Below are 55,143 nucleotides of genomic sequence, written 5' to 3'. Positions count from 1 at the left end.
TCAGGTTGCACAGCCTGGGCTGGCCGTCCACCAGCGCCACCATGTTCATGCCGAAGGTGTCCTGCAGCTGCGTCTGCTTGTACAGGTTGTTGAGCACCACCTCGGGCACTTCGCCGCGCTTCAATTCGATCACCAGGCGCATGCCGGACTTGTCCGACTCGTCCTGGATGTGGCTGATGCCCTCGATCTTCTTCTCGTGCACCAACTCGGCCATGCGCTCCTGCAGCGTCTTCTTGTTGACCTGGTAGGGCAGCTCGTCGACGATGATGGCCTGGCGCTGGCCGCGGTCGATGTCCTCGAAGTGCACCTTGGCGCGCATCACCACCCGGCCGCGTCCCGTGCGGTAGCCTTCCTTCACGCCGTTGATGCCGTAGATGATGCCGGCCGTGGGGAAATCCGGCGCGGGGATGATCTCCATCAACTCGTCGATCGACGATTCGGGGTTGCGCAGCAAATGCAAACAAGCGTCGACCACCTCGTTGAGGTTGTGCGGCGGAATGTTCGTCGCCATGCCCACGGCAATGCCTGCGGAACCATTGACCAGCAAGTTGGGCAGGCGGCTCGGCAGCACCAGCGGCTCCTTCTCGCTGCCGTCGTAGTTGGGGCCGAAATCGACGGTTTCCTTGTCGATGTCGGCCAGCATCTCGTGCGCGATCTTCGCCAGGCGGATCTCGGTGTAGCGCATGGCCGCGGCGTTGTCGCCATCGACCGAGCCGAAGTTGCCCTGGCCGTCCACCAGCATGTGGCGCAGCGAGAAGTCCTGCGCCATGCGCACGATGGTGTTGTACACCGCGCTGTCGCCATGCGGGTGGTATTTACCGATCACGTCGCCCACGATGCGGGCGGACTTCTTGTAGGGCCGGTTCCAGTCGTTGTTGAGCTCGTGCATGGCATACAGCACGCGCCTGTGCACCGGCTTCAGGCCATCGCGGGCATCGGGCAGGGCGCGGCCCACGATCACACTCATGGCGTAATCCAGGTAGCTGCGCCGCATCTCCTCTTCTAGGCTGATGGGCAGGGTTTCTTTGGCGAACTGGGTCATGACGACGGTGGTGGGGACGGCGGGAAACAACCATTTTAGGTGCAAGAGCATGTCGCGGCCGAGCAACACATCCCCGGGATTGCGCTTTTGTCCTACTGCTGGCGCTCCTTCAAAGACGCCTTTGCGTTGTTACGTATGGCACAATCATTTCAACGTTTTTGGTGATGGTCACTGACGACGTCCCCGATTCGCAGCGCGGCTGCGGCTTTTTCCCTAAGAGGAGAACCATGAAGAAACTGAACAAATTGGCGATGTTGTTGGCCTCTGCCGTGATTGCAACCTCGGCTGGCGCCCAAGTGAAGGCGGCAGACGGCGGTAAGGTCATCGACAACTGGCAAAACGGTTCCGGCGAGCTTGTCTGGAAGAACGGCACGAACGAACTGTGCTGGCGCGATGCCAACTGGACGCCCGCCACTGCCGCCGAAGGCTGCGACGGCGCGCTGGTGAAGGCTGCTGCCGCTGCACCTGCCCCCGCTCCTGCCCCCGCTCCCGCCGCTGCTGCTCCCGCAGCACCCAAGCCCGCTCCTGCCGTCGCCAGCAAGGTCACCTACGCTGCGGACGCCTTCTTCGACTTCGACAAGTCCGTGCTGAAGCCCGAAGGCAAGGCCAAGCTGGATGACCTGGCCTCCAAGGTCAAGGGCATCAACCTGGAAGTGATCATCGCCGTGGGCCACACCGACTCCATCGGTACCGACGCCTACAACCAGAAGCTGTCGGTGCGCCGCGCAGAAGCCGTGAAGGCCTACCTGGTGTCCAAGGGCATCGAGAAGAACCGCGTGTACACCGAAGGCAAGGGCGAGAAGCAGCCCATCGCCGACAACAAGACCAAGGAAGGCCGCGCCAAGAACCGCCGCGTGGAAATCGAAGTGGTCGGTACCCGCACCAACTGATCTTCGGTCAGTCAATGAAAAGCCCCGGCAACGGGGCTTTTTTTATGGCTGAAGCACCTCCAGTGGGACAATGAACGCATGAATGAGTTCGTCAATGCCGATCCGGCAGAATTGGCCAAATTTTCAGAATTGGCGCATCGCTGGTGGGACCCCGACAGCGAATTTCGTCCCCTGCACCAAATCAATCCATTGCGGCTCGAATGGATCAATCAACTGTCGCCGCTTGAGGGGCAGAGAGTCCTCGACGTAGGGTGTGGCGGGGGGATCCTGTCGGACTCCATGGCCCGGAAAGGGGCAGAGGTGACGGGCATAGACCTGGCGGACAAGGCATTGCGCGTGGCGCGCCTGCATGCCTTGGAGGCGCAGACTCCGCGTGTCCAATACCGTGAAATCAGCGTCGAGGAATTGGCGCAGGAATCGCCTGGGTCATTCGATACCGTCACCTGCATGGAAATGCTCGAGCATGTGCCCGACCCCCAATCCGTGGTCACGGCCTGTGCCCGTCTCGTCAAACCTGGCGGCTGGGTATTCTTCTCCACCATCAATCGCAATGCCAAGGCATTTGCACTGGCGATCGTCGGGGCCGAATACCTGCTGAAAATGCTGCCGCAGGGCACGCACGAATATGCGAAATTCATTCGGCCCAGCGAACTGGCTGGAGCATGCCGCAATGCCGGCCTCGACGTGCTGCAGGTGCGCGGCATGCAGTACAACCCACTTACGGGGCGCTACTGGCTGAGCGGGGACACCAGCGTGAACTACATGTTTGCCGCGCGCCGCCTGTCCACATGAAGACGAACCCGTTCCGTACGGCGCGCGCGGTCCTGTTCGATCTGGATGGGACCCTCATCGACAGCGCCCCCGATCTTGGAGCCGCGGCCGACAGGCTTCGCACCGACCGGGGCCTGCAGCCGCTGCCTCTGCAGGCCTACCGTCCCATGGCTGGCGCAGGCGCCCGCGGGATGCTGGAAGTGGCTTTCGGGATCGCACCCGACCACCCGGACTTCCCCGGCCTGAAGGACGAGTTCCTGGCCAATTACGAACGCTGCATCCATGATCGGACCAGTGTGTTCGATGGCGTACCGGAACTGGTGGAGGCGTTGACGCTGCGCTCACTGCAATGGGGCGTCGTGACCAACAAGGTGACGCGCTTCACCTCGCTCATCGCGCAGCGGGTGGCGCTGTTCGACAGCGCCGGCGTCATCGTCAGCGGAGACAGCACGCCGTACTCGAAACCCCATCCCGCGCCGCTGCTGGAGGCGGTGTCCCGGCTGGGTCTGGCGGCGCACGAGTGCATCTACGTGGGCGACGACGTGCGGGACATCGCGGCCGGCCGCGCCGCCGGCATGCGCACCGTGGCCGCGCTCTACGGCTACCTGGGCTCCGGCGCGCTACCTCAGCAGTGGGGGGCCGATGCGATGATAGAAACTCCCCTGGACCTCTTGAATTTGCTGGGATTGGACTAAAATGCGTGCCAAGGGGCTGTCCCGGTTTCGACGTGGGTTCGGAATTGGTGCGGTGCATGTCGAGCTTGAGTGACGCTCGTAAATCTCCATTCACCAAAGTAACTGCAAACGACGAACGTTTCGCACTCGCCGCTTAAATCCGGCGAGCCTTGCAACAGCATGTTGGTGGGCTGGGCAAGGGGGTAGCAATACCTCCCGGCTGCAAGGGAATTTTCACCAGCTGGCCTTCTGCCGGGTACCTTGGCAGGGGGCAAGATCCAAGGGTACTGGCTGCCTGTATAGCGTGCGCCTGCGCGATACCGGTGGCGAGACTCAAAACAGAGCGCTAAACATGTAGATCTGCCCAAGGAAGGCTTGCGGACGCGGGTTCAATTCCCGCCAGCTCCACCAATACCTAAAATCCCAACCCTCATCGGTTGGGATTTTTTTTGCCCGTTCCCCCAGTGTTGGCGCGGTTTTCGGGCCTGGCCTCGCGAGCGCCACCCCTGCGAAGTCGTCTTTTTTGCCCCCACCGACGCCTCTCTGTTCTCCGTTTTCTCTGGTGGCCACGCGAGCGTTCTCGAGGCCATTTCCTTTGCTGGCGCGGGTTTAGAGGCGGTCGGTTGTGGTTGGCAACTCCTGTAGCGGTGGCGACTCAGGGTGACAATATGCTTTGCTACGCATTATTCTGTCGCGAGAAAAAGCCCTACTAACATTCCCTGATGAACTTTTCCTACCTGCTCCGGACTGTGGCCATCGCCGTCGCCACCTTCACAACCTTTTCGCCATCTGCTAACGCCCTAGAGGTTGGCACTCTGTCAAAAGCTGTTCAGGCTGAAGAAGCGCGGTTGGGCGCGCGTATCGGCATGGCGGTATTCGATGCAAAGGACAGGACCCGTTGGGCCCACAGGGGCGATGAGCGGTTTCCTCTGAACAGCACGCATAAGTCGTTTTCGTGTGCCGCGCTTCTGAAGCAAGTTGATCGGCGCGTGCTGGCGCTGGAGAACGTCATTTCCATTGAACGCGCCTCTCTCGTCACCTACTCGCCGGTGATGGAAAAGACGGGTGGACAAGTGACTTTGCGCGAAGCTTGCGCAGCCTCCGTCAGTTGGAGTGACAACACGGCCGCCAACATCGTTACAGATGCGATCGGTGGGCCCCAGGCCTTCACGGTCTTTATGCGCGACATCGGTGACCCGCATACCCGGCTCGACCGCAAAGAACCGGAGATGAATGAAGCCACCCCAAACGACTTGCGCGATACGACCACACCGAACGCCATCGTTGAAAGCCTGCGCCGCATCATTCTTGGCGACGTGCTGCGGGAGGACTCGCGCGCGTTGCTGACAGACTGGATGATTAACGATAAGGTCGCTGACGCGCTGTTACGTGCGACCCTCCCGCGCACTTGGTCTATAGCTGACAAGTCTGGTGCTGGCGGCCATGGCTCACGATCAATCGTCGCTGTCATCTGGCCTAAAGACCGCGACCCCGTCGTTGTAGGCATATACATCACGCAGACATCTGCACCGATGGCAGACAGCAATGCCGCAATCGCGAGGTTGGGCAGTGTGTTAGCGGACGCTCTTGGCCGCTGACTGAGTGCGTCGTCCGCCCCGATGTCCTCTTCGGGTGCCGGTAGTTCAACCCTGGAAAGTACCGGGCAGTACCTGTGTCTGGGCATTCCAACTGCTGGGCCAGGGGCGGCGCATCACCTTCTCCAGCACGGCATCGGGCGAGCTCACCAGCCGTTCCACGACCTTCGGGGCCAGGAGCGTCAGCCGCATGACCCGGCGCACCTGCGTCACGTCCATGCCTTCGGCCTCGGCGATCTCGGCTACTGATGCCGCCCGCTGCTCATCCAGCAGGCGTTGCCAGTGGTGCGCCAGTCCGAGCGCCCGCATCAACGCGGTGTCCTGCGCGGCCGACCGGGCTTCCCGCTCCCGGGTGGCCTCGGACAGAAATGCCTGCGGCGCGTCCAAGGGCGTGATGACCTGCTTCTTCAGCCCCCGCTTCACCAGCGTCCAGGGCACGAAGGTTTCCAGTTGCACGCCGCCTGCCGGGTTCGGCAGTTGATAGGTGACCGGATCACCCTTGAACCGGCCCCGGTGCTTCTTGCTCATGCGTCCTCCTCGAAGCGCTTCACGATCTGGCGTTGCGCCTCCCAGTCCGCCGGCAGCGGGTTGCGCTGGAACCAGATCAGGTTCATCCGGCGGGGCTGCCGCCCGGCCATCAGCAGTTCGAGGATGTCGGGCGCGAGCAAGGTCAGGCGCATCAACTCGTTGGGCACCGAGGGGTGCAGTCCTTCGGCACGGGCGATGTCCGAACCGCTCTTCATCACACCGGTGTCCACGAGGTGCTGCCAGTAGAAACCGCGTGCCACCCCCTCCAGCAGCGTCACATCGTGGACGTGGCGGTCGTCGGCGGCCACCCGCCGCGCGCCCCGGCGGCGAAACGTCAGGGGCACGAAGGTTTCCAGTGTGTCGTCCATCAGGCTTCGACCTCCAGCAGTTCCGCGCCGATGCCCCTTGGGGCGAACTCGCCGATCAGGGCGTCCCAGCCCAGCTCCCGCCACTTCACCTTGATGCCCTGCACCTCGCCGACGTGGACGAGGTCGATGCGCTCGATCATCAGGTTGGCGATGCGGTGACGCTCGACCGGGAACAACTGATCCCACACGTCGTTGAGCCGTCCCATCGCCATCACCGTGGTGGCCTCGTCGATCTGGGCCCCATTGCGCTGGATGTGGCGCACCACCGATGCGATGGATTCCGGGCTGGTCAGCACCGTGCGGATCTGGGCTACCACCGCCGCCTCAATCTCCGGCGCGGGCAGGCGCTCATAACTCTTGCCCGGTGCCCCGAACCTGCTTTCCGACTTGGACACGTAGTAGTGGTACTTGCGCCCGTTCTTGCGCGAGTAGGTCGGGTACATCCGTTCGCCCGAGGGGGCGTACAGCAGGCCGCGCAGCAAAGCGTCGGTGCGCGACCGGATCTTGGTTTCCACCGACCGGGCGTGCCCATCCCTGGCCAGCACCGTGTGGACCTTGTCCCAAAGCTCCTGGTCGATGATCGGCGGGTGAGCGCCGGCGTACCAGTTCCCCTTGTGCGATAGCTCCCCCAGGTAGATGCGGTTGCGCAGCAGCTTGTGCAGGTACTTCTTGTCGATGCGTGTGCCGCTGCGGGTCTGGCCCTCCTGCGTCGTCCAGGCCTTGGTCGTGATGCCGTCAGCAGTGAGGTTGACGGCGATCTGGGTCGGCGAGCCGATGGTCAGCATCTCCTCGAAGATGCGACGCACCACCGCCGCCTCGGCCTCGTTGATGACCAACAGGCGGTTGTCGACGTCGTAACCCAGGGGCGGGACGCCGCCCATCCACATCCCCTTGCGCTTGGCGGCGGCGATCTTGTCGCGGATGCGCTCGCCGGTGACCTCGCGCTCAAACTGGGCGAAGGACAGCAGGACGTTGAGCATCAGCCGACCCATCGAGGTGGTGGTGTTGAACTGCTGGGTGACCGACACAAAGGACACCCCGTGGCGTTCGAACACTTCAACCATCTTGGAGAAGTCGGCCAAGCTGCGCGTCAGGCGGTCGATCTTGTAGACCACCACGATGTCGATCTGGCCGCGCTCGATATCCGCCATCAGGCGTTTCAGCCCCGGCCGATCCGTGTTGCCGCCAGAGAAGCCGGGGTCGTCGTAGTCGTCGGCCACCGGAATCCACCCCTCGGATCGCTGGCTGGCGACGTAGGCGTGGCCCGCCTCCTTCTGCGCGTCGATGGAGTTGAACTCCTGGTCAAGCCGTTCATCCGAGGACACCCGGCAGTAGACGGCGCAGCGCTTGCGGGCGCGGGTAGCGGCAATCTCGCTCATCGCGCACCTCCCTTGCTCAGGCCAAAGAACAGCGGCCCCGACCAGTGCGCGCCCGTGATGTGGCGGGCCACCGCCGTCAGGCTCTTGAAGTTGCGCCCCTGGTACTCAAACAGCCCTTCGGCGGTGACTGTCACCCGGTGTTCGCGCTCGCCCCATTCGCGCAGCAGGATCGTGCCCGGCGCGAAATCGAACTCGCGCGGCTTGGCCCGCAGCTTGATCTTGGAGTGTTTTGCGCCGATGGCTTCCAGGCGCTGCTTGGTCTCGGGCGCAAGGCCACCGAAGGCTTCCTCCTGCAGCTTGTAGGCGAGACGGGACTCGACGTGCGTGCGGTTGGGGTAGTCCGGGCGACGCGGGAAATACCGATCCCACACCGTCCAGAGCTCGGACATCGGCAGGCAAGCCAGCTCCGCAATCCGCGCGGCGACGGATGCTTGTTTCTCGTTCATCACAACTTCTCCTCTTGATAGGGGGTTGTATGAACGCGCTGGTCGGGCAGGAAGCCAAGGCCAACTTCTCTCTGTTTTGGTTCATCCGCAGCAAGGGTGCGGACGATGGCAGCCGCAAGGATGGCGGCGATTTCGCCAGCACGGGCGCTGGCGCTCATCTCCGGGGGAGATGCGAGTTCGAGGTTCTTCATGACGGCTCCGAGGAATTGCAACCGTCAGGGATAGTGAGCCCGATTTTCCGAAGTAAATCTCAACGCTGATTAATCGGCGCGGCTCGATGGCCGGGCGCTGGTCGCTACGCTTTGACGAATGGCGACAGCACCTGATGCAGAAGATGGCGTGGCGGCGCATCAGCCAAAATCGGTGCAAGCAAGGCTGACAGTGGCTGCTGATCGACACCCGCCTGCGTGCTCGCCTGCTGCAAGGCATGGGCTGTGTCCAGGATGTCTGCGCCGGTGATCTCATAACCGTGGCCACGCGCAATCCAGCGCAGCGCTGACAGAGCGGCATGGATGGCGAACTGCGGTTGGTCGACTGCGAAGTCTCTGGCGGTGCGGGTCAAGGTCCGGGGATCAGTAGGACTTTGATTGGCGAGTTCAGCGGCGAGCGCAAACAGGCCCGCATCCTTGGCCGCAGCGAACCATTTGCCTTCTGTGCCGGGCGTGCTGGCGACCAGATCCCGCAGGATGAGCTCCGGTGGAACGTGGCTGTACTTCTTGGCGATGGCACGAAAGGTGGCCAGGTTCGTGGTGCCTTGGTTGGCCTCGATGGCATAGCGCCGGTAGGCTTCATCGGCCAAGCCTGACGACAGCAGGATGGCCTCGCAGGCCTCAGCGATCTGCCAGCCCGGATCGTTGAGTCCGCGTGAGTCCTCGGCATAACGGATCGCCTCGGCTTTCTTGCCCATCGCGGCCAAGGCCTTCACCCCCCAGCGTCGGTCGTGCCACCACTTGAACCGCGCCTTGTCGATCAGGGCCAGCAACTCGTCATGACGACCTGCCGCGAACAGCGCGGACAGACAGGCGCTGGTGCCCTTGAAGTAGCCATGCCCAGATGCGCTCGGACTCCACACGCTTTCAACGACAGGGATGAACTCATCGGCCCAGCGCGAGGCCATGTCCGGCGTCACACACAGTTCACCCCAGTGGTCGCCCAGCAGTTCGATGTAGGGTATTTCATCGTCCTGCAACGCCTGCCACAACCGATCCAGCCAGCGTTGCCGCTGTTTGGGCTCGACGTTGGCCTTGACGATGAGGGGCACCAGGGTCTCGATGGCTTTGTTCACGGCGGAGCCCAGCGCCCCGGAGGAGCTGTCTACCTGCTCCAGTGCGGGCGAGATCTTCTCCAGCAAGGTAACGGCACCCTCGGCGGCCAGCACCGGCTCCTTGCGGGCCACCTGCTTGATCTCGGCCAAGGCCTCCTTGATGCGCTGGATGGGCGTGTCCGAACGCCAGCCGAAGGCATGCCGCCGAAACCGTGATGCGAACTGCCATTTGTACGCGACGCCGGTCATGCATCCTCCATGACTTCGGAGGCGGCTTCTGGCTGGTCATCGTCCTCGACAGGGGCGTCAACGGTCGGCAGATTCAATTGCCAGGCATGCGAGCCTTTGACCCGAACGAGGTAGTTGCGCCACGGTGAGTTTTTACTGGTGAACAGGTTGGATGGCGAAGCGCAGCCCGTGTCCTCCATCAGCTTCTTGGTGTTCACGTGCGGCGAGCCCGCTGCATGGGCATCGACCAAACGCTGCAGCACCATGATCTTGGCTTTGTTCGTCACCTTCCACGGTGCTTGTCCAGGGAGGTATAGCGTGGCGGCATACCCATCCGGAGAGAGCTTCAGCGCAACCGAGGTGCCGCCCATGGCAGCCAGTTGCCCGTGGCGATAGGCCAGCTTCAACTGCGCCAAGTCGATGGCCGTCGTTGCACCAGCAGCAGACAGCACGTCCTCGATGGGTATCACCACGTTAGTTCCGGCAAACGGAAAGGGTTCCGATGCCGTGGTCAGCAGGATGCCGGGGACGCTGCGTGGACGCAGGCGCAAGGCGGTATCGACCTTGGCGTACTGGCGCTCGCTGGACATCTTGGCCGCGAAGTACAGCGCAATGTCATGGCCATCGATATCAAGCTCCCCCAGAAAAATCGGCTCTTCGTCCTGGTGCTTGCCACGCACACTCTGCAGTGCAGTGCCCAGCGCCGTGATGATCTCCTCGCGCAGCCAGTTCAGGTGCACCTTCCAGCGCCGGGCGTGCTTGGCGGGCAGCACCACATCCGCCCCCGTCAGTGGATCGCGGTAACGTACCTGATTGCCATCGGCACAGCGCTCCAGTTTGACGCTGGTGTGCTCACCGTTTGCCAGTTCGACGACCTTCTCGATGATCCGGTCACCCTCCGTGATGATGCCCTCGTCCTCGAAGCGGTCGATGTCGATACCAAGTTGCGCCAGGGCGAAGCCGTCCATCGTGTTGGTGGCGTACTCCAGCAGGCGTGCGACCTGCACCACCAGTTTCGGGTCATCGATTCCTGACCCCGGGTGCAGGGGCTTGAGCACGCCCAAGGCTTCGAGCAACTGCGTCCCAGCCTGCCGCAAGCGTGCGTCTTTCTCGCCTTGCAGACTGCATCGGCCGGGCTCGGCCAGCACGATGGACAGCGGCGTTTCAGCCGTTTCGCCATCGAACACCAAGTCGGCCACCAGGGTCACGCCAAGGACGGCACCGGGTTGCGAGAACGGGTGGTTGCTCCAATGTTCATGGATGACTTCGTGCAGTTCCGCGCAGCTGTCGATGTGCAGCGAGACGGTATCGGTCGCGTGCCCGAGCAAGGCCTTCGCTTCAGTGAGATAAAGGCGCTCGACGCGCACGCCATCGAGTTTGGGTTTCGTGTCTTTCAGTGGCAGCGCGAAGCGGGACAGGTCATACCGTGAGCGATTGAGCGGTCGGCTCGACAGCGGAGCCTTGAAACCGTGTTTGGACAGCACATTGGCCAGTGGGGCCCGTGTCGACAGGGTGTGCGCATAAACCTCCACCACCTTGCGGTCAGGGGCGTAGACAAGGGTCGCGTCCCGCGCAGGGAAGTAGCAGAAGCTCTTGCGGCTGCGGTTGAGCATCTGCACAGCCGTGACCTGGTCACCCGCAAAACGCACCACCAGGTAATGCGTCAGCTGGGTGTCGCCGTTTTTCTTTTCTTCGGCCATCTGCACATGGATGACCTCGCAGGGCTCGGCCAGCCGCATGGTGCTGGTGAGCTGCGACTCCAGATCCTTCTTGATGGCGTCGTTCCAGATGAACGGTGGTGCGTCATCGCAGGGGATGTCAAAGGCATCAAAAAGGCGCTTGTTGCCCCGGATGTCGCCGGTGTTCAGGATCGATTCGGCAACATCAAACAGTCGCGCCGCGTCATCGGAGTGGGTGCGCATCCAGACCGAACGACCGATTTCGCCGCCGTCTTCGGCCAGAAAGGCAGCGATCAGCTCGTTGTCGTGCAATTGGTCTGCGACGGTGGTGAGAATCTGCGCACCTCTGGGCGAAGCCAGGCGCAGGATGCGCAGTGCCTCGCGTTCGGCGGGGTCACGTTGCTCTTTGCGAAGGTGCCGGACGTGCTCGATCAGTGCGGTGGGGAGTGTCTCCGCGTCTTGCGACCAGTCAAATCCTCGGGCCAGTGCCTGACACTCCTGCAGACCGCTGAAGCGCTTGAGGTTGGTCACATGCGCCTTCTCGATCAGTTCGAGCAGGCAGTGCGCGTTGGTCAGGGTCTTCTTGCCCATTGATTCTCCCTTCGGCCGTTTACATGGCCACAGTCCATTGGCGCATGACCGCCACCGATTGAGTCAGGCCCTGCGCCTGCAGGGTGTCCAGGTATTCATCTGCTGTCTTGGGCGGGTTCTTGAGTGAGCGCCGATGGTGAGCTACGGCCTCCAACACACCCGCCGGGAACAGATCCAGCAAGTCGACGATGAAGTCGTCGGGGTGTTGGGCCACGAGGTTGTAGGGTTTGAGCGCCTCAGGCGGGAAGTCCTTGAGGTTGAAGGTCACGATCAGGCTCGCGCCCGAGTGAATCGCGGCGGCCACCACATGACGGTCGTCCGCGTCGGGCAGTTGGATCGACGGGATCAGGTACTCAAACCCGGTGACCAGGCTGTCGCGGACATGGCTGTTCATCAGCTGGCGTGTTCGGTTCAACTGCTCGGCTGTGAGATCGGGCCGACTGGCCAGCACGTTGCGCGTCCACTCGTCGTGGATCGTGTCACTCCAGCGCGCCCGGTACAGATCCGACAGCGCCAGATGCATCAACAGATCGCGCAACGGTGCCGGGTAGAGCACGCAGGCGTCATAGACGACGGTGAAGTGCGAACTCATCCAGTCAGTACCCCATGCCGAGTTCCTGGGCCTGGGCCGCCAACTCATCCAGCGCCTTGCGGCGTTCCGCATCGATGCGGTTCTTGTAGGCGATCACATCCTGGTAACGCACGCGGCGATGGGTGCCGATCTTGTGGAACGGGATGTCACCTTTCTCCAGCAACTGGACAAGGAAAGGCCGGGAGACGTTGAGCACGTCGGCGGCTTCCTGCGTCGTCAGCTCCGCATGGATCGGAATGATGGATACGGCGTTGCCCTGGCCGATCTCGGTCAGCACATCAAGCAGTAGGCGCAGGGCCGACGTCGGGATCGACACGGTGTGCACTGCGCCCTGGTCGTCATGGAAGTCGATCTGCTGGGTATCAGCACGGGTCTTGAGGACGGTCGACAGCGCCCGGCCGGACTCTCGGGCCAGGGCAATGTCTTCGGCAGAAGGCAGGGTTTTGGGGATGGCGGGAGCGTTCATAAGGGGTCTCCTCGTCGGGTCAAGGTACGCATTGAAGCCATTATAAACGAAATAACCGAAATCGCAATATCCGAAACAGAGGCGAAGATTCAATATAGATCAACAACTTACAAGAATTGCCGCACGGATCATGCGACGGCTGCTTGCCAGTCAAAGCCAAAAACGGACATGCGCAAGCCCAAGACATGGAGGAATTGAATAGGAACTCCCAAACAAAAGGAGTTCCACCATGCAAAAACACCCTGCACCTGTTCAATCCGCGCGGACCTTCTTTCCGCCGCTGCCAGAGGGTGAGCCACTGCTCGCGCTCAACGAGTTCGAACTCGCCGCCCGCTGGCGTCTGTCCGTCCACACCTTGCGTCGGTGGCGTCAAGACCAGCTGGGCCCGATCTTCTGCAAGGTCGGCTCGCGCGTCACCTACCTGATCTCCGAGATCGAGGCCTTCGAGCGGCGTGTTGCGCGCTACTCGACCTTCGCCCGTGCGTATCAGTGAGGAGGACGGCCATGAGCGATCTGACTATCTTCCCCGCCGACATCGCCGAGATGTCCGTCAGCCAACTGGCCGCACTGCCGCCCGAGCAGAAGCGCGAAATCGACAAGAACCTCGACGCGGCTATCGACTGGCTCAAGAAGGCGCGCACCAAGTTCGATGCGGCGCTCGACGCCGCCTACGGGGAGCAGGCCCGCGCCGCGCTGCGCGAATCCGGCCGCGATTTCGGCACCGCCCACATCAGCGATGGCCCGCTGCGGCTCAAGTTCGAGTTGCCCAAGAAGGTCAGCTGGAACCAGCAGCAATTGACCGAAATCGCCGAACGCATCGTGGCGTCAGGCGAGAAGGTCGAGGGCTACCTCGACATCAAGTTGTCCGTCTCCGAATCCCGCTTCACGAACTGGCCGCCTGCCTTGCAGCAGCAGTTCGCTGCCGCTCGCACCGTGGATTCCGGCAAGCCGTCTTTCACTCTTTCCCTTGATTCGGAGTAATGGCCATGAGTGCAATCATTCCCTTCCAGTTTGAAGCGCACGCTGTGCGCGTTCAGGTCGACGACGCGGGCCAGCCGTGGTTCAACGCCGCCGACGTCTGCGCAGCTTTGGAACTGTCGAATCCGCGCGATGCTCTCGCCAAACACGTCGATTCGGATGATGTCGCAAAACGCGACGTCATCGACAACCTTGGACGCACCCAGCGCGCCAACCACGTCAACGAGTCGGGCCTCTACGCCCTGATCCTCGGCAGCACCAAGGATGCCGCCAAGCGCTTCAAGCGCTGGGTCACCCACGAGGTATTGCCCGCGATCCGCGAGACCGGCAGCTATACCGCTCCCGCTGCGCTGGGGGCCTTGCCTGCACCGACCCATGACCGTGTATCCGCGATTCTGCTGATCGGCGAGGCTGTGGCGAAGGTGCCGGGCGTCAAGCCGGGCATCGCAGCGGCGGCAACGCTCACCTGCATTCAGGAGAACACGGGCATCACCACCGAGGTGCTGCGCCGCGCGCTGCCGTCGGCCAACGAACCGATCTGCGCGCTCAACGCCACCCAGCTCGGTAAGCTGCTCAACCGCTCGGCCAAAGCCACGAACCAGATGCTGGCAGCGGCTGGCCTGCAGTTCCGGAACGACCGTGACGAATGGGAACTGACCGAGGCGGGTGAAGCATGGGCCGAGGCCATGCCGTATTCGCGCAATGGCCACAGTGGCTACCAGATCCTCTGGAATCCCGCCGTCGCCGATGAGCTGAAGGAGGCCGCGTGATGAGCCTTCCCATCATCTCCGCGCAGCAGCGCATGGCCGAACGCAAGGGCGTGAAGCTGCTGATGCTCGGCAAATCCGGCATCGGCAAGACCACCCGGCTCAAGGATCTTGACCCGGCCACCACGCTGTTCCTCGACATAGAGGCTGGTGACTTGGCGGTGGCCGACTGGCCCGGCGACACCATCCGTCCGGCATCCTGGCCGGAGAGCCGCGACTTCTTCGTGTTTCTCGCGGGCCCGGACAAGTCGCTGCCGCCGGAGTCGGCGTTTTCGCAGGCGCACTTCGATCACGTCGTCGAGAAGTACGGTGACCCGGCGCAACTGGACCGCTACCAGACCTTCTTCCTCGACTCGATCACGCAGCTGTCGCGCCAGTGCTTCGCGTGGTGCAAGACGCAACCCGGCGCGGTCAGCGACCGTACCGGCAAGCCGGACATGCGCGGCGCCTACGGCCTGCTCGGGCAGGAAATGATCAGCGCCTTGACCCATCTGCAGCACGCACGCGGCAAGAACGTGGTGTTCGTGGCCATCCTCGACGAGCGGCTCGATGACTACAACCGCAAGGTGTTCGTGCCGCAGATCGAAGGCAGCAAGACCGCACTGGAACTGCCCGGCATCGTCGACGAGGTTGTGACGCTGGCCGAGATCAAGGCCCAGGAAGCAGACGGTAGTGGCAGCACCTACCGCGCCTTCGTCACGCACACCGTCAATCCCTACGGCTTCCCCGCCAAAGACCGCAGCGGTCGCCTCGATCCGCTCGAGCCGCCCAACTTGCGCGCACTGATCGCCAAGTGCGCGGGTGAGTCCGCCACGCCCGTTCGCACTGCCACCACCCAATCCCACGAATCTCAGGAGTAATCGCCATGACCCAGCAATCCACCACCAGCAACAACTGGAACGACTTCAACGACGCCGAATCGCAGCAATCTGGCTTTGACCTGATCCCCAAGGGCACCGTTGTCCCTGTGCGCATGACCCTCAAGCCCGGTGGTTATGACGATCCCAGCCAAGGCTGGGGCGGCGGTTACGCCACCGAGTCCTTCGACACCGGTTCGATCTATCTGGCCGCCGAGTTCGTGGTCACCGCTGGCGACCACGCCAAACGCAAGATGTGGTCGAACATCGGCCTGCATTCGCAGAAGGGGCCGACCTGGGGTCAGATGGGGCGCAGCTTCATTCGCGCCGCGCTCAACAGCGCCCGCAACGTCCACCCGCAGGACAACAGTCCGCAGGCCGCCGCCGCGCGCCGCATTCAGGGCTTCCACGAACTGGATGGCCTCGAGTTCCTCGCCCGCGTCGACATCGAGAAGGATGGCAAGGGCCAGGACCGCAACGTGGTCAAGGTCGCGGTCGAACCCGATCACCCCGACTACGCCAAGTTGATGGGCGTGCCGCCCAAGACCACGGGTGGTGGCACCTCCGGTGCTCCGGCACAGCCAGCGGCACCCGCGTATCAGGCAGCGCCTGCCCAACGCGCACCCGTGACGGGCAAACCGTCGTGGGCGCAGTGAGGGAGGCCGATGAAATGCTGGGTCTGCAAACGACAAGCACGCGGCTACGGCCACACGGACGGTCGATTCAAGACCGGCGATGCGCGCCGCTACGTGCTCGACTGGGTGTTCTGTTCCCGTCGCTGCCAGGACGCGTTCCACGCGCTGTACGGCAACTGGCAGCGGGCCAAGGAAGGTCGCATCGACAAGACGGAGGTCGCCATGATCGATCCGTCTGAAGTCGAACTGGCCGCCATGCGCCAATGCCTCAAGTCCTTCGGCGAGGCGGCAGGCGAGATCGGTTTCACCAAGCCTCTGGGCGACTACTCCGAGGCCGAAGCGCTGCGGGTGATCGATGCCATCGTCACTTGCTGGTCGGAGGCGATGGTCGCGCACCACGAGTCCAGCAAGTTTCCGCCCGTTCGGGGCTTGCCGCCCACGCCCGATCCGCTGGCACCCGATGCCGCCAATCCGTTCGCCGATATGGAGGACGACCTGCCCTGGGAAGAACCGAAGGGGAAGAAGCCATGATGGACTTCAATTCCTCATCGAGCATCGCGGGCCAGATCACCGCCCTGGTCGACGCCGGGTTGCAACAGGCCCGAGCCCGTCAATCCGAGCGCCAGTACCTCGGGGCCTCGCGCCTCGGGGTGGCCTGCGAGCGCGCCCTGCAATTCGAGTACGCCAAGGCTCCCATCGACCACGGGCGGGACACCCCGGGCCGGATGCTGCGCATCTTCGAGCGTGGCCATGTCATGGAGGACTGCATGGTCGCGTGGCTACGGGAGGCAGGCTTTGACTTGCGCACCCGAAAGGCCGATGGCGAGCAGTTCGGCTTCTCGGTGGCCGATGGTCGCCTGCAGGGACACGTCGATGGCGTCATCGTCGGTGGCCCGGAGGGCTTTGCCTATCCCGCGCTGTGGGAATGCAAATGCCTGGGCAACAAGTCCTGGAGCGATCTGGAGAGAAAGGGCTTGGCGATCTCCAAGCCCATCTACGCCGCGCAAGTGGCGATCTACCAAGCCTATCTCGAACTGCACGAGCACCCGGCGATCTTCACGGCGCTCAACGCCGACACGATGGAGATCTACACCGAGCTCGTGCCCTTTGAAGCAGCCCTTGCCCAGCGCATGTCGGATCGTGCGGTGAAGGTCATCTCAGCCACGGAAGCAGGCGAACTACTGCCACGTGGCTTCCATGACCCGACCCACTTCGAATGTCGGATGTGTGCATGGCAAGACCGCTGCTGGAGGACACAAGCATGACCGACAACACCCTTTCATCTACCGGCATCGAACCGATGATCGACGCCAAGCAGGCGGCTGCCGCGCTGCGCCTGCCGTATTACTGGTTCGCCGATCACGCGATGCGCAGCAAATACCGGATTCCCCACTACCTGATGGGTGGGCTGGTGCGCTATCGCCTGTCAGAGCTTTCTACGTGGGCGGCACGCAATGCGGCAGCGCAAAGCCGCTTCGCGGGAGATACGGATACCGCCGTCGAGGAGGCCGAATGATCGACTTCAACGACACCGCCGTCCCCACCGGAAACCAACCACGCATCGTCAGCGATGCCGAGCGGGAGGAACTGCGCGCAGAACTGCTCGCCCGGCTGGAATCGGTGCTGTTCACTCTGTTCCCGGCAGGCAAGAAGCGCCGGGGCAAGTTCCTGATCGGTGATGTGCTGGGTAGCCCTGGCGACAGCCTTGAGGTGGTGCTTGAGGGCGAAAAGGCAGGTCTATGGACGGATCGTGCCGACAACTCCGGCGGCGATGTGTACGCGCTGATCGGCAATCACTTCGGCATCGATGTGACCCGCGACTTTCCGCGCGTGCTCGATGCCGCCGCCGATCTGCTCGGTCGTGCGCGTTCCGCACCGGTGCGCAAAGGCAAAAAGCAAACCGCGCCGGTTGACGAACTCGGCCCCGCCACCGCCAAGTGGGACTATCTCGACGCCACCGGCAAGCTGATCGCAGTCGTCTACCGCTATGACCCGCCCGGTGAAAGGAAGCAGTTCCGCCCTTGGGATGCCAAGCGGCACAAGATGGCACCGCCCGATCCACGGCCGTTGTACAACCAGCCAGGAATGATCAGTGCCGCGCAGGTGGTGCTGGTCGAGGGCGAGAAATGCGCGCAGGCCTTGATTGACGCGGGCATCGTGGCCACCACAGCGATGCACGGCGCGAACGCTCCGGTCGATAAGACCGACTGGTCGCCGCTGTCCGGCAAGGCTGTTCTGATTTGGCCCGACCGCGATAAGCCGGGCTGGGAGTACGCCACGCAGGCGGCACAGGCCATCTTGTCGGCGGGGGCCAAATCCTGCCACGTCCTCTATCCGCCCGAAGAGGCTGCAGAGGGCTGGGACGTGGCCGACGCCATCGCCCAGGGCTTCGATGTCGCCACCTTCCTCACCCACGGGCCGCGCCTTCAGATGCACGACGTGGCCGATGACGTTGATCCGGTGGTCAGCAGTGACGAATCCGTCTGGGGTACGGAGGACGCGCTGGCGCTGTCCTTCACGCGCCGCTACCACCGCGACTGGCGCTACGTGGCTGGCTGGGGCAAGTGGCTGGTTTGGGACGGGCAACGCTGGCGCACCGAGGACACGCTGGCGGCCACGGACTTGATCCGCAGCGTCTGTCGCCAAACGGCTGTGCGCGCCGACAACCCCAAGGTCGCCGCCAAATTGGCCAGCGCAGGAACGGTCGGCGGTGTGGAGCGCCTGGCGCGTGCTGATCGCAGGCACGCGGCCACCACCGACGAATGGGATGCAGATCCGTGGCTGCTCAACACGCCGGGCGGTGTGGTCGATCTCAAGACAGGCCGGATGCGCCCGCACGAGCGCGCCGACCGGATGACCAAGATCACCACAGCCACGCCCAGTGGCGACTGCCCGACCTGGAGGCAGTTCATCGACGAGGTCACGGGTGGCGACCAGGAACTTCAGTCCTACCTTCAACGGATGGTCGGTTACGCGCTGACCGGGTCGACGCAAGAGCACGCGCTGTTTTTCCTGTACGGCACAGGCGCGAACGGCAAGTCGGTGTTCGTCAACACGATGGCCACCATCCTGGGCGACTACGGGACCAATGCGCCGATGGACACCTTTATGGAGACGCGCACTGACCGGCACCCGACCGATATGGCGGGACTGCGCGGCGCGCGCTTCGTGGCGGCCATCGAAACTGAACAGGGCAAACGCTGGGCCGAGTCCAAGCTCAAGAACCTCACCGGTGGCGACAAGATCTCGGCGCGCTTCATGCGCCAGGACTTCTTCGAGTTCTTCCCGCAGTTCAAGTTGTTCGTGGCAGGCAACCACAAGCCCGCCATTCGCAACATCGACGAGGCGATGAAACGCAGGCTGCACCTGATCCCTTTCACGATCACCGTGCCGCCCGAACGCCGCGACAAGAATCTGCAACAGAAGCTCCTGGCCGAACGTGACGGCATCCTCGCCTGGGCCGTGCAGGGTTGTCTCGACTGGCAGCGCCACGGACGACTCAGTCCGCCACAACGCGTGGTGGACGCCACCGAGGAGTATTTCGAAGCCGAGGACGCCCTGGGCCGCTGGCTCGATGAGCGCTGCGTGCGCGAGCCCAACGCCAAGTCATTGACCGCCGAGCTGTTCAACGACTGGAAGCTGTGGGCTGAGGCTGCCGGGGAATTCACGGGCTCCCAAAAGCGCTTTGCCGATCTGCTGCTCACCCGTGGCATAGACAAATGGCGCAACGGTATGGGACTGCGCGGGTTTCAGGGCGTGGGCCTCAAGTACCCGCCCGCACCGTCCTACACCCCTTACGCCGATGACTGAAACAACCGCGTCTGACGGATCGGACGGACTACGTCGTAACTCCTACACGTGCGCGTGCGTGCGCGCCTCATGGGATGTTTCGATAAGACCCGTCCGATCCGTCAGGCCAGAGAGAAAAGGACTGAAACCATGACCACGACCATCCTCGCCCTCGATCTGGGCACTACCACCGGCTGGGCGCTGCGCGGCAGCGACGGCCACATCACCAGCGGTTCCGAAAGCTTTCGTCCGCAGCGCTTCGAAGGCGGCGGAATGCGTTTCCTGCGCTTCAAGCGCTGGCTCACCGAGCTGAAGGCCATCACCAGTGGCATCGACTGCCTGCACTTCGAAGAGGTGCGTAGCCACGTCTCGACCGATGCTGCCCACACCTACGGCGGTTTCCTTGCCACGCTCACCGCCTGGTGCGAACACCACCAGATCCCGTACCAAGGCGTGCCCGTCGGCACGATCAAGAAGCACGCCACGGGCAAGGGCAACGCTGGCAAGGACGATGTGATCGCTTCCATCACAGCGCGCGGGCACGCGCCGGTCGACGACAACGAGGCCGATGCCCTGGCGCTGCTCCACTGGGCGATCCAGCATCACGACGACGGCCAGGAGGTGTGAGATGAAAGTTCCCACACCGCAGTACCGCTGCCCCCTCGGGCGGCTGCAACCCCAGGCCACCGATCTGGACGCCATCAAGGAACGTGGCTGGCGTGATCAGCACATCCTGGTGGTCAACGCGTCCGACGAACGTCTGGACTTCATCGAGCGAGAGATCGTGCGTCGCATTGGCGAGCGCTTGTACGGGGGGGCGCGTCATGACTGAGTGGACGATTGAGGATGTGGCGGCCCGCTTCGAGGAAGCCGCCAGCACCGGACGACGCCTGCCCCCTGTGCGTGTGCAGGGCTACTTCAACACGTGGCCTGTCATCGTGCGCAAGGAGTGGGAAACGTTCGCAGCCGACGAGCACGTCTATCGACCGTTCCCACCCACACCCGAAGCCATCGACCGGATGCTGGAGACGATGAAGTGGGTGCAGTGGCTGGAGATCGAGCAGCGCCACCTTGTGTGGATGCGTGCCAAGCGCTACGGCTGGCGAGACATCACGATCCGCTTTGCCTGCGACCGAACGACGGCGTGGCGTCGCTGGCAGTCGGCGCTGAGGACGGTGGCGGATCGGCTGAACGTCTCGTGCGATCAGTGAGCAGTCCAAAGCATTTCACAACGCTGATTAATGCTTGCCGCATTTGCTCGCGCTTTCGGGTCAGATACAAAATGGAGCCCGCTGCGAGGTGCAACAAAGCAGGCCGATCAGAGGTAGTATTTCGGCTATCTTCTGGACAGCGGTGACGATTCGGCGAGCGGCCCGAGGCAAAAGGGGTCCTTCCTCGCCAGAATCCAATGCGGGGGGCGCGAGCGCGACGCTTTTTTAGCGGCAGGTCGCGGACAAGGTTACCAGTCGGCCAGGTTACCAGCTCCGGTTACCACCCCCAGGCGCAGTTACCACCCCACCAGAATCTTCATTCAACCAACCCGCCCGGCGGCAACGCTCGGCGGGTTTTGCTTTTGGGATTCCCACTTTGAGCACGCTCAACGTCGAGTACCGCAAGGTCGAGGCGCTGATTCCCTACGCCCGCAATCCGCGCACGCACGCCGAAAGCCAGATCGCCAAGATCGCGGCCAGCATCGTCGAGTACGGCTGGACGAACCCGATCCTGGTCGATGGCGACAACGGCATCATCGCCGGGCACGGGCGTTTGGCCGCTGCGCGCAAGCTCGGCCTGGATCAGGTGCCGGTGATCGAACTGGCTCATCTGACCGTCGCGCAGAAGCGGGCACTCGTGATCGCCGACAACCGGCTAGCGCTGGATGCGGGCTGGGACGAAGAGATGCTGGCCTTGGAGCTGGCCGAGTTGTCCGACGCGGGATACGACCTCGCTCTGACCGGCTTCGAGGATGCCGAGATCGAGGCACTGCTCACCGGCGCGGTGGCCGTCGCAGATGATGAATCAGAGTCTGAAGCCGACGAGTCTGACCCGGCCGACGACGTGCCGGAAGTACCCGTCATGGCGGTATCCCGCCCCGGCGATGTCTGGGCGATTGGCCCGCACCGCCTGGTCTGTGGTGACGCCACCGACCGGGACGTGGTCGCTGCGCTGATGCAGGGTGAAGTCTCTCGCCTGTGCTTCACCTCGCCGCCCTACGGCAACCAGCGCGACTACACCTCGGGCGGCATCTCCGATTGGGACGGCCTGATGCGTGGCGTGTTTACGCATCTGCCGATGGCTGGCGACGGTCAGCTGCTGGTCAACCTGGGCCTGATCCACCGCGACAACGAGGTGATCCCGTATTGGGACGCTTGGCTATCTTGGATGCGCCAGCAGGGCTGGCGGCGCTTTGCGTGGTACGTCTGGGATCAGGGGCCAGGGATGCCCGGCGACTGGCAGGGCCGACTGGCACCGAGCTTTGAGTTCGTCTTTCACTTCAACCGTGAAAGCCGCAAGCCCAACAAGATCGTCCCCTGCAAGCATGCGGGCCAGGAGTCCCACCTGCGTGCCGACGGGTCGTCCACCGCGATGCGTGGTAAGGATGGCGAAGTGGGTGGCTGGACGCACAAGGGCCAGCCGACGCAGGACACCCGCATCCCCGATTCGGTGATCCGCGTGATGCGCCACAAGGGCAAGATCGGCCATGACATCGACCACCCGGCTGTATTCCCGGTGGCGCTGCCGGAATTCGTGATCGAGGCCTACACGGACGTGGGCGACATCGTGTTCGAACCCTTTGGCGGCAGCGGCACGACGATGCTGGCGGCCGAACGCACCGGCCGCATCTGCCGCAGTGTGGAAATCGCTCCGGAGTACGTGGACGTGGCCATCAAGCGCTTCCAGCAGAACCACCCCGGTGTGCCGGTCACGCTGCTGGCAACAGGCCAATCGTTCGAACAGGTCGCCGCCGAACGCCTCGCCACCTCTGATGCCGAGGTGGTGGCATGAACTGGCTGGCCGACAAGATCGAACAGTGGTCGACCGCCAAGCTGCTGCCCTACGCTCGCAACGCGCGCACCCATTCCGAGGAGCAGGTAGCCCAGATCGCCGCCAGCATCGCCGAGTTCGGATTCACCAATCCGATCCTGGCGGGCAGTGACGGGATCATCGTCGCTGGCCACGGTCGGCTGGCCGCCGCCCAGAAGCTGGGGCTGGAACGGGTGCCGGTCGTCGTACTGGATCATCTGAGTCCGACGCAGCGCAGGGCCCTGGTCATTGCGGACAACCGCATCGCCGAAAACGCGGGTTGGGACGACGCGATGCTGAGGATCGAACTGGAAGCCTTGCAACTCGAAGGCTTCGATCTGGACATCACCGGCTTTGACGCAGACGCACTGGCCGAACTGATCGCGGGCGACGAGCCGGACAACGAGGGCGAGACCGATGAGGATGCTGTGCCTGAAGTCAGCGAGACGCCGATCTCGCGCCCAGGCGATGTCTGGATCATGGGCCAGCACCGGCTGTTGTGCGGCGACTCGACCGTGGCCGAGAGCTTCGACCTACTGATGCAAGGCGAAGTGGCGGACATGGTCTTCACCGACCCGCCGTACAACGTGAACTACGCCAACAGCGCCAAGGACAAGATGCGCGGCAAGGATCGCGCGATCCTGAACGACAACCTGGGTGAAGGCTTCTACGACTTCCTGCTGGCGGCACTGACGCCCATCGTGGCCCATTGCCGGGGTGGTATCTACGTGGCGATGTCCTCCAGCGAACTGGATGTGCTGCAGGCCGCCTTTCGCGCTGCCGGTGGCAAGTGGTCGACCTTCATCATCTGGGCCAAGAACACCTTCACCCTGGGGCGCGCCGACTACCAGCGCCAGTACGAGCCGATCCTCTACGGATGGCCCGAGGGGGCGACACGCCACTGGTGTGGCGATCGCGACCAAGGCGACGTCTGGAACATCAAGAAGCCGCAGAAGAACGACCTGCACCCGACGATGAAACCGGTGGAGTTGGTCGAGCGTGCGATCCGCAATTCGAGCCGACCCGGCAACGTGGTTCTAGACCCGTTCGGTGGCTCTGGAACCACGCTGATTGCTGCCGAGAAGTCAGGCCGCTCTGCGCGACTGATCGAACTCGACCCGAAGTACGTGGATGTGATCGTGCGCCGGTGGGAGGAGTTCACTGGCAAGCAGGCCACCCGCGAGGCGGATGGTGCGGTGCTTGATCAGGCGGCCAGCGATTCCTCGACGATCTCGCAGTGAATCACAAAGCCCGTCAGGTATGGCAGGCCGCGCGGGATGCCGTATTGCTTGCTGGGTTGGCGGCCAATCGTCCAGCCCATCCAGCGTTGGGTGGCGATGTTGATCGCATCCTGCAAGGCTTGGCCTTGGTATAACCCGTTCTGGACGTCGTCAGCAAAGTGGCGACCGTGGCGGCTGTCGAGGAAGGCCCGCACCGATTCGAGCGGCTGGCCGGTGGCGCCCGAGATGGCGGTCATCGCCAGGGGCCATGCGGCGCTGGCGTGTTCGTTCATCGTGCCCCAAAAGCCCCAGGCGTCGTTCTGGGTGGCGGGGATCTGCGTGGTGGTGTTCATCTCTGGCTCCTTCGGGTTGATCGTTGCGACACCCGTAGTAACGCGCTGTTCGATTGAGAAGCCAAGCTTACTGGGCGAAAATCTCTCGATGCTGAAACCATCAGACAGATCTCGCCAGTGTTTCTTAACGCCTATTCCTGAATTGGACTTGGCGGCAGATTGGTTGTCTTTGGCTGCGGATGCTGTGCTTGAAGGCCGTGAGGATGATGCGAAACAGTTGATTGCCAAAGCAGATATGCCAGTCCTCGGTGAGTTTGCGCAACGCATCACCGGAAAAATTGATCCAGCGATCCACTGGCAGTCTCGTATGCCCACTGATGTCCTGGCTGAACGAATTAAACAGCGTATGCCCAGTTCTTCGGTTGAGTACGGTATCTACCAGCGCGATGGTTGGCGCTGTCGCTTCTGCAGCATCAAAGTCATTTCCCCGAAAGCAAGAAAGTTGCTTGTGGAGATGTTCCCTGCGGTGGCGCGATGGGGCCGGGTCAATCGCGATAAGCACTACGCACTGAGTGCGTTGACCGCAACACTTGACCACATCCTTCCGCACAGTCGTGGGGGCACCAACGAAGAAGGCAATTTGGTCGCGGCTTGCGGCATGTGCCAGTTTGGACGCGGGCACTGGACGCTCGAGGAAGTCGGCTTTACCGACCCCCGCGAACGAGCACCCATCGTCGACAACTGGGATGGGCTGACGCGCTTACTGCATTAACAGCCTTCAGGCGATGCGGTACACCCGCTCGCCGCCCTCCGGCTTGTCCGACACGATGCTCAGGCCCAGCTTCTTCTTGAACGCCCCGGCGAAGGTGCCGCGCACTGTGTGTGCCTGCCAACCGGTGGCGGTGCAGATCTGGCCGATGGTTGCGCCTTCGGGGCGTTGCAGCATCCGGATCACTTCGGCTTGCTTGCTGTTGTCGCGGGTGCGCGGCTTGGCCCACGTTGCTTCGGCGGCGGTTACGGCAGCTTCCAGTTCGGGATCGCTCGCGGCGGCTGGCCCGCCTTCAGCATTGGCGATGATCTGGTCGAGATTGGCTTCGAATTGACCGATGCCTGTCTTGTTCACGCCGGGGCGCGACATTCCCAGTGCGTCGTAGCCCTCGGCGGCGACGAACCAGTCGGTGCCGTCGGTGGTGATCAGAGCACGGTTGAACATCCCGTCGAGCACTTTCTTGCGCGCGCCGCCTTTGATGTTGTCGGGGAACCAGTCGATCTTGCCAGCGCTGGTGTTGATGGCCTTGGCCAGGATGGCGTGCTGGGCCGGGGTCAGGTTGGTGGTGGTCATGGGCTGCTCCTTCGGGGGTGGTGGATGACGATGTGATGAACGCGCTGTCAGGGACTGAAGCCAAGCGCTTTCTGCTTGGCTTGGCGGCTTTCCCGTCAGTCCTTGGCGATTTCCCCTTCCGTGGCCTTCGGGCTCGATGCGCCAAATTCGACGCCCGCCTTGAAGGCCGCTTCCAACGCGTCCTTGAGGCACCACACCGCCGTGTCGTGGAAGTCGAGGCTGTCGGCGTTGCGGGTCTGCAGGGTTTCGATGCCGAGATGCTTCTGGGCGATGAGGGTGAGGATGGTGTCGATCTGGCTCATGGCGTTTTCCTTTCGGGGTTGGTTGGCGTGACGTGATGAACGCGCTGTTCCCGATGGAAGCCAAGCTCAATCTGCGGACATGACGAACAAATGATTGAAGGTGACGATGGGACTTTCCATTCGCGCCTACGCGCGCCACCGTGGCGTGTCGCACGTGGCCGTGAAGAAGGCCATCGACACCGGGCGGATCACACTGCTGCCAGACGGCACGATTGATCCGGATACCGCCGACGCGCAGTGGGCACAAAACACATTGCAACCCCGCAAGGCAGAAGCGCCGGAGAAGGTCAGCCCCGCGAAGGCGCGCGTACTGCCTGAGCGAGAGGTGCCCGAACCCGGCACCCCACCGTTGTCGACGGGCGGGACATCGCTGCTACAGGCACGCACCGTCAACGAAGTGCTCAAAGCCCAGCTCAATAAGGTGGAGCTGGCGCACCGCAAGAAGGAGCTGGTGGATCGGGCGCAGGCCGTGGCCCACGTGTTCAAACTTGCGCGCATCGAGCGCGACGCGTGGTTGAACTGGCCCGCGCGTATCTCGGGGCAGATGGCATCCACGCTCGGTGTCGATGCGCACCAGATGCACGTGGCCCTGGAGGCTGCCGTGCGCGAGCACCTGATTGAGCTGGGCGAGCTGCGCCCCAGAGTGGATTGACTGGGGATTGATGACGATGGACTACGAAGGCGCGCAGGAGATCGAACGGGCGTGGCGCGACGGGCTTACTCCCGACCCGCTGCTCACGGTATCGGAATGGTCAGATCGCCACCGGATGCTCTCCAGCAAAGCGTCTGCCGAGCCGGGGCGCTGGCGTACCAGCCGCACGCCGTACCTCAAGGCCATCATGGATTGCCTGTCGCCGACCTCGCCGGTCGAGCGTGTGGTGTTCATGAAGGCAGCGCAGCTCGGTGCGACCGAGATGGGGTCGAACTGGATCGGCTACGTCATCCACCACGCGCCGGGGCCGATGATGGCGGTCTGGCCGACGGTGGAGATGGCCAAGCGCAACTCCAAGCAGCGGATCGATCCGCTGATCGAGGAGTCAGCCGCGTTGGCCGAACTGATCGCACCGGCGCGCAGCCGCGACTCGGGCAACACGATCCTGGCCAAGGAGTTCCGGGGCGGCGTGCTGGTGATGACCGGTGCTAACAGTGCGGTGGGCTTGCGCTCGATGCCGGTGCGCTACCTGTTCCTCGACGAGGTGGACGGCTATCCCCTGGACGTCGAGGGCGAAGGCGACGCGATCTCGCTGGCCGAGGCGCGCACGCGCACCTTTGCCCGGCGCAAGATCTTTATCGTGTCGACGCCGACGATCTCGGGGGCCTCGGCCATCGAACGCGAATACGAGGCCAGCGACCAGCGCCGCTACTTCGTGCCGTGCCCACACTGCAACCACCCGCAATGGTTGCGCTTCGAGCAACTGCGCTGGGACAGGGGGCAACCGGAAACCGCCGCCTACGTCTGCGAATCGTGCGACACCGCGATTTCCGAGCATCACAAGACGTGGATGTTGGAGCACGGCGAATGGCGCTCGATGGCACAGGGCAAGACGGCTGGCTTTCACCTGTCGTCGCTGTACAGCCCCGTTGGCTGGCGATCCTGGCGTGACATCGCTGCGGCGTGGGAAGCCGCCGTCAACAAGGAGTCGGGATCGGCCGCCGCGATCAAGACTTTCAAGAACACCGAGCTGGGCGAGACCTGGGTCGAGGAAGGCGAAGCGCCCGACTGGCAACGGCTGGTCGAGCGCCGCGAGGACTATCGGATGGGCACCGTTCCACTAGGCGGCCTGCTATTGGTGGGTGCGGCCGACGTCCAAAAGGATCGCATCGAGGCCTCGATCTGGGCCTTTGGGCGCGGTAAGGAGTCCTGGCTCATCGAGCACCGAGTCCTGATGGGCGATACCGCACGGGACGCGGTGTGGAAGGCGCTGGCTGCGATGCTGGCCGAGAACTGGACGCACGCCTCGGGGGTGGCGATGCCACTGGTGCGCTTCGCGCTGGACACCGGCTTTGCCACGCAGGAGGCTTACGCCTTCGTGCGAGCCTGCCACGATCCGCGCGTGATGGCGGTCAAGGGCGTGCCGCGCGGTGCCGCACTGATCGGCACACCGACAGCCATCGATGTGTCGCAGGGTGGCAAGAAACTGCGCCGAGGCATCAAGGTGTTCACGGTGGCGGTTGGGATCGCCAAGCTGGAGTTCTACAACAACCTGCGCAAGAGCGCGGATGTGGGCGAGGACGGCTCGACCCCGGTGTTTCCAGCCGGGTTCGTCCATTTGCCCAAGATCGACGCCGAGTTCATCCAGCAGCTCTGCGCCGAGCAACTGATCACGCGCCGCGACCGCAACGGATTCCCGGTGCGCGAATGGCAAAAGATGCGAGAGCGCAACGAGGCGCTCGACTGCTACGTCTACGCCCGCGCGGCTGCATCGGCGGCGGGACTGGACCGCTTCGAGGAACGCCACTGGCGGGAGTTGGAGCGGCAACTTGGGGTAGCGCCCCCACCTGATGCGCTACCGCCCATCCACGACATCGAATTGAACGAGGCCACCCCCAGCGGTGGCCTCGCTGCTTCTGGAACCCGCAATACCGGTCGACGCGTCATCCGAAGCCGTTGGCTTCGCTGATGGCCGTCGCCTTCAAACCAAGGAGAACACATGAGTCTTGCCACCCGTATCGAGAGCCTGGTCATCCGGGTCGCCCAGGAGTTCAACGACGTCCGGGCGACGGCGGGAAACCTAGCCAGCCTGTCCACCACCGACAAGTCGAGTCTGGTCGCGGCGATCAACGAACTGAAGGCGGCGGTGCTCTCCGCAACCGCCATCGACGACAACCAGATCGCCACCTCCACCACCTACTCGTCGAACAAGATCGTGTCGCTGCTCGACGCGCTCAAGGCCGACATCCTCGGTGGAGCAGACGCCGCCTACGACACCCTGGTGGAGATCCAGCAGTTGCTGCAGAACGGCACCACGGGCCTGGCCGCGCTCCTCGCTGCCGTCAATCTGCGGGTGCGGTACGACGCGGCGCAAACCCTGACCGTTGCCGAGCAACTTCAGGCGCGCACCAACATTGGCGCGGTTGCGGCCGTCGATGTTGGCAACACCGACACGGACTTCGTCGTGATCTTCGACGGGGCGCTGGCCTGATGAGCCTCGCGTCCAGCATCGCCGCCCTGGCTGCGCGCATCGGCTTCGAGGTCAAGACCAAGATCGATGCCACGCACCCTGGACTTGCTCGGGTGTGGGTGAGCTTTGGCTACGTGGGCGGTCAGATCGTGATCGGCAGCGCGCACAACGTGGCCAGCGTCGTGCGTACAGCGGCGGGCCGCTACCGCGTGCATTTTGCGCTGGCGATGCCGGATGCGAACTACTGCTGGACGGCGCTCGCACGCAGCAGCAGCAACAGCGGCCAGCAGCGTGTGGCCGTCGTTCGCGCCAGCTCCGACCTGAAAACGGCCCAGTACGTCGACATCTCCTGCGCGACGACGGCAACGTCGTTCGACGACTCCTCCGAAATCAATCTCGTGGTGTACCGCTGATGGCCTACACAGAAACCCAGCTCCAGGCCCTGGAATCCGCACTCGCCAAGGGCGAACGGCGGGTGACCTTTGCCGACAAGACGGTCGAGTACCGCTCTGTCGACGAATTGATGGCCGCCATCCGCGAAGTCAGGCGGGGCCTGCTTCAGCAGGCGGCTGAGACCGGGCTGTTGCCCGGTGCCCCACGCCAGATCCGCGTCACCACGCGCAAGGGGTTCTGAGATGGCGTGGTTCTCCCAAACGGTGCGCCGGTTGTTCGGTGCCTCGCCGGTACACGAAGCCGCAGGTCGTGGCCGTCGCTCGCTGGCTTGGATGCCAGGCAACCCGGGCGCGGTCGCCGCGATGCTGGCGACTAACGCCGAGCTGCGCGGCAAGAGCCGTGACCTCGTGCGCCGCAATGCCTGGGCGCAGGCCGGTATCGAAGCCTTTGTGGCCAATGCGGTCGGCACCGGCATCAAGCCGCAGAGCCTGTCTGTCGACGAGCGGCTCAAGGCCGAGGTGCAAGCACTGTGGCGCGATTGGGTCGAGGAAGCCGACGCGGCAGGACAGACTGACTTCTACGGCCTGCAGGCTCTGGCGTGTCGGGCGATGCTCGAAGGTGGCGAATGCCTGATCCGACTGCGGCCACGCCGTCCGGAGGATGGCCTGTCGGTGCCCCTGCAGCTCCAGTTGCTGGAGCCCGAGCACCTGCCCATCAACCTGAACACCGATCTGCCGTCCGGCAACGTCGTGCGCTCCGGCATCGAGTTCGACAGCCTGGGCCGGCGCGTTGCCTACCACCTGTACCGCTCGCACCCGGAGGACGGGCCGTACTTGTCACCGATTGCCCCGATGTCGGGCCAGGGCGGGATGGACACGGTGCGCATCGATGCCAAGGAGATCATTCATCTGTTCCGAGTGCTTCGCCCGGGTCAGATCCGGGGCGAGCCGTGGCTGTCGCGGGCGCTGGTCAAGCTCAACGAGCTCGACCAGTACGACGACGCCGAGCTGGTGCGCAAGAAGACCGCCGCGATGTTCGCGGGTTTCGTCACGCGCGCCAACCCAGAGGACAACCTGATGGGCGAAGGTGCAGCGGACGCCGACGGGATTGCGCTCGCCGGGCTGGAGCCGGGAACGCTGCAGATTCTGGAGCCCGGCGAGGACATCAAGTTCTCCGATCCGGCTGATGTTGGCGGTTCGTACTCCGAATTCCTGCGCACCCAGTTCCGCGCGGTTGCCGCCGCCATTGGTGTCACCTACGAGCAGTTGACCGGCGATCTGACCGGCGTGAATTACTCGTCCATCCGCGCCGGGATGCTGGAGTTCCGGCGTCGCTGCGAGATGGTGCAGCACGGGGTGCTGGTGCATCAGATGTGCCGTCCAGTTTGGGCGGCCTGGATGAAGCAGGCGGTGCTCGCCGGGGCCCTGGATGCCCCGGGCTTCGCTCGAGGCGGGCCAGCCCGTCGTCGCCAGTACCTCGCGGTGAAGTGGATTCCCCAGGGCTGGCAGTGGGTCGATCCCGAGAAGGAATTCAAGGCGATGTTGCTGGCGATCCGCGCTGGCTTGATGTCGCGCTCGGAAGCCATCTCGGCCAACGGCTACGACGCCGAAGACGTCGACCGCGAGATTGCAGCCGACAACCAGCGGGCCGATGACCTCGGCTTGATCTTCGACTCCGACCCTCGCTACACGTCCAAAGACGGCGGCAGCGCCGAACCCAACCGCAGCGCCAACGCGCCGGACATCACCGGCAGCCAAACGTCTTCCTGAACGGCTGCCAGACCGCCTTCCACAAGGATTCCCATGACCGTGCTATCCCATCTGGCGGCGCGCTTGTTCGGCGTGCCGCTGGCGATCCATCGCCCGAAACTCGACGTCATCCTCTCCGTGCTCGGTGCGCGCATCGGTCTCGCCGACCTTGCCGCGCCCGTGGGTTACACGCCTGCGGCCCGCGCGCCCGGGCCTCCGAGCGGTATGGTCGCCGTCATCCCGATCCACGGTACGCTGGTGCGCCGCACCTCGGGCATCGAAGCCGAATCGGGCCTCACCAGCTACACCGGCATCGCCGCGCAACTGGATGCGGCGCTAGCCAGCCCTGAGGTCGCTGCGATCCTGCTCGACATCGACTCTCCGGGGGGCGAGTCGGGCGGCGTGTTCGATTTGGCCGATCGCATCCGCGCGGCGTCGCAAGTGAAGCCTGTCTGGGCCGTGGCCAACGACATGGCGTTCTCGGCGGCCTACGCGCTGGCGTCCGCCGCCACCCGAGTGTTCGTCGCACGTACCGGAGGCGTCGGCTCGGTTGGCGTCATCGCCATGCACGTCGATCAGTCAGTGAAGGACGCCCAGGACGGCGTTCGCTACACCGCCGTGTTCGCGGGCGAACGCAAGAACGACCTCAACCCGCACGAACCGATCTCCAACGAAGCCCACGCCGTCCTCAAGGCCGAGGTTGACCGCATCTATGACCTGTTCGTCGAGACGGTCGCGCGCCATCGCGGCCTCGATGCGGACGCCGTGCGCGCCACGGAAGCGGCTCTGTTCTTCGGCCCGGATGCCGTTGCCACCGGTCTTGCCGACGCCGTCGGCAGCCTCGACGACGCACTCACCCAACTCACGCAATCGCTTTCCCCCATCCCGACTCAGGTGGCTACGGCCAGCCAAGCGGACTTTCTTTGCAACCACCAGATGGAGTCTTCCATGAATGATCGAACCGACCCCGCTGCTCCTGATCGGCCTCTTGCTGATCCTGCTGGCAGTCATCCTCAACTGTCCGCCACCGCCACCGCGCTGAGCGTGGCGGACGCCGTCGAAATCGCCCAGACCTGCACGCTGGCCGGGCGCACTGACCTGATCGCGGGCTTTCTCGAAGCCCAGTCCTCGCCCGCCAAGGTGCGCACCCAACTACTTGCAGCGCAGGCCGAATCCAGTCCCGAAATTACCAGCCGCATCGCCCCCGATGCTGCGCGCCCTGCGGCCACTAACCCGCTGATCGACGCCGCCAAGCAGATCGCGGCGCAATCCACCAAGAAGGAGATCTGAAATGCCCGCTCTCGCCGAACCTCTGAACCTGGGCGACCTGCTCAAGTACGAAGCACCCAACCTCTACTCGCGCGACCGCGTCACGGTCGCTTCGGGCCAGAACCTGCCGCTGGGCACGGTGGTCGGCATCGTCACCGCAACGGCCAAGTTCAAACAGCTTGATCCGTCCGCAGAAGACGGAACGCAGGTCGCCGCTGGCGTGCTGCTACAGGCCTGCGACGCCAGCTTGATCGACCGTGATGACGGTCTCGTCGTTGCGCGCCACGCCATCGTCGCCCACCACGCGCTCGCGTGGCCAGACGCAATCACCACCGCCGAAAACCTGGCCGCCATCGCGCAACTGAAGGCGCTGGGCGTGCTCGTCCGTCAAGGAGCCTGATCATGAACAACCCCTTCAGCAATCCTGCTTTCTCGATGGCAGCGCTCACCGCCGCCATCAACATCCTGCCCAACCGCTACGGGCGACTGGAAGAACTGAACCTGATGCCGCCCAAGCCCGTGCGTCAGCGCCAAATCATCGTGGAGGAGATGAACGGCGTACTCAACCTGTTGCCCACCTTGCCACCGGGTTCGCCTGGTACGGTTGGCGTACGCGGCAAGCGCAAGCTGCGCTCCTTCGTGGTGCCGCATATCCCACACGACGATGTGGTGCTGCCGGAAGAAGTGCAAGGTCTGCGTGCCTTCGGTTCGGAAACTGAAACCGAATCCATCGCCAACGTCGTCGCCCGTCACTTGGAGACCATGCGCAACAAGCACGCCATCACGCTGGAGCACCTGCGCATGGGGGCCCTCAAGGGTGTGATCCTCGACGCCGATGGGTCGGAGCTGGTGGATTTGTTCGATGCCTTCGAGATCGATCAGACCGTTGTCGAGTTTCCGTTTTCTAACGAGAAAGGTGACGTCAAAGGCGCCTGCATCGCTACGGCAGCAGCGATCGAAGAAGGTCTCAGCGGCGAATTTTCGACTGGTGTTCATGTGCTGTGCTCGCAGGAATTCTTTGCGGCACTGGTTGCCCACCCGACGGTAAAAACGGCCTATGCCAATTGGCAAAACGGTGCCATTTTGATCAACGATGTGCGCAAGGGCTTCACCTATGGCGGCATTACCTTCGAGGAGTACCGGGGGAAAGCTGTTGCGAGAATCGGCGAGAACGTTGTCGTACGCCGCTTCATCGAGGCAGGCGAGGCCCACGCCTTCCCCACCGGCACCATCGACACCTTCGGTACCTACTTTGCACCAGCCGACTTCAACGAGACGGTGAATACGCTCGGCCTGTCGCTGTACGCAAAGCAGGAGCCGCGCAAGTTTGACCGGGGCACCGACCTGCACACGCAGTCCAACCCGCTGCCGATGTGCCATCGCCCCGGCGTGCTGGTGAAGCTGACGATGGCGTGATGGGTCTCATCGATCAGATCTACGAGTCCGCTGCGAACGCGGGCCTGCTGAAGGAGTGCCTCTGGCAGCCTTCCGGCGGTGACGTGCCGCAGGTGGCTCACGTCGGCTTTTCCGCGCCGGACGCCGCCGTCCTTGACGGCCTGGCTCTGAACACCGACTACGCCATCACCTATCCGGCGTCGGTGTTTGTGGGTCTTACCGTGCGCGAGGTGGTCGAGATCGACGGCGCGGCCTATCAGGTGCGCGATGTCCGGGGCGTGGCCGACGGCTCGGAAATGCGCGCCAATCTTACGAGGCTCTGACCTATGGCCGCAAACTCGATCCGCGAACAGATCCTGCTCGCGGTGATGGCAGCTGTCCGAACGCCGGTGGAACGCTTAAGTGCGACGCTACACCGCTCGCCCACGGTGGCCATCAGCCGGGAGCAATGCCCGGCACTGGTGGTATTCCCCGAGTCCGAATCGATCACCGAGCGCGCCAACGACCGCGTCACACGCGAGCTCACGGTGCGCCTCGTCGCGCTGGCCCGCGCGGTACCTCCCGCCATTCCGGAAACCGAAGCCGACCGGCTGCTCACCGCCGCCCACGCCGCGCTGCTGGCCGACCGGAATCTGGGTGGCCTTGCCTTGGGCATCCGCGAGCAGGAATGCGAGTGGGACGTCGAGGACGCCGATGCGGTGGCCGCCACGATTCCGGCGCGCTACGCGATCACTTACCGGACGCTCGACACCGATCTTTCAGCCAAAGGATGACCCCCATGACTTTCATCGTTCTGACCCAACCGCACACCCACGCGGGCCAAGCCCACAAGGCGGGCGAACGGCTCGATGTGGATGGCAGCACTGCCGACTGGCTCATCGCCAACGGCATCGCCCGCCACGACCGCCAGCGCGTACCCGAGCCCCAGCCGCAAGGCGACGGCACACCCATTGAGCCCATCCGACCTATCTCCACCCAACGTAAGGAATCCAAATCATGAGTACCTACGCCAGTTTTCAGGGCCGCGTCTTCCTCGGCAAGCGCGACGAATCCGGCCTGCCCATCGAAGTGCGCTCGCCCGGCAACGTCGCCGAGCTCAAGCTCTCGCTCAAGACCGACGTGCTGGAGCATTACGAGAGCCAGACCGGCCAGCGCTCGCTCGACCACCGGATGGTCAAGCAAAAGTCGGCCACCGTGAATCTCACCATCGAGGAGTTCACCAAGGAAAACCTCGCGCTGGCGCTGTACGGCAACCACGTCACTGGCAGCACGGGCTCGGTGACCTTTGAGCCCATCGGCGGCGCTGCTCCGGTGGTCGGCGACCGCTACTTCTTTGCTCACCCCAAGGTGTCGGCGCTGGTGGTGACCGACTCGGCGGGCACGCCCGCGACGCTGACCGCAGGCACGCACTACACCGCCGACACCGACTTCGGTGCCCTCCAGTTTCTGGATACCACCGGATTTACCGCGCCGTTCAAGGCGGCCTACAGCTACGGCGTCGCCACCGAGATCGGCATCTTCACGCAGGCGCTGCCCGAGCGCTACTTGCGCCTGGAGGGCATCAACACCGCGCAGGGCAACGCCAAGGTGCTGGTCGAGCTGTACCGCGTGGCCTTCGATCCCTTGAAGGAAATCTCCTTCATCTCGGACGAGTACAACAAGTTCGAGCTGGAAGGCTCGCTGCTGGCCGATACCACCAAACCTTTTGATGCGGTGCTTGGGCAGTTCGGCCGCATCGTCCAACTGTGAGGGGAACAGCCATGAGTGATCTGGAAGCCCTGATCCCGCAGGCGGTAGAGCTGGTCATCGATGGTGAACCGTTGGCCATCAAACCGCTGAAGGTAGGGCAGATGCCCGCCTTCCTGCGGGCGATCTCGCCGGTGATGCAGCGGCTCACCGCAAGCGAGATCGACTGGCTGGCCCTGTTCGGCGAACGCGGCGACGACCTGCTGTCGGCCATTGCCATCGCAGTCGGCCAACCTCGCGCGTGGGTCGATGAGCTGGCTGCCGACGAGGCTATCCTGCTGGCGGCCAAGGTGATCGAGGTGAACGCCGATTTTTTTTCCAGGACGGTGATCCCGAAACTCGACGGCCTTTTCGCGCAAACGAAGCTGCCACCCGTGATGGCGGCGGCTGGTTCGACACCGTCCAACACCTGATTGAGCACGGCCACCGTCTGCCCGACATCCTCGGCTACACCCTGGCGCAGGTGCGCGGCTTCGTCGCCGCCACGGCGCGCAGCGACGCAGCCCGCGACGCGCGGTTTTTGTCGCTCGTCGCCATCGGAACGCGCGGCGATGCCCGCCATCTCGACCAAACGCTCGACAGGCTCACCGACCATGCGCATCTCCGTTCGCATCAATAGCGCAGCCGCGCAGGCCCAACTGCGCCGCTGGGGCGGCGAGTTCCGCAACAAGGTCAAGAAGGCGGTCTCGCGGGCCATTGCCAGCGAGGCGTCCGAACTCAAACAGGACGTGCGCGGCCACGTCGCAGGACAAATGGCGGTGGTCAAGAAGTCCTTCCTCAAAGGCTTCACCGCCAAGGTGCTGGACAAAGACCTGAACCGCCTGCCCGCGCTCTACGTGGGCTCGCGGATTCCGTGGTCGGGGATGCACGAGCGCGGTGGCCTGATCGCTGGTCGGATGCTGATCCCGCTGAATGGCCGGGTCGGCAGAAAACGTTTCAAGGCCCAGATCGCCGAGCTGATGCGCGGCGGCAATGCCTATTTCATCAAGAACGCAAAGGGGAACATCGTCCTCATGGCCGAAAACATCAAGGAACACGACCGGCCACTGGCAGGCTTTAAGCGCCGCTATCGCAAGGCCGAGGGCATCAAGCGCCTCAAACGCGGTGCGGACATTCCGATTGCCGTCCTGGTGCCCAAGGTCGTGCTCAAGAAGCGCCTCGACGTCGAACGTCTGGTCGCGGGCCGCATCCCGCGCCTGTCGGCAGCCATCGAGAAGCAGATCCGGACGGTGGATTGAGCCATGGCGAACCGAATTTCTGTCCTTGTCGCGCTCGAAGGGGCCGACGAGGGGCTCAAACGCGCCATCGTTTCAGCCGAGCGCAGCCTCGGCGAGCTCTCAAGCACCGCCAAGACAGCCTGTGAGAAGGCGGCCGCCGGAATGGCCGAGGTCAAGGCCGGGATGTCGGCCTTCGGCGATCAGGTGGCCACGGCCAAGACGCAGTTGCTGGCATTCCTGTCGATCAATTGGGCGGCAGGCAAGGTGCAGGAGATCGTCCAGATCGCCGACGCATGGAACATGATGTCCGCGCGCCTGAAGCTGGCTACCGCTGGCCAGCGTGAGTACACCGTCGCCCAAAAGGAGCTGTTTGACATCGCCCAGCGCATCGGCGTGCCGATCCAGGAAACCGCCACGCTGTACGGCAAGCTGCAGCAGGCGGTGCGGATGCTGGGTGGCGAGCAGAAGGACGCGTTGACGATCACTGAGAGCATCTCGCAGGCACTGCGCCTCTCAGGTGCATCGGCCACCGAAGCGCAGTCCTCCTTGCTGCAATTTGGGCAGGCGCTCGCATCCGGGGTGCTGCGGGGCGAGGAATTCAACTCCGTCGTCGAGAACAGCCCCCGACTGGCGCAGGCTCTGGCGGACGGTCTGAACGTGCCCATTGGGCGGCTGCGCAAGCTGGCCGAAGAAGGCCGCCTCACCGCCGACGTGGTGGTCAATGCCTTGATGAGCCAGAAGGACAGGCTGGCCAGCGAGTACGCCCAGCTGCCAGCCACGGTAAGCCAGGCATTCGAGCGCCTGCGCAATGCTTTCGGGCAGTGGATTAGCAAACTCGACGAGTCGACCGGCTTCACCAAGAAGCTGGCCGAGGCTCTGACGTGGTTGGCGGAGAACCTCGACACGGTGATGCAGTGGTTAAAGCGCATCGCGGAGGTTGGGTTGGCGGTGCTGATCTACCGCCTGATTCCGGCGCTCATCACCGCGTGGCAGACCGCCGGGGTGGCGGCCGTGGCAGCGGCCAGTGCGACCTCGGCGGCGTGGGCGACGGCGAATCTCTCGGTGTCTGCTGCCGTGGCCAGCGTGGGCGTGCTCAAGACGGCGTTCGCCGTGCTGGGGGCCTTCCTGGTCGGCTGGGAGATCGGAACGTGGCTGTCCGAGAAATTCGAGATCGTCCGCAAGGCGGGCATCTTCATGGTCGAGATGCTGGTCAAGGCGGTTGAACAGCTGCGCTACCGCTGGGAAGCCTTTGCCGCCATCTTTACGTCGGACACGATTGCCGAGGCCACCAAGCGCCACGAGGCACGCCTCGCGGAGATGAACCAGATCTTCGCGCAGATGTACGGCGACGCCTCCAAGGGGGCGGATGCCGCCAAGGGCGCGATGAACACTGCAGCGACCGCCGCCGAGGAGATCGCCAAGCGGCTGGAGGCCGTGCGTCAGGGCACGCAGGAGGCAGTAGGGCGTGGCATCGAGGCCGTACACAGTGCGCTGGAGAAGCTGAAATCCCGGCTCGGCGAAGTCGACCAGGCCGTCGCCAAGGCCAACCAGACGGTCAATGACTCGACCGCCAAGATGGCCGAGGCCTACAAGGGGCTGACCACCATCGTCGAGGCCAACCTCCAGCGGCAGGTCGAGGCCGTGAAGGTGCGTTTCGATCAGGAAAAAAGTGCGCTGGAGCTCTCGAAACAGTCGGAAGCCGCGCAAATCACCAAGTCGACACAGCTGCTGATCGAGGCTTTGACGCAGCAAACCACACTGCGCTTGCAGGCCACCACGGCAACGCTGAAGCTGATCGACGATGAGGGCCGTGCCCGCAGCGAGGCTGCCCAGCGCCAGGGGCAGACCGAAGCCGAGCGTTCGGCAAACGTCACCCGCGTGGAAAACGAGATCCTGGCTACCAAGCGTCAGACCATGACGCAGGCGCTGTCGGAATACCGCCAGCACATCGATGCCTTGAACGCGGAGGCCAATCGCCACCTGGCCGAAGTCAAGCGCATCGAGGAAGAAAAGCGCCAGCTCTCGATGACGACGGATGAGCGTATCCGGGAAATCCAGCGCCAGGGGATGACCGAGTTCCAGGCGACCGAGGATCGCAAGCGGCAGGTCGTTGAATACCAGACCAAGGCGCGCGAGGCGCTGGGCAATGGCGAATTCGAGCAGGCCCGGCAATTGGCGCAGAAGGCGATGGATTTGGCGGCACAGGTCGCCAGCAGCCAAACCAGTGAGGCCAAGCGCGGCGAAGACGCCCGTAAGCAGTCCGAGCAGGCGGTGTCGCAGGTCACTCAACTGGAAGCCCAGTCCCGCGAGGCCTACCGCAAACAGGAATACGCGCAGGCCGATGCGCTGATGCGTCAGGCCGATCAGCTGCGCGCTGAACTGGCCCAGAAAACCAAGGATGCCGACACGCAGATTGCGCAGGGCAAGGATGGCGTCAATCAGGCCATCCAGCGCATCCGCGAATCCGAAGAAATTTTGAACAAGACGCTGGACGCCGAAGCCCAGGCCCACAAGACAGCAGCGCAGGCTGCGCTGTCGGCCCGTGACCAGATCCGCCAAACGCTGGAACAGACGCAAACCCAGATCGATCAGATTACCGCCAAGCTGAAAGACGGTCTGAAGGTCACCCTGGATGCCGATACGACGCGCTTCAATCAGGCCATTGCCGATCTGGACAAAGCGCTGGCCGAGAAGGAGTACCTACTCAAAATCCAGGCCGATCTGCAAGAAGCCGAGAAGAAGCTGCAGCAATACGAGCAGCTGCTCAAGGAGGGCAAGACGCTGCCGGTCGATGCCGATGTGTCCAAGGCGAAAGAGGCGCTGGACAAGCTCAAGACCTACGCTGACCAGAATTCGCAGTTCGAACTGAAGGTGGCGACCGAGAAGGCGCAGGCGGCTATCACCAATGTCGAGGGGATGATCAAGGCGCTGGATCGCATCCAGACCGAGTCGCAGCATCAGGTGGCCAGCAACGTCGGTGCGGTACGCGCGGAAATCGACAGCCTCAACGGGCGCAACACTTCCAGCACCCACACCATCTACGTGACCAAGGTTGAAACCAATGCCACTGGCGGTCTGGTGGGTGGCGTGCGGAGGTTTGCCGACGGCGGTGCGGTGGCTCCGGCCTTTCCCCGGATGAGCGGTGGCTCGGTGCCCGGCTCCGGCCACCACGACACCGTGCCGCGCACCCTGGATGCCGGGGCCTTCGTGATCCGCAAGGCGGCGGTGCAGAAGTACGGCAGCGGCGCGCTTTCTCGTCTGGCTAATAGCGTCGCTCACTTTGCCAGCGGTGGCTTCGTGGGGAGCGAAAAACCGAAGAAAAACCGGGAAGTTGTCCAAGCACAGAAAGTGATGGAACTGGGCATGCAAAGCATCAACGCGGGCAACTGGGGCGGCCCGATTGCCAACCAGGCCACACGCAATCACTGGTCGAAACTGTGGAATCTGGACAAGCCTGTGCTCGAACGCCTGCAGTCACTTAAGACCTTGACGAGCCGAGAGCAGGGCGCTTTGTCAGCGATTATTGAGCGTTGGAAATGGGCCATGAATAACAGCAAGCAAGACCTGGAGCGCGAGCTGATTGACTACATGGAATCGCTGGATGGCCAATTTTTCGCCAAGGGCGGCCTATCTAAATCCGACACCGTGCCAGCAATGCTCACTCCGGGTGAGTACGTGGTCAACCGATCGGCGGTAGCGCGCCTTGGCGTGGGCTTCTTTGAAGCCATCAACAACCTGTCGGCCCCGGCACAGGCCCTGGCCGGGCGTGCGCTGGCGGGCATTCAGGGCTTCGCCACCGGTGGTCTGGTGCAACCCGTTGGCAGCAACCTGCCACGTCCGTTGTTGCCCGAAGGTACGCCCACCCGCACAGTGCGCGTGGAACTGTCCTCGGGACAACAGAAGGTCAACGCCACCGTCGATGCGCGCGACGAAGCGCGATTGCTGCAACTGCTGGACGCCGCCCGCGCACGCACGGCTTGACCGTGCGCTCCTCTATTACGCGGCTTGACCGTGCTCTCCTGTTTCTCTGCCTGAGGGTTTCCCGATGCAACTGAAGAACCTCGACACCGGGGTGGCTCTGCCATTGCCGGACGACTTGCTCTGGAGCGACGAGCACGCGTGGTCGCCAGCGGTCGCCAATGCGTCCTACCTGATCACCGGGGCCTTGCTGATCCAGTCGGCCACCCGGCAGGCAGGTCGGCCGATCACCCTGGTGGGAGCACCCGATATGGCCTGGGTGACGCGTGCCGCCGTCGAGCAGTTGCGCGCGTGGGCGGCGATTCCGGTGGGCGGCAGCACAGGCCGTTTCGAACTGACTTTCGCCGATGGCCGGGTCTTCACGGTCGCTTTCCGCCACCAGGAGGTCGCCATCGAGGCCGAACCCGTGCTGGGCATCCCAGCGCGATCCGGCAACGACTTCTACCGCCTGACCCTTCGATTTTTGGAGATTGCCTGATGCCAATTCAATCTGGCGACGTGAAGCTGCTCAAGTCCGCCGTGATGGCGGACGTGCCCGAAGGCGGCGGCGCGCCCACGGGCCTCGTGATTGCCGATGGCGTATCGAACGCCATCTTCCCCGACATCTCCGAGCTGGATCGCGCCGGAGGCCGTGTCAACCTGCGCAAGAGCTTCGTGCAAGTGGCCACGGATGACACCGACACCTACTTTGGGGCCAACGTCATCGTGGCTGAGCCGCCGCAGGACGAGCGCGTCAGCGTCACGCTGTTTTCAACCCGCAAGACCTTCGACACCCGTGAGCAGGCGCAGACCCGCATCGAGGCCTACCTCAACAAAGGGCCGGAGTGGGCGGGCTACCTGTTCGAGAACCACATTGCGGGCCAGCGGGTGATCCAGCTCTTCCAACGCCTCAGCGACGCCGTGCCCAACGTCGGCCAGACCCTCGTCCTGATCGAGAACGAAGGACTGCCCACGCAGAAGGAGCAGTACATCCGCGCCACCGCCGTGTCGGTGGTCGAGCGCAGTTTCACTTACAACACCGACCAGGACTACAAGGCGGCGGTCGTCACCGTCGCCATCAGCGACGCGCTGCGCTTTGATTTCACGGGCTCGCCCGCCAGCAGAACCTTCACGCGGGCAACCAACAGCACGAAAACGCGCGACACGGTGGTGGCCGACGCGGGCACCTACGTCGGCGTCGTGCCGCTGACGCAGGCTGCCAATGTGGGTGACTTCACCATCAAGGGCGCGTCCATCTACACGCAGCTCGTGCCCAGCGCCCAGACCGAGACGCCGATCTCCTTCGTGCCCCCCTACGCCGCAGCAGGTTTGCCGGTGCCGGGCGCGGCACCCGTGAGCTACACGGCCAGCCATGCCTGGAACACCAGCATCAAATTCAACCTACCGGGTGGCTGCCTGCCGGGGTCGCTGTCCATCGTCACCGATGGCATCACGATCTTCGACGATGCGGGCCTACTCAAGACCGCCAGCGGCACGCTGGGCACCATCGACTACGCCAACGGCATCCTGAGCCTGAACTCCGGCTCGATGTCCAACAGCAAGGCCATCACCTACACACCTGCTGCACAACTGCAGCGCGCGCCGCAAAGCGCGGAGATCGCGGTCACGCCAGAATCGCGCAGCCAGTCCTACGTCGGCACCGTAAATCCGGTGCCGCAACCCGGCACGCTTGCCATCAGCTACATGGCGCAGGGCCGTTGGTACGTGCTGTCGGATGGCGGCAATGGCTCCCTCAAAGGGCTGGATGCCAGCTACGGCGCGGGCACTTTCAACAAGAACACCGGGGCCTTCGTCGTGACCTTGGGGGCACTGCCCGACGTGGGCTCGTCGCTGATCCTGACGTGGAACGTGCCGACCCAGGAAACGCAGCAGCCAACCGCCGCTCTGAAGGCATCGCAGGCCCTGCAGCTTGCCCCGCCCGAAGGCAAAAGCGTTCAGCCGGGCACGCTCACCATCACCTGGCCACACGAGAGCGGCACGGGCACGCGCACGGCGTCCGCCACCACGTCTGGCGAGCTCAGTGGTGCTGCCACCGGTAGTCTGAACGTCGCGCAGAACCTCTTGAGCTTCGCGCCGAACGTCCTGCCGCCAGTCGGCGCACTACTGACCGTGGACTACGTTGCGGGCCCCAAGCAGGAAGACAGCTTCGCGCACCCCTCGCGGGACGGCCAGGGCAAGGTGCCCGTGACTGCAACCCTGGGCTCCATCGAGCCGGGTTCATTGGAGATCGAGTGGAACACCCTGACGGACACCGCCGTACTCGGGGTCTACACGCTGCAGCAGATTCAGGCGATGGGGCTAGGCCTGTGGAACGGGGTCGATCCCACGCAATACGCCCGCGACGATGGTGCGGGCAATGTGCTGCGCGCAGGTCAAGTCATCGGTAGCGTCAACTACGCCACCGGGGCGGTGCAGTTCCAGCCCGACGTCACGGTCAAGATTCCAAGTCCCGTCTACGGGGCGCAGCGCCTTGGCTGGGCGTCGGGCGTGGGCCAGATGTTCCGCCTCAACTACGGCGGCATCAACTACGTGGATGCGCCGTCGCTCTACCCGAACGACGAGTCCGGCTACGTCAAGCTGCGCTACAACAGCGCGGGCTCGACCAGCAACCACAGCGAGACGTTCGCGTTCAGCCCATCGTTTCGGCTGGTGCCCGGCGTCAACGCGCAGGTGGTGACGGGCACGGTGTTGCTGGCCATCGCGGGCAGCCAGCCCTGGGGTGACAACGGTCAGGGCACGCTGCGCGAATTCACGCCCAGCGGCTGGGTCACGCGCGGCAGCATCAACTACCTCTCTGGTGCGGTGACGCTCACCTCGTGGTCGGCGGGCGCGACCAACAGCATCACGCGCGCCAGTTGCGTGACCACTGTGGGCGAGAACATCTCCAGTGAGTACGTGTTCCGCACCGGTGCTGCGCCACTTCGGCCAGGATCGCTCTCCATTCAGTTCGCCCGCGCGGTGGGTGGAACCCAGACCGTGACGGCAGGCATCGACGGCACGATCACCGCGTCTGGCGTCATCGGCAGCGTCGATTACGACACTGGCCTTGTGCGAGTGCGGTTTGGCACCGTGGTCACGGCGGCGGGCAACGAGAGCGAGCCGTGGTTCGACGCCGAGAACGTGCGGCCAGACGGCAAGATCTTCCGGCCAGAGCCGGTCGCAGCCTCCAGCCTGCGCTACAGCGCCGTGGCCTACAGCTATCTGCCCCTGGATGCGGCGTTGCTGGGCATCGACCCGGTACGCCTGCCAAGCGATGGGCGTGTGCCGATCTTCCGTCCAGGAGGCTTCGCCGTCGTCGGCCACACCGGTCGCATCACCGCCTCAGTCAGCAACGGCCAGACCATCGATTGCACGCGGGTGCGTCTGTCGCGCGTGCGCGTGGTCGGCCACAACGGCGTGGTGATCCACACAGGCTACGTTACCGATCTCGAAGCAGGCACCGTCACGTTCACCGACGTGACCGGCTACAGCCAGCCAGTGACCATCGAGCACCGCATCGAGGACATGGCCGTGGTGCGCGACGTGCAGATCAACGGCGAGATCAGCTTCACGCGCCCGCTGACGCACGCCTATCCGCTGGCCAGTCCCGGCGATCCGGTCTCTGGCAGTTTCGTTTCCAGTGCGCTGGTGGCCGGTGACCTGTTCGCCCGCGTGAACCTCGTGTTCGACCAGAGCACCTGGAACGGCAGCTGGTCGGATGAACTGATCGGGAGCGCCGCCACCGCCACCTTCAACCACACCCAGTACCCGATTACGGTCACCAATCGCGGGGCGCTCACCGAGCGCTGGGTGGTTCGGATGACCAACAGCACCTCGTTCGAGGTCATCGGCGAGAACGTAGGTGTGATCGCTACTGGCAATACCAGTGCCGACTGCGCCCCCAACAACCCGGCGACCGGCGTGCCGTACTTCCGTCTGCCCGCGCTCGGCTGGGGCAACGGCTGGGCCACCGGCAACGTGCTGCGCTTCAACACCATCGGCAGCCAGTTCCCGGTGTGGGTGGTGCGCACCGTCCAGCAGGGGCCCGAATCCGTGCCCGACGACCACTTCACGTTGCTGATTCGCGGCGACGTAGACACGCCCTGATGGTGTGGATGCCCCCTGATCTTTGAACCCTTCTCGCAGGAATTCCTATGACCGACCTGACCGTCAAATACTTCAGCAGCGGCATGACCGGCGCGCCCCAGATCGCCAACAACTGGGGCGATCTGGTGACGATGCTCGATGCGTGCCTGATCAACGGCTTCGCCTTGAAGGCTATCGATACGTTGACCTTCGCCGACGGCATCGCCACGGCGACCATTTCCTCGGGCCACGCCTATCGGCCATTTCAGGTGGTTGAGATCGCTGGCGCTGAGCAGCCCGAATACAACGGACAGTTCCGGGTTCTGACGACGACGATGACCACGTTCACCTATGCAGTGACCGGCACGCCCGTCTCGCCCGCCACGACGGCGACGAGTTTCTCGGCCAAGGTTGCCCCGCTGGGGTGGGAGAAGCCGTTCTCGGCGACTCACAAGGCTGCCTACCGCAGCAAGAACCCGCAGTCACCGCAGAACCTGCTGCTGATCGACAACAGCCTCAAGACGCCCAACTACACGACGGGCTGGGCCAAGTGGGCCAACGTCGGCATCGTCGAAGACCTGTCGGACATCGACACCATCGTCGGCGCGCAGGCCCCCTATGACCCGAACAACCCGACGCAGAACTGGAAGCAAGTTCAAGCTGGCCAGTGGGGTTGGTACAAGTGGTACCACGGCCGCACCAGTGGCTACGACAACTCTGGTGACAGCGGCGGGGGCAACCGCAACTGGGTGCTCATCGGCGATGACCGACTGTTCTTCTTGTTCTGCACCAATGCTGCCGGATACGGCTGGTACGGGCGGAGCTCGTATTGCTTCGGGGATATCAGCAGCTTCAAGCCCGGCGACAACTATTGCACCGTGCTTTGCGCTGAAGACGTCTATTGGAGCAACAGCAGCAGCGGCTATTCGAGCTACCCGGGGCAGTACAACGACTACGGGTTGGTCTCGTCCCTGGACTTCACGGGCAAGGTGCTGCTGCGCAACCACACCCAACTCGGCAACCCAGTGCGGTTTGGGCTCACGTCCCTGAACACGAACAACGGCCAGCAGATCTGCGGCCGGGGCCCGACGCCGTTCCCGAATGGAGCCGACTACAGTTTGTGGCTGCTGCCCACCTACGTGCGGCAGGAGGATGGCCATATGCGCGGCATCCTGCCTGGAATGCTGTGGATGCCCCAGGATCGTCCGTACAGCGACCAGACCATCGTCGACAACGTCGTCGGCCAGGAGGGCAGAAGGTTCCTGTTGGTCAGGACGCAGTACAGCTCGGAAACCGAAGGTGCGCAGATCGCGTTCGACATCACCGGGCCTTGGAGGTAAGCCATGAGCTACCCGCTGAGCGAGTCCTTCGCCACTGCGCCTGCCGCCGGCTACACCGCAGTCCTGGGCGGAATGTCCGCGACGCACAACAGCGCGCAGCAATCCATCGACATCTCGGCTCCCAACAGCCAGTCCATTCTGCGTTTCAATGAAACCGCCCACGGCGATTTCTGGTTCGAGGCCGACGTCGAGTTGCTGACCGATCCAAGCGCCCGCAAACACATCGGCCTGTGGATGACCACTGGCAATGGCTCCGAGGGCTTCCGGTTCGCACACCTCGACGGGGGGTGGAGCGTTTCCCGCTGGAACAGTGGTTTCGGTGACGGGGCCGGGGTGACGGGCGGGGTCAATGATGGGGCGAGGCCTATCGCTGGGTTGGCCGACGTGGCTCCGACCTTCAACGTCGGCCAGCGGTTGACCCTGCGCTGCGAGGTCATAGTCGGTGCCTTGGATGCCAACGGCGTGCCCTGGGCGCGGTTGATCCAGTTCACAGCGGATGGCGTGCTGATGTTCCAGGTTGGCGATGCCGCCTACCGGGGCAAGCTGATTCCTGGCGTCTTTTTGTACGGAGCCACGGCACGCGTCCACGCTATCGCAGGCGACACCCCGTCTGGTTTGCCCGCTTTTCCGACGACGGTGGGCGTGAACGCCGACGACGATCTGCTGCCGCTGGCCGGGGGCTCGACCTCGGTGCCGCCCAACCCCGCCGCCAACATCGGCGTCAATGCCCAGGTCGACTTGTCGCGTCTCAACAGCCCGTCGAGCAATCTGTGGAACCGAGGTGGTGGCTACGACTGGCAGTTCCATCCGATTCCGAACGGTCGCAAGAACATCCACTTCAGCGGCCACGGATTCATCGTCGGAACGGTCAAGGAGAAGGGACAACCCGACCAACCGCTGGCGCGGCGGGTTCAGCTCATCAGCGAGAACACCCGCGTCCTGGTCGCCGAGACCTGGTCAGACACCGGAGGCAACTACCGATTCGAACTGCTGGACCCGGCGCAGCGGTACACCGTGGTCAGTTACGACACCCCACAAAACGGTGTGCAGATGTACCGCGCCGTGATCGCGGACAACCTACGCCCGGAGATGATGCCGTGACCGTTGCCATCACTGTCGAACACAACGAGGCGCGGCTGGCAGGCACCTTGGCCTTCCTCGACGCAGGCACCAACCCGGCGCGCCTGCGCATTTACGGCGGTACGCGTCCCGCCACCCCGGCGACGACGCCCGCGAGCGCGATGCTGGTCGAGATCAGGCTCACCAAGCCCGCAGGCACGATTGCGGGGGGACTCCTCACCCTGACGCAACAGGAGGACGGTCTGATCACCAACACCGGCGTCGCCACGTGGGCGCGGCTGGTCAACGGCAACGAAGTCACGGCATTGGATCTGGATTGCAGCGGTACCGACGGCGATGGCGATGTGAAACTGGCCAGCACCAACCTCTATCTGGGCGGTGACGCCCGGATGGTGTCGGCCATCCTGGGGTAAGCCGTGCCTGCCGTGTCCAACGAGGTGACCCTGGTCGCCACGTTGCCCGCGCCCGCCGTCACCGTAGTCGTCGGTCCGCCCCTGGTCGATCTGCTCTTCGATCAACCTGCCGCCACCGACGCCAATTTGGTGTTCGGGGCCAACTACATCGCGCCGCGCGACGATGTGACGGTGCAGGCCACACTGCCGCTGCCGGTCGTCACGATCAAGTTCATCCCACCGGCACGGGCCGAGTTGTTAGCCCAGCTCCCGGGCCTGACGGTGCAGTCACTGGTCTTGCGCCCGAGCGTGCCCTTGAATGTAGGGGCTGGTGCTGGCGCAAGCCTGCCCGGCGTCGTGTTCACCGGAGAGGTCAGGTACGCGTCGCACACGCAGCGTCCCACGGTGGGTCGGACTTCGCACCTCTGGCAGGTGGCGAAGCAGACGGAGGACGGCGCGAAGCAGGGCCAGCAGGATGCGGCTGCAACGCCCGCAGGCTGGAAGACGTTCTGGCGGCGCACGATTGCCGCGCCTCAAGGCGTCGACCATCGGTTACCCCCGGTCTTGGCCTCGCTGCCTGCGCAGCATCGAACGGGCCAGCAACAGGCTCGGCCCTTCCACGACTTGACGTGGTTCGCGCATCAGGATGGCAAGTATCTCGAATTGGCTCGACTGAGCTTGTTTCAGAACGCGTCCCGCCTGCGCGATGCGACGGGGTTTCGTCATCAAGACGGCGACCGCACCAAGCGCGCGGGACGGGTGAGCCCTTGGCAAACCGCGCGGCAGCGCACCCAGCGCCAAGGGAGTGATTTTCAGAGCGCGAGTGCCTTCGTGTGGGGTTGGCGTAGCCGGTATCAGGATGCCGTGCCACCACCGCCGGGGATCAGCATCAGGGTGATCCCAGAGCCGCCCGCGCCACAACCTTGCTACACGCCGAGTACCCACCTGATGTTCTCGGCATTGGCCCCTGCGGACAGCCACTTGCTGTTCGTTTGTGAAAACCACATCGACCCGCCACCTCCCGATGGGGAGCCGGTGGTCGTTCCCGTTCGGAGGGTGTATTTCGTGATCAACAACGTGACGCTGCACCGGCTGCCCGATGGTTTGCCGGTGCCAGTGTTCAGCCTTTCACTGGCGCTCGATGCCGCCTCCTGGACGTGGGGCTTCGATGCGCTGCTGCCCGCCGCCGCAGAAGCTCTTGTCGCCCCCGGAAGCAACGGCGGCCCGGTCGAACTGGTAGCCAGCGTCAACGGCACGCCGTTTCGCGTGCTGGCCGAGAGCATCAGCCGCGAGCGTGTGTTCGGCGACGCGAGCATCCGCATCTCTGGAAGAGGGCGCAACGCCGTACTGGCCGCGCCCTATGCCCCGGTGATGAACTTCCAGCAACCGCAGGCGCGCACGGCGCGGCAGTTAATGGACGACGTACTCACGCTCAACGGCATCCCGCTGGGCTGGAGCATCGATTGGGGCATCACCGACTGGAACGTGCCTGCCGGGGTGTTCACCAAGCAGGGAACGTGGATCGAAGCCTTGGTCGCCATCGCCAGTGCGGTCGGCGGCTACCTGATCCCGCACCCTTCCGAGCAGAGCATTCGCGTGCGCCACCGCTATCCGGTAGCACCCTGGGACTGGGCCAGCGTCACGCCCGACTTCGTGCTGCCGGTGGATGCCGTCGCCCGCGAGTCGCTGCGCTGGGTGGACAAGCCCGCTTACAACCGCGTGTTCGTGTCGGGCCAGGACCTCGGCGTGCTCGGGCAAGTCACGCGTGCGGGCAGCGCCGGAGATGTGCTGGCCCCGATGGTGGTGGATAGCCTGATCACCGAGGCGGCGGCTGCGCGTCAGCGAGGCATCGCCGTGCTGGCCGACACCGGTCAGCAGATCGAGGTCAGCCTGCGCCTTCCGGTGCTGGCCGAGACGGGGATCATCGAACCGGGCGCGTTCGTCGAGTACCAGGACGGCAGCGTGACACGCCTTGGCCTCGTGCGCTCGACGCAGGTCGAGGCCGGAATGCCCGAGGTCTGGCAGACGCTGGGGGTGCAGAGCCATGCATAACCTGTACGACCAGTTCCGCCAGCTCATCCCTGATCCGCCATTGCAGGCGGGCACGGTGGTGGGCGTCGGCTCCGGCGTCGTGACCGTCGCCTTGCCCGGCGGCGGCTTGATCCGCGCACGCGGCAGCGCTGCCATCGGCCAGAAGGTGTTCGTGCGTGATGACGTCATCGAAGGCGGCGCACCCAGCTTGACGCTGGAAATCATCGAAATCTGAAGCCCATCTTCCTGATCACCCCTGAACCCGCCTTGGTGCCACGTGCATCAGGCGGGTTTCGCATTTCTGGAGACCTGCAATGACCGAACCCGAACAACAACCCGCCGCCCTCGTGGAGAACATGCTCCTGCTGCGCCGCGAGGACTTCGACGAACTGCTCGACCGTGCAGCCGAACGCGGAGCCGAGCGTTGCCTTGCCCATCTCGGGCTGGAGAACGGCAGTGCCGCGAAGGACATCCGCGAACTGCGCGATCTGCTGGAAGCGTGGCGCGATGCCCGGCGAACGGCGTGGCAGACCACCATCAAGGTCGTGACCACCGGCATCCTGGCCGCGCTGCTGGTGGGGGCCGCCATCAAGTTGAAGCTGATGGGAGGCGTCCAATGACCGCCAAGCCGAAGATCTGCCTTCTGGACGACTGGCGACGCGTGTTGCGACGGGCCTGGAGCATCCGCTTCTCGCTGCTGGCTGCTGCCTTCACGGCGGCTGAAGTGGTGGTGCCGCTGTTCGGGGATGTACTGCCGCGCGGCGCGTTTGTGCTGCTGGCCTTTGCCGCCAGCATCGGCGCGACCGTTGCGCGCATCGTGGCGCAGCCGGAGATGCACCAATGATCCGGCCACCGCAACGAAAAACTGTGGCTGCGTTGACCTTGTCCGCCGCCGCTCTGGTCGGCATCGTGCTGCACGAGGGCTACACCGACCGCGCAGTGATTCCGGTCAAGGGAGATGTGCCGACCATCGGGTTCGGCACCACCACCGGGGTGAAGATCGGCGACACCACCACGCCGCCGAAGGCGCTGGCTCGGGCGCTCACCGATGTGCAGCAGTTTGAGGGTGCGCTCAAACAATGCGTAACCGTGCCGCTGGCCCAGCACGAGTACGACGCCCTGGTGAGCTTCTCCTACAACGTCGGCAGCCGCGCATTCTGCCAGTCCACGCTGGTCAGAAAACTCAACGCCGAGGACTACGCCGGGGCCTGTGCCGAGCTGCTGCGCTGGCGCTTCTTCCAGGGTAAGAACTGCGCGCTGCCCGCCAATGCGCGCCTGTGCGGCGGGTTGGCCACACGGCGCGAGGCCGAGTACCGGCAGTGCATCGGGGAGGCATCGTGAGTGTGATTCCATGGGCGTACCGGCTGCTGGCACTCGCGGTGCTCGGCGTCGCCCTGGTCGGCTTCGGCTGGATCAAGGGCGCAAGCCACGTTCAAGCGCAATGGGATGCCGCCGTCCAGCAACAAGCCCTACAGACCGCAGCCATCCGCGAGCGGCAGGCGCAAGCCACCGTCAAGGTCGTCACCCAGTACGTCGACCGCGTCCGCATCGTTCGCGAGAAGGGCGAAACCATCATCAAGGAGGTTCCTGTCTATGTGCCCGTTCAAGCCGATTCTGCTTGCACTATCAACCGTGGCTTTGTGCGCCTGCACGACGCTGCCGCCGCCGGTAAACTGCCCGAGCCCGCCCGAGATGCTGATGCGGCCGCCGCAGGCATTGCGCTCTCTGCCGTCGCCGGAGCTGTTGCTGCCAACTACCAGACCTGCCACGAAAACGCCGAGCAATTGAGGGCGTTGCAGACGTGGATCGTCGAAATTACAGCGAACATCAGGTAAGGATCGAGTGCTGGCTACCAGCCCGGCGGTGGATCGCAGCTACCGTGGACTTCACGTTCAACCTCGGCGCGGGGCGCTTGCAGACATCAACCCTGCGACGACGGGTGAGCCAGAGGGACTGGGCCGCCGCCAGCACGGAGCTGCGGCGCTGGGTATACGGGGGAGGCCGAGTCCTGCCAGGGCTGGTTGCTCGAAGGGAAGCGGAATGCTTGATCTTGAATGGGAGACCTGATCTATGAGTCCGAAACGTTCCCTACACGCCCATAGCCGTGTAAACTGCCCCTTATATCCAAAATCGACGCTAAGCACAAGTACCAAGAACGTGGCCCTTGCCTACAACAAAGAAAATGCGCTGAACGCAATTTGCCCTTACTTTACGATGTTTCCGCTCGAGTATCCGAACAGGGTCCTCAAGAAGCATCTAAAGGAAAAGCCAGTTGTTCTCGATCCATTTTGCGGTCGGGGAACAACCTTATTCTCTGCCCGACAATTTGGGTTCTCTTCCTGGGGTATTGACTCGTCGCCCGTCGCCGTTGCCATTGCGAAAGCCAAGTTAGCGAGCTGTGACATTGAGGCGCCTCTCGCGCTTGCTGCAAAGTTGATCTCAGAGGTTGTCCCAACCGAAATTCCAGATACGCCATTTTTTCGTTCGGCATATCACCAATCGACGCTCCGCGATATTTGCGCCTTGCGCGAAGGATTGCTTGGTCTCGATGAAGAAACAGATGCGTCGTCCATTTTGCGCGCTGCGGCGCTTGGGTGTTTGCACGGTCCACTTCCCAAACACGTCGAGAATGCGGGCTACTTTTCCAATCAAATGCCGAGGACTTACGCGTCGAAGCCTGACTACGCCGTGAGGTTTTGGAAAGAGCGGGGTCTTAAAGCGCCAAAGACCGATGTGCTCCGGGTGCTGCGTCGGAAAATCGAACGCTTGGCGGGGCTTGAGCAAGCGTCGCCATGTCCGACATCTCAGGTGTTACATGGCGATGCTCAGTCGGAAGGGGTGTTCAAGTCGATCAGCGTTGCGCCATCGATTGTGATCACGTCCCCCCCTTATTACGGAATGCGGACGTATGTTCAGGATCAATGGCTAAGGAACTGGTTCCTGGGTGGGGCTGACTCCATAGACTACTCGGCTGGACCACAACTCGATCATGGCGGACAGCCGGTTTTTGCCGCGTCGCTCGGTAAGGTCTGGAAAAATATCGCCATCAGCGCAGCGTCGTCCGAGTCGCTTCATATGTACGTCCGATTCGGAATCATTCCATCTGCGCTAGTTGATGCAAAGAAACTCTTTAGAGCCTCGCTGGAGGAGTCCGGAGTCGATTGGCGCTTGGTGTCTACCCGTTCGGCGAAATCAGCAGACGTCGGCAAGCGGCAAGCAGATCAGATGAAAGCCGAGTCTGCCGCCGCCGTCGAATTTGATTTTCACGTCGAAAGAGTTTGATTGCGCTAGTTGCTATCGGTGGTAACGCAGTTTCGCTTGCCGCGACGTTGATCCGAGCGAGATCTGATCGCTGATTTCCTGGTTGCAGAATTCATCGACGTAGTCTTTGATCGCATGCGCAGTCTCGAGCGCCTTCTTGTCTTGTGGGACGTGCCCTGCGAGGGTCATCGGCATGACCACCAGACACTTGGCCATTGCGCGGGAGATGGCGACGTTGGTTCGCTCTAGTTGCATGAGGAACGCTTCCTCTCCCATGATCACATCGGCGTCCCCGACCCCGAAAGTCACGATGATCGTGTGACGCTGTCCCCCTTGGAATTTTTCAACGGTATCAACTGCTGAGTCGATCAAATCTGGTGGGTCAGATGGAAATATCGCTCTCAGTTCGCGGATCACCAACGCGCGCTGTGCACGGTGCGGCGTAACGATACCAATGCACCGTCCCCAAAACTGATCTGGTTGTGGCACCGCGTGCGTAACCGGCCCGCGTCCATCAAGCTCAGCACTCACTGTTTGCCTGAGGCACCAAGTCAAGGCAGCGACGATCTTTGCCTCAACGGAATTGCTTTGTGACGAGAGGTCATCGTCATGGAGCAAAGTCAGCACCTTATTCTCTGCAGCCAGAATATGCGGCCAAAAGGGAGACCAAGGCATGCCTCCAGGAAATCCGGACGTGGGAGTTGGTGGCGCCCCCAATAAATGAAGCGCCGTGGCTGCGTTTGCGGCCTGTAGGGTTGCTCGATAGCCGATGGTGCGGGCGTAGGCAACGATGTCCTCAGCAGAACGGTAGTTCTCTTCCAACGGACATGGAGTGATCTGATTGCCAAACGGTCGTTCGAGCAGGTACTTCTGGATGCTGCCCACCAAGTATTCGGCACCCTTGGGTGGTTCCAGAGCCATGATGGGTGGCATCTGAAGATGGTCGCCTGCAATGATCAGTCGCGCATCTTCTTTCAGAGTAGCAAGCGGAGATATTGCCGTGGTGACCTGAACCTGTGAGCTTTCGTCAACGATCACAACGTCGAAAACAGGGCCAACGCAGCTACCGAACCCCCAGTCTGCGAGCTTGTATGCCTGCATTGTCGAAGTGGCGACAATGGTGACTGATTCGGTATTCGCCACACTAGCGAGGCAGTCCTGCGTTTCCTGGTTGGCTTGGCTGAGATTGAATGATTCAACACGCAAATGAGGTTTGGACGCAGCGAAGGGCTTAGGAGTCTGCGACGAGGAATAGCCCACGAAGACATCTGCTGGGCAAGTTGAGTCGGCATCTAGCGCCTCAACTACGCGACCGATGATCTCTTCTACCGCTTTATAGGTCGGCCCAGCGACCAGCACTTTCAATGGCTGACTCCTCTGCACAGCGTCATGAACGAGCCCATGAATGCATCCGGCAAGCGTCTGGGTCTTTCCGGTTCCCGGCGGCCCCCAAATGATGGTCAAGCCTTTTTCTGCGGCGTGGGCAACGGCATCAGTCTGGCTGGTATTCAGGTTGTGCTTGGCTTTGGCGTAGGCGGCTACCGATGCAGCCTGAGGCGAGGCAACAACCGATGTTGCATGGACGGTGTCTGCCTCCCACAGAATGCGAGCAAGCGGAGTAATCGCTGCGGTACCTGGCCTTGCTGCGTTAGCGCCCATTGCAGTGGCAGCATTTCTGTCGGCAACCGCAATCGATGGATTGCCGACAGAGGCCAAGATTTTTTTGACCGTCTCATACCACTTGAATGAGCCTTGGCCCTTGGTAATGAAAATATCGTTCAGCAGGTCGATAGTTGAATTGGCCAGCAGGTACGGCGCGAATGCCGCCTCACGCCAGTTGCTTAATTTCAGTACTGCTTTGCGTGTGCCTCGGTCGAATGAAACCAGCGTCACAGAGAGTGCCGACCACAATGGGGTCAGAATGGTGTCACCCTGCCCGGAATAAGGCGGAGCTGTGACGGGAATCAGATCCCTGCCACGCTGAAGTGGAAGCCCAGGGAATCCCTCTTTGCCCAAGGCAAGATAGCCCTCGTTGTCGTCAAGTTTGGCTTCGGTTGACCCGGGCAGGACATCGAAGATGTACTCGTTCGGCGCTCCCGTTGGCTGGCCATTGGTAAGCCGTACAGCCTCGTAACTTGCCTCCAATGCTTCGGAATCAAGAGCTAGGCGCTGATGAGATTCAAGCTTCCTGGTCTGAAATTGCAGTTCTTCCCACCAGATCCACAGCTTGCTATCGAACGCGACGTCACGACTGCCCTGGGGTGTTGATTCATTTCCAAATCTGGGCCATTTCGGGACGCGTTCACGTTGAAATCTGAGCCACGTTGCCGCTCTATCGTGCTGAATTTTTCAGCACGGGGGAGCAGGAGTGATCAACGTGAGCACATTG

The 55,143-nt window shown here is 63.4% G+C and carries 60 protein-coding genes, 1 other RNA gene and 2 pseudogenes (1 of these 63 only partly in view); 49 read left to right on the top strand and 14 right to left on the bottom strand.

Annotated features, from left to right (window positions below):
• On the bottom strand, positions 1-1,042 hold the 5' portion of the coding sequence (gyrA, locus tag ACX12L_RS09205; protein ID WP_459262357.1) for a DNA gyrase subunit A. The gene continues 1,598 nt to the left of window position 1, outside the view; 1,042 of the gene's 2,640 nt are visible here — the first part of the coding sequence; it begins with the start codon at positions 1,040-1,042; its stop codon lies beyond the left edge, outside the window.
• Between the two features lie 227 nt (positions 1,043-1,269).
• Between gyrA and ompA the strand changes: the two genes are divergently transcribed.
• The 5 genes and pseudogenes from ompA to bla all read left to right on the top strand — a co-directional run.
• The gene (ompA, locus tag ACX12L_RS09200) at positions 1,270-1,932 is read left to right on the top strand and encodes an outer membrane protein OmpA (protein WP_168728177.1); all 663 of its coding nucleotides are present in this window, start codon (positions 1,270-1,272) and stop codon (positions 1,930-1,932) included.
• 78 nt (positions 1,933-2,010) lie between these two features.
• Positions 2,011-2,724: a bifunctional 2-polyprenyl-6-hydroxyphenol methylase/3-demethylubiquinol 3-O-methyltransferase UbiG gene (ubiG, locus tag ACX12L_RS09195; protein WP_168727929.1), complete on the top strand. Its 714-nt coding sequence runs from the start codon at positions 2,011-2,013 to the stop codon at positions 2,722-2,724.
• Entirely contained in the window at positions 2,721-3,398 is a 678-nt protein-coding gene (locus tag ACX12L_RS09190) for an HAD family hydrolase (RefSeq protein WP_168727928.1), read from the top strand. Before ubiG ends, ACX12L_RS09190 begins: the two co-directional genes overlap by 4 nt.
• A 12-nt stretch (positions 3,399-3,410) precedes the next feature.
• Positions 3,411-3,788, top strand: a transfer-messenger RNA (tmRNA) gene (ssrA, locus tag ACX12L_RS09185).
• Positions 3,789-4,165: 377 nt separating this feature from the next.
• Positions 4,166-4,975 (top strand): annotated as a pseudogene (gene bla / locus ACX12L_RS09180) (class A beta-lactamase); the annotation flags it as partial.
• A gap of 45 nt (positions 4,976-5,020) precedes the next feature.
• On the opposite strand, the gene ACX12L_RS09175 reads toward bla, so the two are convergent.
• The 9 genes from ACX12L_RS09175 to ACX12L_RS09135 form a co-directional block, all read right to left on the bottom strand.
• Positions 5,021-5,500, bottom strand: a complete 480-nt coding sequence (locus ACX12L_RS09175; protein WP_459262356.1) for a hypothetical protein — start codon at positions 5,498-5,500, stop codon at positions 5,021-5,023.
• On the bottom strand, positions 5,497-5,868 hold the full coding sequence (locus ACX12L_RS09170; RefSeq protein ID WP_280057241.1) for a site-specific recombinase resolvase: 372 nt from the start codon (positions 5,866-5,868) through the stop codon (positions 5,497-5,499). Before ACX12L_RS09170 ends, ACX12L_RS09175 begins: the two co-directional genes overlap by 4 nt.
• Positions 5,868-7,247, bottom strand: a complete 1,380-nt coding sequence (locus ACX12L_RS09165; protein ID WP_459262355.1) for a recombinase family protein — start codon at positions 7,245-7,247, stop codon at positions 5,868-5,870. The genes ACX12L_RS09170 and ACX12L_RS09165 overlap by 1 nt, the downstream gene beginning before the upstream one ends.
• Positions 7,244-7,693 carry a DUF2924 domain-containing protein gene (locus ACX12L_RS09160; RefSeq protein ID WP_009238673.1) on the bottom strand — a complete coding sequence of 150 codons (450 nt, stop codon included), beginning with the start codon at positions 7,691-7,693 and terminating at the stop codon, positions 7,244-7,246. Before ACX12L_RS09160 ends, ACX12L_RS09165 begins: the two co-directional genes overlap by 4 nt.
• Positions 7,693-7,884, bottom strand: coding sequence for a hypothetical protein (locus ACX12L_RS09155; RefSeq protein ID WP_037043893.1), 192 nt, complete (start codon positions 7,882-7,884; stop codon positions 7,693-7,695). The genes ACX12L_RS09160 and ACX12L_RS09155 overlap by 1 nt, the downstream gene beginning before the upstream one ends.
• A gap of 104 nt (positions 7,885-7,988) precedes the next feature.
• A complete protein-coding gene (locus tag ACX12L_RS09150; RefSeq protein WP_459262354.1) occupies positions 7,989-9,206 on the bottom strand; it encodes a hypothetical protein in 1,218 nt (405 codons plus the stop codon).
• On the bottom strand, positions 9,203-11,455 hold the full coding sequence (locus ACX12L_RS09145; protein WP_459262353.1) for a hypothetical protein: 2,253 nt from the start codon (positions 11,453-11,455) through the stop codon (positions 9,203-9,205). Before ACX12L_RS09145 ends, ACX12L_RS09150 begins: the two co-directional genes overlap by 4 nt.
• 19 nt (positions 11,456-11,474) lie before the next feature.
• A complete protein-coding gene (locus ACX12L_RS09140) occupies positions 11,475-12,047 on the bottom strand; it encodes a PIN domain-containing protein (protein ID WP_115044013.1) in 573 nt (190 codons plus the stop codon).
• Between the two features lie 4 nt (positions 12,048-12,051).
• The gene (locus ACX12L_RS09135) at positions 12,052-12,513 is read right to left on the bottom strand and encodes a helix-turn-helix domain-containing protein (protein ID WP_004629250.1); all 462 of its coding nucleotides are present in this window, start codon (positions 12,511-12,513) and stop codon (positions 12,052-12,054) included.
• Between the two features lie 229 nt (positions 12,514-12,742).
• Here ACX12L_RS09135 and ACX12L_RS09130 point away from each other — a divergent pair, with 229 nt between their 5' ends.
• From ACX12L_RS09130 to ACX12L_RS09065, 14 genes are all read left to right on the top strand, one after another.
• On the top strand, positions 12,743-13,006 hold the full coding sequence (locus ACX12L_RS09130; protein ID WP_004629251.1) for a MerR family transcriptional regulator: 264 nt from the start codon (positions 12,743-12,745) through the stop codon (positions 13,004-13,006).
• Between the two features lie 11 nt (positions 13,007-13,017).
• Positions 13,018-13,494 (top strand): hypothetical protein, encoded by a 477-nt coding sequence (locus ACX12L_RS09125; protein WP_004629253.1) that lies wholly within the window; start codon positions 13,018-13,020, stop codon positions 13,492-13,494.
• Positions 13,495-13,499: 5 nt separating this feature from the next.
• Positions 13,500-14,261, top strand: coding sequence for a BRO-N domain-containing protein (locus ACX12L_RS09120; protein ID WP_459262352.1), 762 nt, complete (start codon positions 13,500-13,502; stop codon positions 14,259-14,261).
• The gene (locus tag ACX12L_RS09115) at positions 14,261-15,118 is read left to right on the top strand and encodes an ATP-binding protein (RefSeq protein WP_459262351.1); all 858 of its coding nucleotides are present in this window, start codon (positions 14,261-14,263) and stop codon (positions 15,116-15,118) included. Before ACX12L_RS09120 ends, ACX12L_RS09115 begins: the two co-directional genes overlap by 1 nt.
• A gap of 5 nt (positions 15,119-15,123) precedes the next feature.
• Positions 15,124-15,771 carry a hypothetical protein gene (locus ACX12L_RS09110; protein WP_459262350.1) on the top strand — a complete coding sequence of 216 codons (648 nt, stop codon included), beginning with the start codon at positions 15,124-15,126 and terminating at the stop codon, positions 15,769-15,771.
• Positions 15,772-15,780: 9 nt separating this feature from the next.
• On the top strand, positions 15,781-16,281 hold the full coding sequence (locus ACX12L_RS09105; protein ID WP_459262349.1) for a DUF6511 domain-containing protein: 501 nt from the start codon (positions 15,781-15,783) through the stop codon (positions 16,279-16,281).
• On the top strand, positions 16,278-17,015 hold the full coding sequence (locus ACX12L_RS09100) for a hypothetical protein (RefSeq protein ID WP_459262348.1): 738 nt from the start codon (positions 16,278-16,280) through the stop codon (positions 17,013-17,015). The genes ACX12L_RS09105 and ACX12L_RS09100 overlap by 4 nt, the downstream gene beginning before the upstream one ends.
• The gene (locus ACX12L_RS09095; RefSeq protein ID WP_049246986.1) at positions 17,012-17,266 is read left to right on the top strand and encodes a hypothetical protein; all 255 of its coding nucleotides are present in this window, start codon (positions 17,012-17,014) and stop codon (positions 17,264-17,266) included. Before ACX12L_RS09100 ends, ACX12L_RS09095 begins: the two co-directional genes overlap by 4 nt.
• Positions 17,263-19,560: a phage/plasmid primase, P4 family gene (locus ACX12L_RS09090; protein WP_459262347.1), complete on the top strand. Its 2,298-nt coding sequence runs from the start codon at positions 17,263-17,265 to the stop codon at positions 19,558-19,560. Before ACX12L_RS09095 ends, ACX12L_RS09090 begins: the two co-directional genes overlap by 4 nt.
• A 129-nt stretch (positions 19,561-19,689) precedes the next feature.
• Positions 19,690-20,166 (top strand): crossover junction endodeoxyribonuclease RuvC, encoded by a 477-nt coding sequence (locus ACX12L_RS09085; protein ID WP_459262346.1) that lies wholly within the window; start codon positions 19,690-19,692, stop codon positions 20,164-20,166.
• Between the two features lies 1 nt (position 20,167).
• Positions 20,168-20,371 (top strand): hypothetical protein, encoded by a 204-nt coding sequence (locus ACX12L_RS09080; protein WP_004629267.1) that lies wholly within the window; start codon positions 20,168-20,170, stop codon positions 20,369-20,371.
• Complete coding sequence (locus tag ACX12L_RS09075) at positions 20,364-20,750, top strand: DUF6362 family protein (protein ID WP_004629268.1); 387 nt, start codon at positions 20,364-20,366, stop codon at positions 20,748-20,750. The genes ACX12L_RS09080 and ACX12L_RS09075 overlap by 8 nt, the downstream gene beginning before the upstream one ends.
• A 376-nt stretch (positions 20,751-21,126) precedes the next feature.
• Positions 21,127-22,542: a site-specific DNA-methyltransferase gene (locus tag ACX12L_RS09070; RefSeq protein WP_459262345.1), complete on the top strand. Its 1,416-nt coding sequence runs from the start codon at positions 21,127-21,129 to the stop codon at positions 22,540-22,542.
• Positions 22,539-23,801 carry a site-specific DNA-methyltransferase gene (locus ACX12L_RS09065; protein ID WP_459262344.1) on the top strand — a complete coding sequence of 421 codons (1,263 nt, stop codon included), beginning with the start codon at positions 22,539-22,541 and terminating at the stop codon, positions 23,799-23,801. The genes ACX12L_RS09070 and ACX12L_RS09065 overlap by 4 nt, the downstream gene beginning before the upstream one ends.
• On the opposite strand, the gene ACX12L_RS09060 is transcribed toward ACX12L_RS09065, so the two are convergent.
• Positions 23,765-24,133: a hypothetical protein gene (locus ACX12L_RS09060; RefSeq protein ID WP_459262343.1), complete on the bottom strand. Its 369-nt coding sequence runs from the start codon at positions 24,131-24,133 to the stop codon at positions 23,765-23,767. The genes ACX12L_RS09065 and ACX12L_RS09060 overlap by 37 nt on opposite strands.
• Between ACX12L_RS09060 and ACX12L_RS09055 the strand changes: the two genes are divergently transcribed.
• A complete protein-coding gene (locus tag ACX12L_RS09055; protein ID WP_459262342.1) occupies positions 24,120-24,845 on the top strand; it encodes an HNH endonuclease in 726 nt (241 codons plus the stop codon). The genes ACX12L_RS09060 and ACX12L_RS09055 overlap by 14 nt on opposite strands.
• Positions 24,846-24,851: 6 nt before the next feature.
• Here the strand turns inward: ACX12L_RS09055 and ACX12L_RS09050 are convergent, their stop codons facing one another.
• Together ACX12L_RS09050 and ACX12L_RS09045 are read right to left on the bottom strand one after the other, a co-directional pair.
• Positions 24,852-25,415 (bottom strand): DUF3489 domain-containing protein, encoded by a 564-nt coding sequence (locus ACX12L_RS09050; protein WP_459262341.1) that lies wholly within the window; start codon positions 25,413-25,415, stop codon positions 24,852-24,854.
• Between the two features lie 95 nt (positions 25,416-25,510).
• Complete coding sequence (locus ACX12L_RS09045; RefSeq protein ID WP_004629275.1) at positions 25,511-25,717, bottom strand: DUF6900 domain-containing protein; 207 nt, start codon at positions 25,715-25,717, stop codon at positions 25,511-25,513.
• Positions 25,718-25,823: 106 nt separating this feature from the next.
• On the opposite strand from ACX12L_RS09045, the gene ACX12L_RS09040 reads away from it, so the two are divergent.
• The 29 genes and pseudogenes from ACX12L_RS09040 (at position 25,824) to ACX12L_RS08900 (ending at position 52,775) form a co-directional block, all read left to right on the top strand.
• Complete coding sequence (locus ACX12L_RS09040; RefSeq protein ID WP_459262373.1) at positions 25,824-26,369, top strand: elements of external origin; 546 nt, start codon at positions 25,824-25,826, stop codon at positions 26,367-26,369.
• A gap of 10 nt (positions 26,370-26,379) precedes the next feature.
• On the top strand, positions 26,380-28,338 hold the full coding sequence (locus ACX12L_RS09035) for a phage terminase large subunit family protein (RefSeq protein ID WP_459262340.1): 1,959 nt from the start codon (positions 26,380-26,382) through the stop codon (positions 28,336-28,338).
• Positions 28,339-28,368: 30 nt separating this feature from the next.
• Positions 28,369-28,860: a hypothetical protein gene (locus ACX12L_RS09030; RefSeq protein WP_459262339.1), complete on the top strand. Its 492-nt coding sequence runs from the start codon at positions 28,369-28,371 to the stop codon at positions 28,858-28,860.
• A complete protein-coding gene (locus ACX12L_RS09025; RefSeq protein WP_004629284.1) occupies positions 28,860-29,252 on the top strand; it encodes a hypothetical protein in 393 nt (130 codons plus the stop codon). Before ACX12L_RS09030 ends, ACX12L_RS09025 begins: the two co-directional genes overlap by 1 nt.
• Positions 29,252-29,473, top strand: coding sequence for a phage head-tail joining protein (locus tag ACX12L_RS09020; protein WP_024541994.1), 222 nt, complete (start codon positions 29,252-29,254; stop codon positions 29,471-29,473). Before ACX12L_RS09025 ends, ACX12L_RS09020 begins: the two co-directional genes overlap by 1 nt.
• A 1-nt stretch (position 29,474) precedes the next feature.
• Positions 29,475-31,001: a phage portal protein gene (locus ACX12L_RS09015; protein ID WP_459262338.1), complete on the top strand. Its 1,527-nt coding sequence runs from the start codon at positions 29,475-29,477 to the stop codon at positions 30,999-31,001.
• Positions 31,002-31,034: 33 nt separating this feature from the next.
• A complete protein-coding gene (locus tag ACX12L_RS09010) occupies positions 31,035-32,270 on the top strand; it encodes a S49 family peptidase (protein ID WP_459262337.1) in 1,236 nt (411 codons plus the stop codon).
• Position 32,271: 1 nt separating this feature from the next.
• On the top strand, positions 32,272-32,649 hold the full coding sequence (locus tag ACX12L_RS09005) for a head decoration protein (RefSeq protein WP_459262336.1): 378 nt from the start codon (positions 32,272-32,274) through the stop codon (positions 32,647-32,649).
• 2 nt (positions 32,650-32,651) lie between these two features.
• On the top strand, positions 32,652-33,665 hold the full coding sequence (locus tag ACX12L_RS09000) for a major capsid protein (protein WP_459262335.1): 1,014 nt from the start codon (positions 32,652-32,654) through the stop codon (positions 33,663-33,665).
• On the top strand, positions 33,665-33,967 hold the full coding sequence (locus ACX12L_RS08995) for a head-tail joining protein (RefSeq protein WP_459262334.1): 303 nt from the start codon (positions 33,665-33,667) through the stop codon (positions 33,965-33,967). Before ACX12L_RS09000 ends, ACX12L_RS08995 begins: the two co-directional genes overlap by 1 nt.
• A gap of 3 nt (positions 33,968-33,970) precedes the next feature.
• Positions 33,971-34,417 carry a hypothetical protein gene (locus ACX12L_RS08990; RefSeq protein ID WP_459262333.1) on the top strand — a complete coding sequence of 149 codons (447 nt, stop codon included), beginning with the start codon at positions 33,971-33,973 and terminating at the stop codon, positions 34,415-34,417.
• A 5-nt stretch (positions 34,418-34,422) separates the two neighbouring features.
• Positions 34,423-34,644: a DUF7210 family protein gene (locus tag ACX12L_RS08985; RefSeq protein ID WP_459262332.1), complete on the top strand. Its 222-nt coding sequence runs from the start codon at positions 34,423-34,425 to the stop codon at positions 34,642-34,644.
• A complete protein-coding gene (locus tag ACX12L_RS08980; RefSeq protein WP_459262331.1) occupies positions 34,641-35,393 on the top strand; it encodes a phage tail tube protein in 753 nt (250 codons plus the stop codon). Before ACX12L_RS08985 ends, ACX12L_RS08980 begins: the two co-directional genes overlap by 4 nt.
• 11 nt (positions 35,394-35,404) lie before the next feature.
• Positions 35,405-35,803 carry a hypothetical protein gene (locus ACX12L_RS08975; protein ID WP_459262330.1) on the top strand — a complete coding sequence of 133 codons (399 nt, stop codon included), beginning with the start codon at positions 35,405-35,407 and terminating at the stop codon, positions 35,801-35,803.
• Between the two features lie 180 nt (positions 35,804-35,983).
• Positions 35,984-36,628, top strand: coding sequence for a DUF6441 family protein (locus ACX12L_RS08970; RefSeq protein WP_459262329.1), 645 nt, complete (start codon positions 35,984-35,986; stop codon positions 36,626-36,628).
• 3 nt (positions 36,629-36,631) lie between these two features.
• Positions 36,632-40,588, top strand: a complete 3,957-nt coding sequence (locus tag ACX12L_RS08965) for a tape measure protein (RefSeq protein WP_459262328.1) — start codon at positions 36,632-36,634, stop codon at positions 40,586-40,588.
• 64 nt (positions 40,589-40,652) lie between these two features.
• A complete protein-coding gene (locus ACX12L_RS08960; protein ID WP_459262327.1) occupies positions 40,653-41,063 on the top strand; it encodes a hypothetical protein in 411 nt (136 codons plus the stop codon).
• Positions 41,063-44,671, top strand: coding sequence for a hypothetical protein (locus ACX12L_RS08955; RefSeq protein ID WP_459262326.1), 3,609 nt, complete (start codon positions 41,063-41,065; stop codon positions 44,669-44,671). The genes ACX12L_RS08960 and ACX12L_RS08955 overlap by 1 nt, the downstream gene beginning before the upstream one ends.
• Positions 44,672-44,718: 47 nt before the next feature.
• Entirely contained in the window at positions 44,719-45,990 is a 1,272-nt protein-coding gene (locus ACX12L_RS08950) for a hypothetical protein (RefSeq protein ID WP_459262325.1), read from the top strand.
• A 3-nt stretch (positions 45,991-45,993) separates the two neighbouring features.
• Positions 45,994-47,091: a hypothetical protein gene (locus tag ACX12L_RS08945; RefSeq protein ID WP_459262324.1), complete on the top strand. Its 1,098-nt coding sequence runs from the start codon at positions 45,994-45,996 to the stop codon at positions 47,089-47,091.
• Entirely contained in the window at positions 47,088-47,483 is a 396-nt protein-coding gene (locus ACX12L_RS08940; protein ID WP_024542011.1) for a hypothetical protein, read from the top strand. Before ACX12L_RS08945 ends, ACX12L_RS08940 begins: the two co-directional genes overlap by 4 nt.
• Before the next feature lie 12 nt (positions 47,484-47,495).
• Positions 47,496-49,514, top strand: coding sequence for a hypothetical protein (locus ACX12L_RS08935; RefSeq protein ID WP_459262323.1), 2,019 nt, complete (start codon positions 47,496-47,498; stop codon positions 49,512-49,514).
• Entirely contained in the window at positions 49,507-49,728 is a 222-nt protein-coding gene (locus ACX12L_RS08930; RefSeq protein WP_459262322.1) for a hypothetical protein, read from the top strand. Before ACX12L_RS08935 ends, ACX12L_RS08930 begins: the two co-directional genes overlap by 8 nt.
• A gap of 79 nt (positions 49,729-49,807) precedes the next feature.
• Complete coding sequence (locus ACX12L_RS08925) at positions 49,808-50,113, top strand: DUF6127 family protein (protein WP_158383889.1); 306 nt, start codon at positions 49,808-49,810, stop codon at positions 50,111-50,113.
• A complete protein-coding gene (locus tag ACX12L_RS08920) occupies positions 50,110-50,337 on the top strand; it encodes a DUF7940 domain-containing protein (RefSeq protein WP_153163440.1) in 228 nt (75 codons plus the stop codon). The genes ACX12L_RS08925 and ACX12L_RS08920 overlap by 4 nt, the downstream gene beginning before the upstream one ends.
• Entirely contained in the window at positions 50,334-50,834 is a 501-nt protein-coding gene (locus tag ACX12L_RS08915; RefSeq protein WP_459262321.1) for a lysozyme, read from the top strand. Before ACX12L_RS08920 ends, ACX12L_RS08915 begins: the two co-directional genes overlap by 4 nt.
• Positions 50,831-51,328, top strand: coding sequence for a hypothetical protein (locus ACX12L_RS08910; protein ID WP_459262320.1), 498 nt, complete (start codon positions 50,831-50,833; stop codon positions 51,326-51,328). Before ACX12L_RS08915 ends, ACX12L_RS08910 begins: the two co-directional genes overlap by 4 nt.
• Positions 51,329-51,360: 32 nt before the next feature.
• A pseudogene (locus ACX12L_RS08905) lies at positions 51,361-51,567 on the top strand (lysozyme); the annotation flags it as partial.
• Positions 51,568-51,650: 83 nt separating this feature from the next.
• Entirely contained in the window at positions 51,651-52,775 is a 1,125-nt protein-coding gene (locus ACX12L_RS08900; protein WP_459262319.1) for a DNA methyltransferase, read from the top strand.
• 12 nt (positions 52,776-52,787) lie between these two features.
• Here the strand turns inward: ACX12L_RS08900 and ACX12L_RS08895 are convergent, their stop codons facing one another.
• Complete coding sequence (locus tag ACX12L_RS08895) at positions 52,788-54,899, bottom strand: DEAD/DEAH box helicase (RefSeq protein WP_459262318.1); 2,112 nt, start codon at positions 54,897-54,899, stop codon at positions 52,788-52,790.
• Positions 54,900-55,143: the final 244 nt, after the last annotated feature.

The organism is Alicycliphilus sp. T452 (assembly GCF_054512775.1).
The sequence above is the reverse complement of the archived record's forward strand: the minus strand, read 5'-3'. Positions and strand labels throughout refer to the sequence as shown.

What these genes read in the sequence shown, in the direction of transcription:
- ompA (WP_168728177.1), top strand. Translation starts at nt 1,270, where the DNA reads ATGAAGAAACTGAACAAATTGGCGATGTTGTTGGCCTCTGCCGTGATT.
- ubiG (WP_168727929.1), top strand. Translation starts at nt 2,011, where the DNA reads ATGAATGAGTTCGTCAATGCCGATCCGGCAGAATTGGCCAAATTTTCA.
- ACX12L_RS09190 (WP_168727928.1), top strand. Translation starts at nt 2,721, where the DNA reads ATGAAGACGAACCCGTTCCGTACGGCGCGCGCGGTCCTGTTCGATCTG.
- ACX12L_RS09175 (WP_459262356.1), bottom strand. Translation starts at nt 5,500, where the DNA reads ATGAGCAAGAAGCACCGGGGCCGGTTCAAGGGTGATCCGGTCACCTAT.
- ACX12L_RS09170 (WP_280057241.1), bottom strand. Translation starts at nt 5,868, where the DNA reads ATGGACGACACACTGGAAACCTTCGTGCCCCTGACGTTTCGCCGCCGG.
- ACX12L_RS09165 (WP_459262355.1), bottom strand. Translation starts at nt 7,247, where the DNA reads ATGAGCGAGATTGCCGCTACCCGCGCCCGCAAGCGCTGCGCCGTCTAC.
- ACX12L_RS09160 (WP_009238673.1), bottom strand. Translation starts at nt 7,693, where the DNA reads ATGAACGAGAAACAAGCATCCGTCGCCGCGCGGATTGCGGAGCTGGCT.
- ACX12L_RS09155 (WP_037043893.1), bottom strand. Translation starts at nt 7,884, where the DNA reads ATGAAGAACCTCGAACTCGCATCTCCCCCGGAGATGAGCGCCAGCGCC.
- ACX12L_RS09150 (WP_459262354.1), bottom strand. Translation starts at nt 9,206, where the DNA reads ATGACCGGCGTCGCGTACAAATGGCAGTTCGCATCACGGTTTCGGCGG.
- ACX12L_RS09145 (WP_459262353.1), bottom strand. Translation starts at nt 11,455, where the DNA reads ATGGGCAAGAAGACCCTGACCAACGCGCACTGCCTGCTCGAACTGATC.
- ACX12L_RS09140 (WP_115044013.1), bottom strand. Translation starts at nt 12,047, where the DNA reads ATGAGTTCGCACTTCACCGTCGTCTATGACGCCTGCGTGCTCTACCCG.
- ACX12L_RS09135 (WP_004629250.1), bottom strand. Translation starts at nt 12,513, where the DNA reads ATGAACGCTCCCGCCATCCCCAAAACCCTGCCTTCTGCCGAAGACATT.
- ACX12L_RS09130 (WP_004629251.1), top strand. Translation starts at nt 12,743, where the DNA reads ATGCAAAAACACCCTGCACCTGTTCAATCCGCGCGGACCTTCTTTCCG.
- ACX12L_RS09125 (WP_004629253.1), top strand. Translation starts at nt 13,018, where the DNA reads ATGAGCGATCTGACTATCTTCCCCGCCGACATCGCCGAGATGTCCGTC.
- ACX12L_RS09120 (WP_459262352.1), top strand. Translation starts at nt 13,500, where the DNA reads ATGAGTGCAATCATTCCCTTCCAGTTTGAAGCGCACGCTGTGCGCGTT.
- ACX12L_RS09115 (WP_459262351.1), top strand. Translation starts at nt 14,261, where the DNA reads ATGAGCCTTCCCATCATCTCCGCGCAGCAGCGCATGGCCGAACGCAAG.
- ACX12L_RS09110 (WP_459262350.1), top strand. Translation starts at nt 15,124, where the DNA reads ATGACCCAGCAATCCACCACCAGCAACAACTGGAACGACTTCAACGAC.
- ACX12L_RS09105 (WP_459262349.1), top strand. Translation starts at nt 15,781, where the DNA reads ATGAAATGCTGGGTCTGCAAACGACAAGCACGCGGCTACGGCCACACG.
- ACX12L_RS09100 (WP_459262348.1), top strand. Translation starts at nt 16,278, where the DNA reads ATGATGGACTTCAATTCCTCATCGAGCATCGCGGGCCAGATCACCGCC.
- ACX12L_RS09095 (WP_049246986.1), top strand. Translation starts at nt 17,012, where the DNA reads ATGACCGACAACACCCTTTCATCTACCGGCATCGAACCGATGATCGAC.
- ACX12L_RS09090 (WP_459262347.1), top strand. Translation starts at nt 17,263, where the DNA reads ATGATCGACTTCAACGACACCGCCGTCCCCACCGGAAACCAACCACGC.
- ACX12L_RS09085 (WP_459262346.1), top strand. Translation starts at nt 19,690, where the DNA reads ATGACCACGACCATCCTCGCCCTCGATCTGGGCACTACCACCGGCTGG.
- ACX12L_RS09080 (WP_004629267.1), top strand. Translation starts at nt 20,168, where the DNA reads ATGAAAGTTCCCACACCGCAGTACCGCTGCCCCCTCGGGCGGCTGCAA.
- ACX12L_RS09075 (WP_004629268.1), top strand. Translation starts at nt 20,364, where the DNA reads ATGACTGAGTGGACGATTGAGGATGTGGCGGCCCGCTTCGAGGAAGCC.
- ACX12L_RS09065 (WP_459262344.1), top strand. Translation starts at nt 22,539, where the DNA reads ATGAACTGGCTGGCCGACAAGATCGAACAGTGGTCGACCGCCAAGCTG.
- ACX12L_RS09060 (WP_459262343.1), bottom strand. Translation starts at nt 24,133, where the DNA reads ATGAACACCACCACGCAGATCCCCGCCACCCAGAACGACGCCTGGGGC.
- ACX12L_RS09050 (WP_459262341.1), bottom strand. Translation starts at nt 25,415, where the DNA reads ATGACCACCACCAACCTGACCCCGGCCCAGCACGCCATCCTGGCCAAG.
- ACX12L_RS09045 (WP_004629275.1), bottom strand. Translation starts at nt 25,717, where the DNA reads ATGAGCCAGATCGACACCATCCTCACCCTCATCGCCCAGAAGCATCTC.
- ACX12L_RS09040 (WP_459262373.1), top strand. Translation starts at nt 25,824, where the DNA reads ATGGGACTTTCCATTCGCGCCTACGCGCGCCACCGTGGCGTGTCGCAC.
- ACX12L_RS09035 (WP_459262340.1), top strand. Translation starts at nt 26,380, where the DNA reads ATGACGATGGACTACGAAGGCGCGCAGGAGATCGAACGGGCGTGGCGC.
- ACX12L_RS09030 (WP_459262339.1), top strand. Translation starts at nt 28,369, where the DNA reads ATGAGTCTTGCCACCCGTATCGAGAGCCTGGTCATCCGGGTCGCCCAG.
- ACX12L_RS09025 (WP_004629284.1), top strand. Translation starts at nt 28,860, where the DNA reads ATGAGCCTCGCGTCCAGCATCGCCGCCCTGGCTGCGCGCATCGGCTTC.
- ACX12L_RS09020 (WP_024541994.1), top strand. Translation starts at nt 29,252, where the DNA reads ATGGCCTACACAGAAACCCAGCTCCAGGCCCTGGAATCCGCACTCGCC.
- ACX12L_RS09015 (WP_459262338.1), top strand. Translation starts at nt 29,475, where the DNA reads ATGGCGTGGTTCTCCCAAACGGTGCGCCGGTTGTTCGGTGCCTCGCCG.
- ACX12L_RS09010 (WP_459262337.1), top strand. Translation starts at nt 31,035, where the DNA reads ATGACCGTGCTATCCCATCTGGCGGCGCGCTTGTTCGGCGTGCCGCTG.
- ACX12L_RS09005 (WP_459262336.1), top strand. Translation starts at nt 32,272, where the DNA reads ATGCCCGCTCTCGCCGAACCTCTGAACCTGGGCGACCTGCTCAAGTAC.
- ACX12L_RS09000 (WP_459262335.1), top strand. Translation starts at nt 32,652, where the DNA reads ATGAACAACCCCTTCAGCAATCCTGCTTTCTCGATGGCAGCGCTCACC.
- ACX12L_RS08995 (WP_459262334.1), top strand. Translation starts at nt 33,665, where the DNA reads ATGGGTCTCATCGATCAGATCTACGAGTCCGCTGCGAACGCGGGCCTG.
- ACX12L_RS08990 (WP_459262333.1), top strand. Translation starts at nt 33,971, where the DNA reads ATGGCCGCAAACTCGATCCGCGAACAGATCCTGCTCGCGGTGATGGCA.
- ACX12L_RS08985 (WP_459262332.1), top strand. Translation starts at nt 34,423, where the DNA reads ATGACTTTCATCGTTCTGACCCAACCGCACACCCACGCGGGCCAAGCC.
- ACX12L_RS08980 (WP_459262331.1), top strand. Translation starts at nt 34,641, where the DNA reads ATGAGTACCTACGCCAGTTTTCAGGGCCGCGTCTTCCTCGGCAAGCGC.
- ACX12L_RS08975 (WP_459262330.1), top strand. Translation starts at nt 35,405, where the DNA reads ATGAGTGATCTGGAAGCCCTGATCCCGCAGGCGGTAGAGCTGGTCATC.
- ACX12L_RS08970 (WP_459262329.1), top strand. Translation starts at nt 35,984, where the DNA reads ATGCGCATCTCCGTTCGCATCAATAGCGCAGCCGCGCAGGCCCAACTG.
- ACX12L_RS08965 (WP_459262328.1), top strand. Translation starts at nt 36,632, where the DNA reads ATGGCGAACCGAATTTCTGTCCTTGTCGCGCTCGAAGGGGCCGACGAG.
- ACX12L_RS08960 (WP_459262327.1), top strand. Translation starts at nt 40,653, where the DNA reads ATGCAACTGAAGAACCTCGACACCGGGGTGGCTCTGCCATTGCCGGAC.
- ACX12L_RS08955 (WP_459262326.1), top strand. Translation starts at nt 41,063, where the DNA reads ATGCCAATTCAATCTGGCGACGTGAAGCTGCTCAAGTCCGCCGTGATG.
- ACX12L_RS08950 (WP_459262325.1), top strand. Translation starts at nt 44,719, where the DNA reads ATGACCGACCTGACCGTCAAATACTTCAGCAGCGGCATGACCGGCGCG.
- ACX12L_RS08945 (WP_459262324.1), top strand. Translation starts at nt 45,994, where the DNA reads ATGAGCTACCCGCTGAGCGAGTCCTTCGCCACTGCGCCTGCCGCCGGC.
- ACX12L_RS08930 (WP_459262322.1), top strand. Translation starts at nt 49,507, where the DNA reads ATGCATAACCTGTACGACCAGTTCCGCCAGCTCATCCCTGATCCGCCA.
- ACX12L_RS08925 (WP_158383889.1), top strand. Translation starts at nt 49,808, where the DNA reads ATGACCGAACCCGAACAACAACCCGCCGCCCTCGTGGAGAACATGCTC.
- ACX12L_RS08920 (WP_153163440.1), top strand. Translation starts at nt 50,110, where the DNA reads ATGACCGCCAAGCCGAAGATCTGCCTTCTGGACGACTGGCGACGCGTG.
- ACX12L_RS08915 (WP_459262321.1), top strand. Translation starts at nt 50,334, where the DNA reads ATGATCCGGCCACCGCAACGAAAAACTGTGGCTGCGTTGACCTTGTCC.